Source organism: Kitasatospora sp. NPDC101801 (genome assembly GCF_044766665.1).
Classification (GTDB): Bacteria; Actinomycetota; Actinomycetes; order Streptomycetales; family Streptomycetaceae; genus Kitasatospora.
Window position 1 is genome coordinate 57672 of the sequence record NZ_JBIWML010000010.1, and the last position, 56885, is coordinate 114556.

The 56885-nt window shown below is 71.8% G+C and carries 50 protein-coding genes and 2 pseudogenes (1 of these 52 only partly in view); 33 read left to right on the forward strand and 19 right to left on the reverse strand.

Annotated features, from left to right (window positions below; translation table 11 throughout):
* The first annotated feature begins 63 nt into the window (after positions 1–63).
* The 5 genes from ACIRPK_RS14865 to ACIRPK_RS14885 all read left to right on the forward strand — a co-directional run bounded on the left by ACIRPK_RS14865 (position 64) and on the right by ACIRPK_RS14885 (position 5956).
* Positions 64–315 (forward strand): hypothetical protein, encoded by a 252-nt coding sequence (locus tag ACIRPK_RS14865; RefSeq protein ID WP_403037973.1) that lies wholly within the window; start codon positions 64–66, stop codon positions 313–315.
* A 302-nt stretch (positions 316–617) separates the two neighbouring features.
* Positions 618–1958 (forward strand): DUF3631 domain-containing protein, encoded by a 1341-nt coding sequence (locus tag ACIRPK_RS14870; RefSeq protein ID WP_403037976.1) that lies wholly within the window; start codon positions 618–620, stop codon positions 1956–1958.
* A gap of 479 nt (positions 1959–2437) precedes the next feature.
* A complete protein-coding gene (locus ACIRPK_RS14875) occupies positions 2438–3256 on the forward strand; it encodes a DUF2637 domain-containing protein (RefSeq protein ID WP_403037979.1) in 819 nt (272 codons plus the stop codon).
* A gap of 232 nt (positions 3257–3488) precedes the next feature.
* Positions 3489–4223 carry a MobC family plasmid mobilization relaxosome protein gene (locus ACIRPK_RS14880; protein ID WP_403037982.1) on the forward strand — a complete coding sequence of 245 codons (735 nt, stop codon included), beginning with the start codon at positions 3489–3491 and terminating at the stop codon, positions 4221–4223.
* Between the two features lie 8 nt (positions 4224–4231).
* Positions 4232–5956 carry a relaxase/mobilization nuclease domain-containing protein gene (locus ACIRPK_RS14885; protein ID WP_403037984.1) on the forward strand — a complete coding sequence of 575 codons (1725 nt, stop codon included), beginning with the start codon at positions 4232–4234 and terminating at the stop codon, positions 5954–5956.
* Positions 5957–6025: 69 nt separating this feature from the next.
* Here ACIRPK_RS14885 and ACIRPK_RS14890 read toward each other — a convergent pair whose 3' ends face one another.
* From ACIRPK_RS14890 to ACIRPK_RS14900, 3 genes are read right to left on the reverse strand one after another with little or no spacing between them, the layout of a single operon-like run.
* Positions 6026–6436 carry an NUDIX hydrolase gene (locus tag ACIRPK_RS14890; protein WP_403037986.1) on the reverse strand — a complete coding sequence of 137 codons (411 nt, stop codon included), beginning with the start codon at positions 6434–6436 and terminating at the stop codon, positions 6026–6028.
* 3 nt (positions 6437–6439) lie between these two features.
* Positions 6440–6991 (reverse strand): flavoprotein, encoded by a 552-nt coding sequence (locus tag ACIRPK_RS14895; RefSeq protein WP_403037989.1) that lies wholly within the window; start codon positions 6989–6991, stop codon positions 6440–6442.
* Complete coding sequence (locus tag ACIRPK_RS14900; RefSeq protein WP_403037990.1) at positions 6988–8262, reverse strand: helix-turn-helix domain-containing protein; 1275 nt, start codon at positions 8260–8262, stop codon at positions 6988–6990. The genes ACIRPK_RS14895 and ACIRPK_RS14900 overlap by 4 nt, the downstream gene beginning before the upstream one ends.
* A 527-nt stretch (positions 8263–8789) precedes the next feature.
* Between ACIRPK_RS14900 and ACIRPK_RS14905 the strand changes: the two genes are divergently transcribed.
* The 10 genes and pseudogenes from ACIRPK_RS14905 to ACIRPK_RS14950 all read left to right on the forward strand — a co-directional run bounded on the left by ACIRPK_RS14905 (position 8790) and on the right by ACIRPK_RS14950 (position 20200).
* Positions 8790–9500, forward strand: a complete 711-nt coding sequence (locus ACIRPK_RS14905) for an ATP-binding protein (protein ID WP_403037992.1) — start codon at positions 8790–8792, stop codon at positions 9498–9500.
* Positions 9497–10399 (forward strand): phosphotransferase, encoded by a 903-nt coding sequence (locus ACIRPK_RS14910; RefSeq protein WP_403037995.1) that lies wholly within the window; start codon positions 9497–9499, stop codon positions 10397–10399. The genes ACIRPK_RS14905 and ACIRPK_RS14910 overlap by 4 nt, the downstream gene beginning before the upstream one ends.
* A gap of 34 nt (positions 10400–10433) precedes the next feature.
* Positions 10434–11429: a nucleotidyltransferase domain-containing protein gene (locus tag ACIRPK_RS14915; protein ID WP_403037997.1), complete on the forward strand. Its 996-nt coding sequence runs from the start codon at positions 10434–10436 to the stop codon at positions 11427–11429.
* A 13-nt stretch (positions 11430–11442) separates the two neighbouring features.
* Entirely contained in the window at positions 11443–12117 is a 675-nt protein-coding gene (locus tag ACIRPK_RS14920) for a histidine phosphatase family protein (RefSeq protein WP_403037999.1), read from the forward strand.
* Between the two features lie 9 nt (positions 12118–12126).
* The gene (locus ACIRPK_RS14925) at positions 12127–13263 is read left to right on the forward strand and encodes a hypothetical protein (protein ID WP_403038002.1); all 1137 of its coding nucleotides are present in this window, start codon (positions 12127–12129) and stop codon (positions 13261–13263) included.
* 88 nt (positions 13264–13351) lie between these two features.
* Positions 13352–13561 (forward strand): annotated as a pseudogene (locus ACIRPK_RS14930) (NUDIX domain-containing protein); the annotation flags it as partial.
* A gap of 153 nt (positions 13562–13714) precedes the next feature.
* Positions 13715–15661 carry an N-6 DNA methylase gene (locus tag ACIRPK_RS14935; protein ID WP_403038005.1) on the forward strand — a complete coding sequence of 649 codons (1947 nt, stop codon included), beginning with the start codon at positions 13715–13717 and terminating at the stop codon, positions 15659–15661.
* On the forward strand, positions 15658–16875 hold the full coding sequence (locus ACIRPK_RS14940; RefSeq protein WP_403038008.1) for a hypothetical protein: 1218 nt from the start codon (positions 15658–15660) through the stop codon (positions 16873–16875). The genes ACIRPK_RS14935 and ACIRPK_RS14940 overlap by 4 nt, the downstream gene beginning before the upstream one ends.
* Positions 16872–19985, forward strand: coding sequence for a type I restriction endonuclease subunit R (locus tag ACIRPK_RS14945; RefSeq protein WP_403038011.1), 3114 nt, complete (start codon positions 16872–16874; stop codon positions 19983–19985). The genes ACIRPK_RS14940 and ACIRPK_RS14945 overlap by 4 nt, the downstream gene beginning before the upstream one ends.
* Positions 19986–19990: 5 nt before the next feature.
* Positions 19991–20200 carry a helix-turn-helix domain-containing protein gene (locus ACIRPK_RS14950; RefSeq protein ID WP_403038014.1) on the forward strand — a complete coding sequence of 70 codons (210 nt, stop codon included), beginning with the start codon at positions 19991–19993 and terminating at the stop codon, positions 20198–20200.
* A gap of 491 nt (positions 20201–20691) precedes the next feature.
* On the opposite strand, the gene ACIRPK_RS14955 is transcribed toward ACIRPK_RS14950, so the two are convergent.
* Positions 20692–21585 (reverse strand): hypothetical protein, encoded by an 894-nt coding sequence (locus tag ACIRPK_RS14955; protein ID WP_403038017.1) that lies wholly within the window; start codon positions 21583–21585, stop codon positions 20692–20694.
* Positions 21586–21767: 182 nt separating this feature from the next.
* A complete protein-coding gene (locus ACIRPK_RS14960) occupies positions 21768–22256 on the reverse strand; it encodes a sensor histidine kinase (protein ID WP_403038020.1) in 489 nt (162 codons plus the stop codon).
* A 47-nt stretch (positions 22257–22303) separates the two neighbouring features.
* Between ACIRPK_RS14960 and ACIRPK_RS14965 the strand changes: the two are divergent.
* Positions 22304–22926: pseudogene (locus ACIRPK_RS14965) on the forward strand (ABC transporter ATP-binding protein).
* Positions 22927–22948: 22 nt separating this feature from the next.
* On the opposite strand, the gene ACIRPK_RS14970 reads toward ACIRPK_RS14965, so the two are convergent.
* Both ACIRPK_RS14970 and ACIRPK_RS14975 read right to left on the reverse strand, forming a co-directional pair.
* Positions 22949–23791, reverse strand: a complete 843-nt coding sequence (locus ACIRPK_RS14970) for an ABC transporter permease (RefSeq protein ID WP_403038023.1) — start codon at positions 23789–23791, stop codon at positions 22949–22951.
* Complete coding sequence (locus tag ACIRPK_RS14975; protein ID WP_403038026.1) at positions 23788–24729, reverse strand: ABC transporter ATP-binding protein; 942 nt, start codon at positions 24727–24729, stop codon at positions 23788–23790. Before ACIRPK_RS14975 ends, ACIRPK_RS14970 begins: the two co-directional genes overlap by 4 nt.
* A gap of 263 nt (positions 24730–24992) precedes the next feature.
* Between ACIRPK_RS14975 and ACIRPK_RS14980 the strand changes: the two genes are divergently transcribed.
* The 8 genes from ACIRPK_RS14980 (at position 24993) to ACIRPK_RS15015 (ending at position 39083) form a co-directional block, all read left to right on the forward strand.
* Complete coding sequence (locus ACIRPK_RS14980; RefSeq protein ID WP_403038029.1) at positions 24993–25157, forward strand: thiocillin family RiPP; 165 nt, start codon at positions 24993–24995, stop codon at positions 25155–25157.
* 112 nt (positions 25158–25269) lie between these two features.
* On the forward strand, positions 25270–26541 hold the full coding sequence (locus ACIRPK_RS14985; RefSeq protein WP_403038032.1) for a cytochrome P450: 1272 nt from the start codon (positions 25270–25272) through the stop codon (positions 26539–26541).
* A 44-nt stretch (positions 26542–26585) separates the two neighbouring features.
* Positions 26586–27404 carry a hypothetical protein gene (locus ACIRPK_RS14990; RefSeq protein WP_403038035.1) on the forward strand — a complete coding sequence of 273 codons (819 nt, stop codon included), beginning with the start codon at positions 26586–26588 and terminating at the stop codon, positions 27402–27404.
* Positions 27401–29767: an ATP-binding cassette domain-containing protein gene (locus ACIRPK_RS14995; RefSeq protein WP_403038038.1), complete on the forward strand. Its 2367-nt coding sequence runs from the start codon at positions 27401–27403 to the stop codon at positions 29765–29767. Before ACIRPK_RS14990 ends, ACIRPK_RS14995 begins: the two co-directional genes overlap by 4 nt.
* Positions 29764–31932: an ATP-binding cassette domain-containing protein gene (locus ACIRPK_RS15000; protein ID WP_403038041.1), complete on the forward strand. Its 2169-nt coding sequence runs from the start codon at positions 29764–29766 to the stop codon at positions 31930–31932. Before ACIRPK_RS14995 ends, ACIRPK_RS15000 begins: the two co-directional genes overlap by 4 nt.
* A 1-nt stretch (position 31933) precedes the next feature.
* Positions 31934–35245, forward strand: coding sequence for a DUF4135 domain-containing protein (locus ACIRPK_RS15005; RefSeq protein ID WP_403038044.1), 3312 nt, complete (start codon positions 31934–31936; stop codon positions 35243–35245).
* A gap of 28 nt (positions 35246–35273) precedes the next feature.
* Positions 35274–37535: a TOMM precursor leader peptide-binding protein gene (locus ACIRPK_RS15010; protein WP_403038047.1), complete on the forward strand. Its 2262-nt coding sequence runs from the start codon at positions 35274–35276 to the stop codon at positions 37533–37535.
* A 57-nt stretch (positions 37536–37592) separates the two neighbouring features.
* The gene (locus tag ACIRPK_RS15015) at positions 37593–39083 is read left to right on the forward strand and encodes a SagB family peptide dehydrogenase (protein WP_403038050.1); all 1491 of its coding nucleotides are present in this window, start codon (positions 37593–37595) and stop codon (positions 39081–39083) included.
* A 409-nt stretch (positions 39084–39492) separates the two neighbouring features.
* Here ACIRPK_RS15015 and ACIRPK_RS15020 read toward each other — a convergent pair whose 3' ends face one another.
* The 3 genes from ACIRPK_RS15020 to ACIRPK_RS15030 all read right to left on the reverse strand — a co-directional run bounded on the left by ACIRPK_RS15020 (position 39493) and on the right by ACIRPK_RS15030 (position 41048).
* Positions 39493–40161, reverse strand: coding sequence for a response regulator (locus ACIRPK_RS15020; RefSeq protein ID WP_403038053.1), 669 nt, complete (start codon positions 40159–40161; stop codon positions 39493–39495).
* A gap of 62 nt (positions 40162–40223) precedes the next feature.
* Positions 40224–40457 (reverse strand): hypothetical protein, encoded by a 234-nt coding sequence (locus tag ACIRPK_RS15025; protein ID WP_403038056.1) that lies wholly within the window; start codon positions 40455–40457, stop codon positions 40224–40226.
* A 267-nt stretch (positions 40458–40724) separates the two neighbouring features.
* On the reverse strand, positions 40725–41048 hold the full coding sequence (locus ACIRPK_RS15030) for a hypothetical protein (RefSeq protein ID WP_403038058.1): 324 nt from the start codon (positions 41046–41048) through the stop codon (positions 40725–40727).
* 300 nt (positions 41049–41348) lie between these two features.
* Here ACIRPK_RS15030 and ACIRPK_RS15035 point away from each other — a divergent pair, with 300 nt between their 5' ends.
* Positions 41349–42353 carry a LuxR C-terminal-related transcriptional regulator gene (locus ACIRPK_RS15035; protein WP_403038061.1) on the forward strand — a complete coding sequence of 335 codons (1005 nt, stop codon included), beginning with the start codon at positions 41349–41351 and terminating at the stop codon, positions 42351–42353.
* A gap of 125 nt (positions 42354–42478) precedes the next feature.
* Positions 42479–43654, forward strand: a complete 1176-nt coding sequence (locus ACIRPK_RS15040; protein ID WP_403038064.1) for a low temperature requirement protein A — start codon at positions 42479–42481, stop codon at positions 43652–43654.
* Here ACIRPK_RS15040 and ACIRPK_RS15045 read toward each other — a convergent pair.
* Together ACIRPK_RS15045 and ACIRPK_RS15050 are read right to left on the reverse strand one after the other, a co-directional pair.
* A complete protein-coding gene (locus tag ACIRPK_RS15045; RefSeq protein ID WP_403038291.1) occupies positions 43644–44183 on the reverse strand; it encodes a helix-turn-helix domain-containing protein in 540 nt (179 codons plus the stop codon). The genes ACIRPK_RS15040 and ACIRPK_RS15045 overlap by 11 nt on opposite strands.
* 103 nt (positions 44184–44286) lie before the next feature.
* Positions 44287–45768: an MFS transporter gene (locus ACIRPK_RS15050; protein WP_403038067.1), complete on the reverse strand. Its 1482-nt coding sequence runs from the start codon at positions 45766–45768 to the stop codon at positions 44287–44289.
* Positions 45769–45855: 87 nt separating this feature from the next.
* On the opposite strand from ACIRPK_RS15050, the gene ACIRPK_RS15055 reads away from it, so the two are divergent.
* Positions 45856–46812, forward strand: coding sequence for a helix-turn-helix transcriptional regulator (locus tag ACIRPK_RS15055; RefSeq protein WP_403038070.1), 957 nt, complete (start codon positions 45856–45858; stop codon positions 46810–46812).
* A gap of 304 nt (positions 46813–47116) precedes the next feature.
* Here the strand turns inward: ACIRPK_RS15055 and ACIRPK_RS15060 are convergent, their stop codons facing one another.
* Positions 47117–47668, reverse strand: a complete 552-nt coding sequence (locus tag ACIRPK_RS15060; RefSeq protein WP_403038073.1) for a heme-binding protein — start codon at positions 47666–47668, stop codon at positions 47117–47119.
* A 233-nt stretch (positions 47669–47901) separates the two neighbouring features.
* Between ACIRPK_RS15060 and ACIRPK_RS15065 the strand changes: the two genes are divergently transcribed.
* The 3 genes from ACIRPK_RS15065 (at position 47902) to ACIRPK_RS15075 (ending at position 49107) form a co-directional block, all read left to right on the forward strand.
* Positions 47902–48135, forward strand: a complete 234-nt coding sequence (locus ACIRPK_RS15065) for a hypothetical protein (RefSeq protein ID WP_403038076.1) — start codon at positions 47902–47904, stop codon at positions 48133–48135.
* A gap of 93 nt (positions 48136–48228) precedes the next feature.
* Positions 48229–48507, forward strand: a complete 279-nt coding sequence (locus ACIRPK_RS15070; protein WP_403038079.1) for a hypothetical protein — start codon at positions 48229–48231, stop codon at positions 48505–48507.
* A gap of 102 nt (positions 48508–48609) precedes the next feature.
* The gene (locus ACIRPK_RS15075; protein WP_403038082.1) at positions 48610–49107 is read left to right on the forward strand and encodes an NUDIX domain-containing protein; all 498 of its coding nucleotides are present in this window, start codon (positions 48610–48612) and stop codon (positions 49105–49107) included.
* 16 nt (positions 49108–49123) lie between these two features.
* On the opposite strand, the gene ACIRPK_RS15080 is transcribed toward ACIRPK_RS15075, so the two are convergent.
* Complete coding sequence (locus ACIRPK_RS15080) at positions 49124–49822, reverse strand: class I SAM-dependent DNA methyltransferase (RefSeq protein WP_403038084.1); 699 nt, start codon at positions 49820–49822, stop codon at positions 49124–49126.
* A 49-nt stretch (positions 49823–49871) separates the two neighbouring features.
* Positions 49872–50573: a hypothetical protein gene (locus ACIRPK_RS15085; protein ID WP_403038086.1), complete on the reverse strand. Its 702-nt coding sequence runs from the start codon at positions 50571–50573 to the stop codon at positions 49872–49874.
* A 160-nt stretch (positions 50574–50733) separates the two neighbouring features.
* Between ACIRPK_RS15085 and ACIRPK_RS15090 the strand changes: the two genes are divergently transcribed.
* From ACIRPK_RS15090 to ACIRPK_RS15100, 3 genes are all read left to right on the forward strand, one after another.
* On the forward strand, positions 50734–51411 hold the full coding sequence (locus tag ACIRPK_RS15090) for an RNA polymerase sigma factor (RefSeq protein WP_403038089.1): 678 nt from the start codon (positions 50734–50736) through the stop codon (positions 51409–51411).
* Positions 51408–52289 carry a hypothetical protein gene (locus ACIRPK_RS15095; RefSeq protein WP_403038091.1) on the forward strand — a complete coding sequence of 294 codons (882 nt, stop codon included), beginning with the start codon at positions 51408–51410 and terminating at the stop codon, positions 52287–52289. Before ACIRPK_RS15090 ends, ACIRPK_RS15095 begins: the two co-directional genes overlap by 4 nt.
* Positions 52290–52452: 163 nt before the next feature.
* Positions 52453–53895 carry a protein kinase gene (locus tag ACIRPK_RS15100; RefSeq protein ID WP_403038094.1) on the forward strand — a complete coding sequence of 481 codons (1443 nt, stop codon included), beginning with the start codon at positions 52453–52455 and terminating at the stop codon, positions 53893–53895.
* A gap of 262 nt (positions 53896–54157) precedes the next feature.
* Here ACIRPK_RS15100 and ACIRPK_RS15105 read toward each other — a convergent pair whose 3' ends face one another.
* The 4 genes from ACIRPK_RS15105 to ACIRPK_RS15120 all read right to left on the reverse strand — a co-directional run.
* Positions 54158–54682, reverse strand: coding sequence for a potassium channel family protein (locus ACIRPK_RS15105; RefSeq protein ID WP_403038097.1), 525 nt, complete (start codon positions 54680–54682; stop codon positions 54158–54160).
* 34 nt (positions 54683–54716) lie between these two features.
* Positions 54717–55988: a hypothetical protein gene (locus ACIRPK_RS15110; protein ID WP_403038100.1), complete on the reverse strand. Its 1272-nt coding sequence runs from the start codon at positions 55986–55988 to the stop codon at positions 54717–54719.
* Between the two features lie 167 nt (positions 55989–56155).
* On the reverse strand, positions 56156–56446 hold the full coding sequence (gene tatA, locus ACIRPK_RS15115; RefSeq protein ID WP_403038103.1) for a Sec-independent protein translocase subunit TatA: 291 nt from the start codon (positions 56444–56446) through the stop codon (positions 56156–56158).
* Positions 56447–56730: 284 nt separating this feature from the next.
* A protein-coding gene (locus tag ACIRPK_RS15120; RefSeq protein WP_403038106.1) for an MFS transporter crosses the window boundary here: on the reverse strand, positions 56731–56885 show its final stretch. Its footprint extends 1420 nt past the window's final position; 155 of the gene's 1575 nt are visible here — the last part of the coding sequence; its start codon lies off the right edge, out of view; the stop codon is at positions 56731–56733.

A 56885-nucleotide genomic window follows, 5' to 3' on the forward strand; every position in this document is an offset into this window, starting at 1 on the left:
CGGCACCCCGCCGTGCCCCCATGCCGGGGAGATATTGGATTTGGAGTTCATGTGCGAACTGACATGACGTCGGCCACGGTGCAGGGAATGGGGCGGGCCGAGCTGCTCGCGCTGCCGGCGGCCATCGACCTCGACACCGCGAACCGCGCCATCGGACTGGGTCGTAGCAAGGGCTACGAGCTGGCCCGCCTCGGCGCCTACCCCTGCCGCGTCCTGCGCCTGGGCAAGAAGTACCGGGTGATCACAGCGGATCTCCTGCGGCTGCTCGGCATCGACGCGACGGCCGGGGGAGGTGTGGTGGCTGATGCAGCTTGACGTGGCGAGAGCCCGTTCGACAAGCCTGTCTGCCGTGGGCGTACTTGCCCACCTGGAGTGGATCTTCTCGGCACGTGTGCGTAGGTTCGTGGTCCCTCGGCGGCCTCGGCCGCCGAGGGATCGCCGCCAACGTGCAGGAATGCCTTCCGAGTTGGGTGGGCGCGCGCCTCAGCGCCCACCTGCCCCGGACGCGCGAAGGCCCCCGGTGCGGGAACACCGAGGGCCAGGCGAAGTCCCTACCCACGACCTTCATCGGCGGCGCGCGACGGATCAGGTCCCGCGCCCCAGTCTGGAGCTTCACCATGGAGTTTACGGGCCACACGCCCGATGCGGCAGCCCCCGCCCCGAGTTGGCCTCCGGTCGCCAAGCCGGGCGAGCCCGGCACCTACCTGCCCGCCCAGCAGGCCCCCATGTCCACAGCCTGTGGACACGACGCCGAGGCGGCACCTGTCGAGCCCACCACCCCGGACGGGACCGACCTGATGCCCGACACCGAGGCGACCGAGGGCGCCGACCTGCTCGCGCAGCTGAGGGCCCAGATCGCGAAGTTCGTGATCCTTCCCTCCGAGCAGGCCCTGGACGCCGCAACCCTGTGGGTCGCCGCGACCCACCTGCAGGGTTCGTGGCAGCACGCCCCGCGCCTGGCGGTGGTCGGCCCGGCGAAGCGCTGCGGCAAGTCGCGCCTGCTCGACGTGCTCACCGAGACGGTGCACCAGCCGGTGCTGACGGTGAACTCTTCTCCGGCCGCCGTGTTCCGCTCGATCAGCGAGGAGCCGCCCACCCTGCTGGTGGACGAGGCGGACACGATCTTCGGCAGCCCGAAGATGGCGGAGAAGAACGAGGAGATGCGGGGCCTGCTCAATGCCGGGCACCAGCGCGACCGGTACGTGCTGCGGGTCGTCGGCAACGACCACACCCCTCGCAAGTTCCCCACCTTCGCCATGGCGGCCATCGCCGGCATCGGCGACCTGCCCGACACGATCATGGACCGCTCGATCGTGATCCGCATGCGCCGCCGTGCCGAGGGCGAGAGCGTCGCCCCGTACCGCACCGTGCGAGACCGCCCAGCCCTGCACGCGATCCGCGACAAGATCGCCTGCTGGACCGCGCCCCTCGCCGACCAGGCTCTCCACCTGGAGCCGAGCATGCCAGTCGAGGACCGCGCGGCCGACACCTGGGAACCCCTGGTGATCACGGCCGACCTCGCGGGCGGCCCCTGGCCCCGCCTCGCCCGCCAGGCGTGCAAGCGCATGGTTGACGCCGAGGTGCAGGCCGAGGACGACAACCCCGGCGGAGCGCGGATCCTCGCCGACATCCGCCGCATCTTCCACGCCGCCGGTGAGCCGGACAGCATCGCCACCGACCAGCTGCTGTTCACCCTCAACGGCGACCCCGAGGCCCCCTGGGCCGAGGCCGGCCGGGGCGGGCTGACCCCGCGCGGGCTCGGCGCGATGCTCCGCGAGTTCGGCATCTCGTCCGGCAACGTCCGCATGCCCGACGGAACCCAGCGCAAGGGCTACACGCGCCACAAGTTCCTCGACGCCTGGCGCCGCTACTGCCCCGCCGTCCACCCCATCACCTCCACGGCCACGGCCACGGCCACGACCACGGACGAGAGCGCGGGCACGGGCAGCAGAGCCTGACCAGCCTCCCCGAACTGCCGTCCCAGCCGTCCCTGCCGTAACAGCGCAGGTCACAGCACCTGCCGTCGGGACGGAACGGCCTCCCAAGACGGAAACGCTCCCGCGCCGGGGACGGCAGCACCCCGCCTGCAAGACGGCGCGTGGGACGGCAACCGTCCCACGCCGCCACCGGCCCGCCGCCGCCCCGACCACGGCGCGAGCGGCGGGCCCTGGCCGGGACGGGAAACACATCCGTCTTGTGCCGTCCCAGCCGTACCTGCCGTAAAACCACAGGTCAAAGGCCATGCTGTCGGGACGGATGCGAGCTCCAAGACGGATACCGAACCGTCCCGAACCCGAATACCGCCGCGTCCACGGCACACCCGGGCAGCCGAATCCGCCCCAGCCCAGAGCCCGTCCCGCAGCCCCGAGACGGCAAGACGGCAAAGACGGCAATTCCACAAACCACCACCGCCCGACCCGCGAGGACCACCTTCCGCATGACCGCCAGCACCTCACCGCGTCTACCCCGCCTGGACGCCGTCCTCGTACAGGCCGCCATCGCGGGCGCCCTGTCCTTCGCCCACCTCCACGACATCGCCGAAGCCGCCGGACAACACGGCTGGAAAGCCTGGGCCTACCCCGTCTCGGTCGACCTGCTGCTTGTCGCCGCCTGGCACCGCATGCGGACCCTGGGCACCACCGGACGTCCCGCCGGCACCGCCTGGACCTGGTTCGCCATCGCCCTGACCGCCTCCCTCGGCGCGAACGTCGCCACCGCCGGCCTCCTCGACCTCGACCACGTCCCCGCCTGGCTGCGGATCATGGTCGCCGGATGGCCCGCCCTCGCCTTCTTCGGTGGCACCCTCCTCGCCCACAACACCACCGCGACCGGGGGCGCCATCAAACCGAAGCCCGCCGAGGACGAACTCCCGCTCCGCGAAAACCCCGAGCCCACCCCGGCAGCCCAGCCCGTACCAGAGGTGGCGCAGGACAGCCCGGTTAGCCCCACGCCGGTCACAGAGCGTAGGGACGAACGCCCGGCCTCCGACGAAGAACCAGCCGCGCCTCGCAAGCGCACCGGACGCCCACTGGCGAAGACCATGGACCAGCTCGTGGAGATGATGCGGCCGGTCGTCACCGAGTACGGCGTCAGCGTCGCCGTGGTCGAGAAGGCTCTCAGCGACGCCGGGATTCCGATCAGCAGCAAGCGCCGGACGGAGCTGATGACGCTCCTGCGGGATGAGCAGGCCGACCCTCGGCCCGAGAACGCCGACCGCGAGCCCGAGCAGGCGCGTGAGAACCCGGTGCCCGCCTGACATGTCACCGCTCCATGAGTGGCCGCCCGCCAATGACCCGCACGGCGCCTGGCGGGCGGCCCCCTCACCGCCAAGTGGTCCGGCGGATGTCTACCTCGTGGCCAGCGAGATCCGCCAAAGCACCGGATCGCTCTTCCGCCGAACCGCTCGCCGCCCGATCCGGTCTATGCGCCGCATTCGCATCCCGCTCGCACCACAGCACGTCGACAACCCCGCGACAGGAGATCAACCCGTGACCGACACCCAGCACCCCGACAGCACCACCGGCGAGAGCGCGAAGGAGAGGAGGAAGTCCCACACCGTGAAGGGTCTTTGGCGGCGGGCGTTCGGCAACCGTGCCCCTGGCGGAGCCAGTAGTACCGCGAGTCCGACTCGTGGCCGGACTCGCGGGATCTCCGCCCCAGGGGTGGCGGAGACGGCCCAGCGCGAGGGCGCGCCGGGCCAGGAGGTCGGGGCCGAGGACGGCCCCGACCCGGACAAGCTCCTTGCCGTCCAGCAGCAGATCCTCGCCGACGTCCGCTCGACCGAGACCGACAACGAGTCCTCCGACCACAGCACCGCCGATGATGCCGAGCCGAAGAACCGCCGCTACACCGGCACCAAGCGCGAAGAGCGCGTCGGACCTCTGCGGTTCGAACCCGAGGAAGAGCCTCGGCTGCGTGCTGCTGCCACCGCCAACGGCTACCGCGGCCTGTCCGGGTTCGCCGCCGACGTCGTCCTGGCCTTCATAGCCGGCCGGTTCTTCATCGACCTGCCCCTGGCGGAAGAACGCCGACTCATCCACGAGTTCCGCGCCCGCGTCCTGCGCCAGATCAGCGGTATCGCCAGCAACGTCAACCAGATCGCCCGAGCCCTCAACGGCGGATACGAGCCCCCGGTCGACATCCGCCGCACCCTCGACGAACTGCATGGCCTGCTCACCGAGATCGCCGAGGCCCTTCGCCAGCCCGCCAGCCAGGAAGGCTGAACACTGCCGTGATCGCCCCCATCAAGAACCCCGGCTCCAATACCCGCGGCCTGCTCGCCTACCTCTACGGACCCGGCCGCCACGACGAGCACCGCGACCCGCACATCGTCGCCGGCTTCGCCATGCTCGCCATGCCCGACCCCGGCCGCGACGAGAACGCCACCCTCACCGAGCTCGCCCGCTACCTCGACGAGCCCGTCCGCCTGCGCAACAGCGAGCCCGGCAAGAAGCTCACCGACCACGTCTGGCACTGCCCCGTACGCGCCGCACCCGAGGACCGCTACCTCTCCGACGCCGAGTGGTCCGAGATCGCCGAGCGCATCGTCCGGGCCGCCGGCATCGCTCCCAAGGACGATGACCTGGCGTGCCGGTGGATCGCTGTGCGCCACGCGGACGACCACATCCACATCCTCGCCACCACCGTCCGCGAGGACGGCCGCCGCCCCAAGCTCCACAACAGCGGCCAGCGCGTCGGTGTCGAGTGTCGCGAGATCGAGAAGGACTACGGCCTGCGCCAGCTCGGCACCGGCGACCGGACCGCCGAACGCCGCCCCACCCAGGCCGAGATGCACAAGGCCAAGCGCCTCGGCTGGGAGCAGACCAGCCGCGAGTGGCTCCAGGACCGTATCCGCGCCGCCATCCCCCACGCGAGCAACGCGGAGGAACTTCTCGCCTACCTCCAGGCCGATGACATCGAGGTCAAGATCCGCCGATTCCCGTCCGGCGACCTCCAGGGCTACTCCGTCGCCCGCCCTGGCGACCTGAAGGCCAACGGGCAACCGAACTACATCCCCGGCGGGAAGATCGCCCCCGACCTGTCCCTGCCGAAGCTCCAGGCCCTTCTCGCGGCCGGTAAGCCGGAGGAGCACCCCACCGCCCGCCGCAACAAGCCCGCCACCCGCTGGCAGCACGCCACCAACGCCCTCGACACCTTCACCACCGACCACGACACCACCGGCGACAGTGGTGACGCGCGTGCGCAGGCGCACATCACCGCCCTCGGTGAACTGATCGAAGCCACCGCCCAGACCGCTCCCCAGGACCTGCGCGCTGAACTCCGAGCAGCAGCAAAGACCTTCGCCCGCGCCCAGCGCTCCCAGATCCGCGCCGATCACACGGCGGCAGCCGGTCTGCGACAGGCGGCCCGCGACCTCGTGCACGCCAGCAGCGGCAAGGACGGCAGCACCCTCGCCGTCTTCGTCGCAGCCCTCGTCTGGGCCGCGATCCTGTCCCAGCGCTGGCACACCGCCAAGGGCCACGCCCAGCAGGCCGAGGCCGCGCGCCGAACCGTCCAGCACCTCCAGGCCGCCTACGACCAGGCCGCCGCCGACCAGCTCGCCTTCCTCGCTCAACGCCAGCCCAAGGAGCAGACCCGCAACACCCTCGCCAGCGACGTCCGCGCCGCCATTCCCGACCACGCGACGCGGATCCTCGCCGACCCCAACTGGCCCGCCCTCGCCACCGTGCTCGCCGACGCCGAGGCTGGAGGCTACGTACCCCACCAGCTCCTCACCGAGGCCGCCGCCCGCCGCGAACTTGGCAGCGCCCGGCTACCCGCCCAGGTCCTCATCGCCCGTATCCAGCACACCAGCTACAACCCTGCACCCAACCGCACCGTCGAGGCGGCACTCCTGCGCTCGTCCGCCGCCCCGACCGTTCGCCACGCCACCACCAACCCGCGGCCTACCACGACTGCCCCGCAGCGCCCCGGCACCCAGCCCCGACACCGCTGACCACCAACGACCGAATTCGGCTGCCGCTGCGGGCGGCCACCAGTTGGTGGTCGCCCGCAGCGTGTTCTCTCAGTCCTTGAGCGCGATATCCAGGTATGCCTGCACTGGCTCGAAGATCCCGTACGGGACGTATTCAGGGATCTCTGCAAGCGCCACCCACGCCAGTGCGTCCAGTTCTCGTGGGTCGCCGACGGCAGCGGTGCCGCTGACGATCTCGCACGCCGTGTACGACATCCACCGGCCAGTCTCCGGGTGGACGCGCTCGCCGAGGATCTTGACGGCGGCGACGTTCAGCCCTGTCTCCTCCGCAGTCTCGCGGACAGCTGCTTCCTCGGGAGACTCGCCGGGCTCGATCTTGCCTGCGGGAAACTGCCACAAGAGCTGGCCCTCGCTGACTCGGCGCCGGACCATCAGCACCCGACCCTCTTGGATCACGATCGCGGCAGCGACACCCGGCCGCCCCTCTGAAGGCGGGAGCATCGGCTAATCCCTCTCCGCTGCTGAGGCCGCCACAGGGCGGAGCAGGTCGAGGATGTGGGTCCAGTTGTACTTTTCGCGTCCCCCGCCGGCCTTGGGCTTGTGGGGGACGTAGTCGCCGATCAGGACACCCATCGACCGGAGCCGGGCCAGGCTCTCTCCGTACGCGGGGTGGGCGGCTTGGGCGGAGTTGACGTAGGGCTGGACGGCCACCGGGATGCCGAGGCCGTACGCCTCGCAGAGGATGCCGAGGGCGAGGGTGTCGGAGATGCCGGCGGCCCACTTGTTGATGGTGTTGAAGGTGGCCGGGGCGACGGCGATGGCGTCGGCCGGGGGCAGCGGCTGGGGGATGCTCGGCGTGCGCCAGGCGGAGCGGATCGGGTAGCCGGTCTGGGCCTCGATGGCCTCCTGGTCTATGAAGCCGAGTCCGTTCGGGGTCGCGATCACGCCGACTCCCCAGCCCTCGGCATGGGCAGCGGTGATCAGTTTGCCCACTCCGTCGGCGATGCCCGACGCGCAGACGACGACGTAGAGGAACGGCTCGCGGTGCTCGGTCAAACCTGGACTCCCAACTCCTGGCAGAAACGGCGAAGCTCCGGGACAGCGCCGCGCCGATCGCGAGCGGCCATGTCACCGGCCAGCTCCAGCACGCTGGGCCGTCGACGGATGTCCTCCGAGGCACAGCTCTCCGCGATCCTGAGCGCTTTGTATCCCTCGGCCAGTCTGCCCTGCTGGCTGTAGGCCCGTGCAGCCTCCACCCACAGTGCCGCCCGGCGCTCGGGGACCGGGATACGCCTGCGCATCAGGGGCTGGGCCGCTTCCAGCGCCGTTCCCGCGTCGCCGAGGACGACCGAGGCGCTCACCGAGTGGAGCGCGACGTTGGTCGGACTGAAGTTCGCCCACGCTTCGGGGCCGTCGAGGTCGACGTAGCGCGCGACCTCCTGAGCCTCGGCGAGAAACTCGGCGGTGGTGGCACGGTCGCCGCCGGCGCTCGCCGCCGTAACGCCGCGAAGGAGCATGAGCCCCAGTGCAGCGAGGTACTCAAGCGTGCGCCGGTCGTAGCTACCGGAGAGCTGGTCGGCGGTGTGCCGGATGAGGGTGACGGCCGGCGCGGTGTGCCGGTCGCGCGCGAGGACGTGCGCCTGGACGCGGACGCTGGAGGCCATCACCACGGGGTCGGCGCTCCGCTCGGCCTCGGCCATGGCACGGCCGACCGCGAGCCAGGCGTTGCCGTGGTCGCCGAGCTTGAGTAACAGGCTCACCGCGGTCTGGTACGCCGTTGCGAGGAGCCCGGACAGGGCTTGATCGCCGCCGTGGGCGGCGTCCTGGGCCTGGCGAAGGTCGGCGATCAGCGACGGCAACGCGCCTTCGAGCTCGGCGTACCGGCAGGTGTAGAAGAGCCTCCGCGCTTGGGAGAGCCGGGATGCGAGTGCGGCCAGGGGTTGTGGCGCGTGCTCAGCTGGAACGGGTCCGGGCAGCAGTGCCTGGACCAGCTCTATCCCCACGCGAGGAGTAGGTGTCGGGGCCGCGAGCGCGACGACGCTCGCGGCCAGGAAATTGCGACGGTGCATGTCGTCCGTCCTGCTGTCCGCACTGGTATGGGAGGACAGGCCGAGGCTTCCCAGCGGGATGTCGAGCACGGCTGCGACAGCGCGCAGGACATCGATGTCCTGCGTCCCCTTGCCGCTCTCCAACCGGCTGATCTTCGACTGGTGGTAGCCCAGTTCGGTGGCCACGTCCGCTTGCGACCGCCCGCTCAACACCCGTGCGCGGCGGATTACTTCTCCGATCCCGCCCGCTGCGGAGTGTCCTTTGGCCGTCTGCGACATGGCTTCTCCTGCCAATGCTGATCCTGCCTGGTGAGCCGAGCGTAGCCGCACCAGGACAACCCGTCATGCACGATCTGCATGGATCATGCACGCGGAGCCCATGCCCTAACCGTTGTGCATCGAGATGGAGTTGTCTGGTCGTCAGCAGCTCGACCACCCTCGCAGCTTGCGGTTCCCCGCTCCCGCATGACCGAGGCCCATCTGCGGTCTCGCGCATGCGCGGCTTTACCCAATGGCTAAGGAGAAGCGCCGATGACCCTTCGCTCGGACGCACAGAGGGGCGACACCACGCACCAGCGGGACGCAGTGGCTGTTCCTCTCGCTTCGGAAGACGGCCGGGCGTCGAACACAACCGCGAGCCCCGCAGACCGCGCCGCCGCGCGTCGCGAGCGCCTCGCCACCGCCAGCACCCACGCCCGAGAGGTCCTCGACCGCCACCAGTTCGAGGACGGCCGGCGCAGCGACGGCTGCGGCCCCTGGCCCTGCAACAGCGTTGTCGACGCGGTCCAAGCCTGCGATGGTGACCAGTGATCTCCTCCACTCACGCCCGACGTATCTCGTTCATCGGTACCAGGCGCGACCACGTCCCACCAGCCCGGGAAGCCGTCGTCCGAGTCGCCCGCTCGTGGGGGATCGACCCGACTTCGCTTGGCGACATCGCTCTGGTCGCCGACGAGCTGCTCGCTAACGCGGTCATCCACGCGCCGGGGAGACTGCTTGCCGGAATTTACCTGTCACCGGACGGGGACCGTGTGGTGATCGAGGTGTACGACCCGTCGCGCCGGATGCCCACCGGGGCCGCCAACTTCGGCAACGACGAACTGACTACCGGTCGCGGCATGTTGCTGATCGAGGGTCTGTCGGAGACCTGGGGCGCGGAGCCGACGACCCATGGCAAGAAGGTCTGGGCTGAACTGGCGGTGCCCGCTGTCGCGGTACCCGAGCACCCTCGTTCGACCCGCAGAGCGGCGCTCATCGCCAGCCTCGTCCGCACCGACCGTCCCAGGCCCCGTCCCCACGTGCCCGCCTGGCCAAGCGCCCGCGCGTACAGGTGGTTCTCGCAGCACCACCCGCCGCGCGCACACCGACTCCACCAGCGTTGGCCCAGGCGCACCGGCCGGGTGGTGACTGGGGTCGGCCGCTCGTCTCCCCAGGAGCGGCCGACCCCACCCCGTCCGACTCGCCCGGCGCAGCCGTGCTCCACCCGAACTCTGCTCTACGAAAGGATGGATGGATGAGTGACTGGGAGTTCGTGAAGGACAGAACGGCTACGCAGGGCGCGGTGTGGAGGTCCACCGACGGCCTGCTCTACAAGCGGACCGGCGGCGAGGATCTGCGGGTTGAGACCGAGTTCCAGCAGCTGGCCGCCGGCCTTGGTTACCCGGTGCCGGAGATCGTCGACAGCGGCTCGGAGGACGAGAGCTACTTCGTCATCGAGCGCGCCATCGGCGACAGCTCGCTTCACGAGGAGGCGCTGGCCGACGCCAGGCAGGACGGTCAGGTCAGCTACCAGGTGATCAGCACGGCGGCGGCCGTCGCATCGAAGCTCCTGCAGGCCCAGGCGAGGCACCCCCTCCCCGCCACGCCGTGGTTCGAGAAGGCGGCCTTCGCGGCAGAGGTCTTCGAGGAGAACCCGGACCTCGACACCCCGCGCGTCCACGAAGCGGTCAAGCATGCCCTCGACCGGCTGGCCCAGCTCCCGATGGTGCACGGACATCTCGACTACGGCCTGCCCAACGTCCTCCAGGCCGGCGTCATCGACTGGCAGCACCACGGACCGGTCCCGCTCGGCTACGACGTCTACCCCGCGCTCGACATCGTGGCCTTCAAGGGCGGCGGCAAGGGCTACAGCATCACCCCGGAACAGTGCGCCGCCTACACCGGCGCACTCGACGAGACCACCGCATCCCTGATCGGGCAGCGGGTCAGCGAGCACCTGGGCGACTTCCTGCTCGTCAAGTGCTTCTTCTTCCTCGCCCTCATGCGGCCCACCGACCCCACGCGGCACGACAAGCACATCAAGTGGCAGTACCGCCGCACCCTCTTCACCATGGGACTTGATCAGTATGAGTCGTCCAACACGATCGACACCGACACCTTCCCCACTCTGGAACGGTTCACCGCTGAACACCGGTAGGCCGGTTCCCACCGTTCGCGACCGCGACTACCTGATGGACCACCACGGAGTCGTCTTCAAGGTCATCGGCGACAGCCACCCCGGCAGCCACTACCTCGGCTACGTCAAGTACCACCCCGACGAGAAGGGCGACCGTCGGCTCTTCGACCGGACCTACCGGCAGAACAGCGTCGTGTCGAAGTCCTTCGGCATCCTCGCCGGCAGGCCGGAGTGCTACGTCTACTCCGACACCCTCGGCTGCGTCATCACCGGCATCCCGCGCGAGGACGTGGCCGTCCACTACTCCTGCCGCCAGGCCCTCGCCGCCATCCACGAGGACCCCGGCGCGGTCGCCGACAACCCGGCAGGCAAGGACCTCCTGGCGATCACCGAGTGGATCACCGCGAACGACGCCCAGGGCCTGATCGGCGTCACCGGCTCCTTCCTCGTCGGCTGCTTCAACGAGCGCTCCGACATCGACCTCGTCTGCTACGGACCCGAGGGCTACCAGGCCGCCCAGGAGCTCTTCCAGCAGACCGACCTGATCCGACCGTACGACGGAGACGACCTCACCCGGCTGTACATCCGCCGGGCCAAGTACATGGAGGGCAGCTCATTCGACGCCCTCATCAAGCAGGAACGCCGCAAGCTCCAAGGGCTCACCGCCAGCGCCGGCGCGCACATCAACTGCGAACCCATCCGCTCCGACCGCGACAAGACCTTCGCCCGGATCTCCTCCAAGGAGATCGGCGAGATCTCGCTCCTCGCCAAGATCACCGACCACGCCGAGGGTCTCACCACCCCGGCCGTCTACGGGATCAAGGTCAAGACCATCCTCAGCTCGACCATCGACGAGGCCGACTCCTTCGCCCGCCGGATCACCCACATGCGCTCGTACCTCGGTGCCTACACTGGCGCCTTCAGGTCCGGCGACACCGTGCACCTGTCCGGCAAGCTCGTCCACACCCAGGACGGCGAACACAGCGGCTTCGGCATCGAACTCACCCCCTGGACCGTCAGCGGCTCCTACGTCGCCAACCTCGCCGGATAGGAGCCGCCGCACCATGACCCTGCTCGTCATCCGGCACGCCGAGTCCGTCGAGAATGCCGACAAGTACAACGGCTTCTACCAGGACCCTCGCCCCTACAGCGGAGCCGCCGCTCACACCATCTCCCGCACCATCGTCGGCCTGACCCCGCGCGGCTTCCGGCAGGCCCAGTGGCTCGCTGGGGTTCTTCCTCAGCTCGCCGGCGCCGAGCCGCACGTCTACACCTCGACCTACCGCAGGGCGATCGACACGGCCGCGGTTGCCCTGCCCGATCTCCCTGACGGGTGGCCCCTACAGACCGCGCTCCTCGACGAGCAGCACTACGGCGACGTCACCTACATGACCAAGCGCGAGCTCTACGACAGCTACCCCGCACTTGCCGAGGACCGCCGCCTGCGCAAGCACGTCTGGACCGCGCCGGGCGGCGGCGAGTCGCTCGCGGAGGGCGTGCTCAAGAGGGCCGCCGAGTTCGCGGCCCTCGCCCAGGCCGAACTCCAGGAATCGCGCACCGTTGTCGCCTTCACCCACCAGACCGCCGCGGTGGCCCTTCGATCCCTGCTCGAATCCTGCAGTTTGACCGAGATCCTCGCCGAGGAGCGGAAGGGCAAGATGCCCAACGCCGCGATCCTCCACTACGAACTGAGAGACGGCCGGTTCACCAGGATGGGAACGACCATCCCGCCGATCTAGGAGGAGCCCGTGCGACACCTGTTCCTCAACGGGCCCGTCCAGAACGGCCCCTTCACCTTCGACACCCGCCCCGGCAAAGCCGTGGGCATCCGCCTTGCCGCCGCACTCAACGCAATCCTGGGCTTACCACCCGCACCCCACCTGTGGAACACCGTCACCCTCGCCGGAGACCTCCGCCACCGCCAGGCCGAGGGCCCGATGATCCCTCGCCAGCGGTTCGAGGCCGACCTGATTGCCGCCAAGTACCCGTCCGGCCAGTCCCCGGTGGCCGGCATCCTGACCGACACCGACGCGGAGGTCGCCAACCTCGCGCTGGCGATGATCGAGAACAACCTCCGTGCTGGCACCCTCACCATCAGCCGCGAGACCGTCCCCACCTGCCGGGCCTGCGGTCACATGACTGGCACCGGAAGCCACCCCTGCAACGCCTGCGGCAGCACCGACACCGAGGACCGCACGGGCTGCCACCTCGTCGCCGAACTCGCGAAGGACCGCCCCGTCCTGGACCGCTCGGACATCCACGCCAGCCACCGCCAGCAGCCCAAGCACCTCCAGCACACCGCCGCCAACGTCACCGAGCGGTTGATCCTCTCCCGAACCCGTGACCACGGCATCGACCTCTCGCCCCTCGGCCTCAACGGCCTCGTCCTCGACCCACGCGTCGGTATCCACGCCACCGTTCTGGCCGCAGCCCGCCGGCACGAAGCGGACACGGCCGTCATGACCATCACCGAGAACGCGGCTAACCACATCGCCGCCCATGGCCAGCACTTCCGCGAACACGACGGTACCCGGGTTCAGTACGCCCTGCACGGCCACCTCCCGTATGACCACACCGCAAGCCTGCAGCCGCTGCACGACGCGTACCGAGCCACCCAGGCGATCAAGGACGACTTCGAAGTGTGGTTCCTTCCGCTCTGCTCCCTGAAGACCAAGACCGCCACAGGCCCGGACCAGCTGCCCGCGCTCTTCAAGCACTACATGCGAGCACACCTAGCCAAGCCGATTGCGGCTGACGGAGCCGTCCTCGAAGCCGTGCAACGCTCGGTCTCCGCCGGTGACACCGAATGGATCACGAACAAGCAGGCACTGGCCACCGCAATGGCTGCCCGCGCGACAGTGTCGGTCGCCGCTACGGAGATCTGACAAGTAGGTCCGGCGCGCCCCCTATCTCGCCTTGAATGCTGTCCGGGGGTGCCCCTCCTGGACGCCCGACCTGGAGGGGGCCGCACCGATGAGCAGGACCGAGTGTTTCAGCGACCCGAATGCGCCGAAGGCCAATACCCTCATCCCCGCCAGCAACATGCTCGGCGTCGACGCCCAGGGAGCCATCTTGCTGCAGCGACGCCGCGACACCGGCCAGGGGGCCTTGCCTGGCGGGGTCCAGGACATCGGCGAGACTACCGCCCAGTGCGGCGTGCGTGAGTGCCCTGGACCAACGGGTGGTTTTGGGGCGCGGGGTGCCGGGTCTGGCGGAGCGCATCGCCGGTGCGGTCCGATCGCCTCGGGCGGGAGCCGAAATGTCACGTCCTGATTCAGGGATCGATGTAAAGTCTCTGATACACAGCAGCACTGGGACGATCGGGAACGAGCACGCATGGCCGAGTCGACAGAGGCATCCAGGAAGACGACAGCGCGGATCGTCTGGGACACCGCAGACAAGTACCTGCGCAACATCGTCGACGAGGAGGACTACGGCGACTACATCCTGCCGTTCACGGTGCTCCGGCGTCTGGAGTGCATGCTCGCCGACACCAAGGACGCGGTGATCAAGTACGTCGGCGCGTTCGGCGGGATGCCTCAGCACCTGATCGACATCGCGGTCAAGGATCGATTCGGGCTGGGCTTCTACAACGTCTCGCCGCTCGACCTCGCCACGATCGCGTCGGTCGACGACAACGTTGACAAGTCCCTCAAGAGCTACATCGACGGGTTCTCTAACAACATCGCCGACATCTGGGTCTCGTTCGACTTCAACCGGCGCGCGAAGGTGCTCGCCGATGCCAATCGCCTCCATGCCGTCGTCAAGCACTTCTCCACGCTCGACCTCAGCCCGAACAGCCTGAGCAACACAGGCATGGGCGACGTCTTCGAGGACGTCATGTACCGCGCCTTCAACAAGAAAGGCAAGGCCGCCGGTAACTTCTACACTCCGCGAGACGCCATCAAGCTGATGGTCGACGTCCTGATCGCGAACGACGATGACACCCTCGCGGGAGAGAGCACTGCGCGTTCGATCTACGACCCGACGGCCGGCTCCGGCGGCATGCTGCTCATCGCCCAGGAAGCGCTGCGGCGCATGAACGAGACGATCGACGTCACGCTCTACGGTCAAGAGCTCATGCCCTCCGCGTTCGCCCTCGGTAAGGCGGACCTGCTCATCCAGGGCGGGCGCCCGGACGCGATCAAGCAGGGCAATACCCTCGTTGAGGACCTCTATGAGGGGCAGACCTTCGACTACGTGCTCTCGAATCCTCCGTTCGGCATCGACTGGGAGGTCGAGGAGAAGGCCGTGCGGGGCCAGGCGAAGACGCCCGGCTCCCGCTTCAGCCATGGCCTCCCAGGCATCAGTGACGGGCAGATGCTTTTCCTGGCGCACTGCGCGTCGAAGCTCAGCCCGGCTGGCAAGAACGGCCAGGGCGGACGCGCCGCGGTCGTCTCGAACGCCGCCCCGCTCTTCAACGGCGACAAGGGGCCAACGGCGATCCGTCAGTGGCTCCTCGACGAGGACCTCATTGACGCCATCATCGCCCTGCCGCCCAGCATGTTCTATGGGACCGGCATTCCCACCTACATCTGGATTCTAGACACGAACAAGGACCCAGAGCGCAAGGGCAAGATCCAGCTGATCGACGGATCGGACCAATGGACTCTGCTGCGCAGGCCCATGGGCGAGAAGCGCCGGGAGATGGGTGCCGCAGACCGGCACCCGGTGCTCGATGCGTACAAAGCCTTCGATCACGCGGATCCTGAGATCTCCCGCGTGATGACTCCGGATGACTTCAAGTTTCGGGACGTTCCCGTCTACAAGCAGGCGCGCCTGGCTGCCCGTTGCAGCGAAGAGGCAGAGCAGGAGTTGCGTGAACGGAAGGACTTCACGGACGAGCACGTCGCCGTGCTCGAATCGCTCGACGGCACGAACTGGAACGACCTGCCCACGGCCTTCCCACAGGCTGCAAAGGCAGCTGGGCTGAAGGCTCCGCTCAGCCTGGTGGACGCCGTGATGAAGGCGATGGCCATGCCGGACGAATCAGCGCCGCCAGCTGTCGACCGGAAAGGCAATGCGGTCACTTCGAGCGGGTGGAAGATCACCGAACGCGTGCCGCTCAGTGAGAACCTGGCAGAGCACATGGCGCGTGAGGTGGTTCCGTTCTCTCCTGACGCCCAGTGGGACGAGAGCAAGGCGAAGTACGGCAACGAGATCCCGCTTACGAGGATCTTCTACACGCCGCGCGCACCGCGACCGCTCGACGAGATCGACTCCGAGGTGCAGAGCCTGATGGGCGAACTCGCTGACATGTTCAAGCAGGTGAGCGATCAGTGACCGGTCAGGCGGTCCACGAGTCGCTGCTTGAGAGCTCCTCCTTCGTCATGGCTCCGGTCGGATCCATCGTCGTGGAGCGGAACGAGAAGGTCGGTGAGACGGAATTCCCCGCGCTGTCAGTCGGGAAGTTGGGCGTGACGCCCCAGCTCGCCGGTGTCGCCAAGTCGCAGACCGAAGGCGATCGGAAGCTCGTGCGCGCCGGAGACCTGGTCATCAACTCGCGATCCGACCGGCGTGGGGCTTCTGGGCTGGCTCGCCAGGACGGGAGTGTCTCTGTTGTCTACTCGGTCATGACGCCGAGGCCGGATCTCCTAGTTCCGGAGTACGGCCATCATCTGTTCCGCAGCATCGCGTTCCAGGACGAGTTCTTCCGTTGGGGCACGGGGATCGTTGACGACCTGTGGTCCACCAACTTCACCCGGATGTCGCGCATTCGCGTCCCGTTGCCGCCGTTGGATGTCCAGCGCGAGCTCGCGGCCCGGCTCGACGAGGCCGATCACATGATCGCGAAGCTCGATGAGCTCACCGACGCACTGCGTGCACGGGCAATCGACACGGCTGCGCTGTTCGGTCTCTCTGAGAAGGACTCGCGCCAAGGCGAAGATGCGCAGTCTCCGCTGTCCGGGACACCTGAGCACTGGGGTCGCACTAAGTTCGGCTACGACTTCACCGAGAGCACCGAGCGGAACGGCGAGAACCCCCCAGGGCCCCTTCTCTCGATTTCCGAATACCGGGGAGTCGAGCTGAACACGCGGACAGATGGTCAACAGGCCTCCCTGGACGTGGCGAAGTACCGGGTAGTGAGGCCGAACCAGCTCGCCGCCAACATGATGTGGCTGAATCACGGAGGGCTCGGCGTTTCGTCACTTACTGGTTACATCAGCCCTGACTACAAGGCATTCTGGATCTCGCCGCGGTTCCACCCACGCTACGTGCACCACCTTCTCCGCAGTCCCCGATATGTCGATTACTTCGGAGCCATCGGTACAGGCGTCCGCCCCAACGCCCAGCGAGTTACCAAGATCGCACTTGACATGATGCCCCTGCCGCTGCCTCCCATGGACGAGCAGCAACGTATTGCGGACCATCTCGACGGGGTGACGAGTCGCATTGACGGCATGCTGTCGAAGATCGCCAGCCTTCGGGACCTTCTCGTGGAGCGGTCTTCCGCGTTCCTGCTCGACGTCGTCACCGGACGGAAGGAAGTCGCGTGAGCCACGCGCAGCTGATGGAGCGCGAGTTCGAGGAGAACCTCTGCGCAGAGCTTGCCGAGCACGGCTGGCTGTACGAGGACGACGGGAGGCCTACGGGCTGGGACGTCGGCCTCGCGATCGCGCCAGCCGACGTTCTCCATTGGTTGAGCACCCAGTACCCGGACGAGTACGAGAAGGCCGTCCCCGGCGACCTGGTCGACGGGCAGAAGGCCGGCGCCGAACGGAACCTTCTCGAGCACATCACCAAGGAGCTCGCCAAGGCCACAAGGATGGACCCGACGACTGGGCACCCGGTCGGTGGCCTACTCGGCGTGCTGCGCAAGGGCTTCTCCTACGCCCAGATCGGCCGCCCCACGGCGAAGTTCGGCCCGATGATGGCTTTCCCGCCGGCGAACCCGAACCTAACCGAGGTCGTAGAGGCGGCCGAGTCGGTCCGACTGCGGATTCTGCGCCAGGTGCGCTTCGACACGAAGACCAACGAGACTATCGACGTCGTGCTCCTCGCCAACGGACTGCCGGTCGTCACCCTGGAGCTCAAGACCGACAACACACAGACCGTTAAGCACGCAATCCGCCAGTACAAGGAGGACCGCAAGCCGGGGCGGAGCCGCCCGCTGCTCGCACCTGGGCGCGCCCTCGTTCACTTCGCGGTCTCCAACGACCTCGTCTACATGACGACCAAGCTCCAGGGCGGGGACACCGTCTTCCTGCCCTTTAACCAAGGCAACGAAGGCCACGAGGGGAACCCGCCGTCGGGCACTGGCTCGTCGACGAACTACCTTTGGCGCGAGATCCTCGCGCGCCCGACCTTCATGCGGATCCTCAAGGACTTCGCGCTCTTCGAGCCCGGAAAGTCCGGCAAGAAGGACGAGGGCCGCCTCATCTTCCCGCGTTTCCACCAGCTGCGCGCCGTTGAACGCGTCGTCGCGGACATCGAGGCGAACGGGACCGGCAAGCGCTACCTGATCTGGCACTCGGCTGGCTCGGGCAAGACTAAGACAATCGCCTGGCTCAGCCACCGCCTGATCCGACACATGAGCGCCGACTCGAAGTCGACGTTCGACTCGGTCATCGTCGTCACCGACCGCACGGTTCTCGACGAGAACATCCGCGACGACATGAACCTGGTGCAGTCGAGCAAGGGGCTCGTCGTCGCCGTCGGCGAGAAGTCCGGCGCTAAGTCGCCGCAGCTGAAGAAGGCGCTGCTCGAGGGCGACCACATCATCACCTGCACCCTGCAGACGTTCCCCGAAGTCATGAAGCTCATCGAGGACACCCAGGAGCTGCGCGGCCGACGCTGGGCCGTAGTCGCGGACGAGGCTCACTCCTCGCAGTCGGGCTCTGCCTCGCGGCAACTCAAGGAATTGCTTGCCGACGTCGGGCTGGATGCAGAGGAGGACGACATCGGCGCTGACGACCTCCTCATGGCCAAGGACTCGGCTATTGCCGCGTCTAGCAACATCACCTTCATCGCCCTGACCGCGACCCCGAAGGCGAAGACGCTACGCCTGTTCGGCACCCAGCGCGAAGGCCGCTGGGAAGCCTTCGACACGTACACGATGGCCCAGGCGATCGAGGAGGGCTTCATCCTCGACGTGCTGACGAACTACTCGACCTACGACATGTTCCTCCGCGTGAAGAGGACGCTCCAGGGGGAGGAGTCCGAGAGCGAGATCCAGGTCAACACCGGCGAGGCGGTCTCGAGCATCGTCCGCTACGCGCGGCTCCACCCGACCGCGATCGCACAGAAAGTGCGGGTCGTCGTCGAGCACTTCCAGCGCAACGTCATCCACATGCTCGGCGGCCAGGCCCGAGCCATGGTCGTGACGAGCACGCGAATGGAGGCGCTGAGCTGGTCGCGGAAGATGGACGCGTACATCGCCGAAAAGGGCTACGACCTGCACACGCTAGCCGCGTTCTCGGGATCGCTCACCGACGAGGATGGCGAAAGCGTCACCGAGGTCTCGGTGAACGGCGTGAGCGACGTCGGCAGGTCGTTCCGCGAGGAGGGCGTCTACCGCGTCCTCATCGTCGCGAACAAGTTCCAGACCGGCTTCGACGAGCCGCGCCTCATGGCGATGTACGTCGACAAGAAACTCTCCGGCGTCGCCACCGTACAGACCCTCTCCCGGCTGAACCGAATCTACCCCGGCAAGACCGCGCCGATGGTCGTCGACTTCCGCAACACCCCGGCGAGCGTCCAGAAGGACTTCAAGCTCTACTACTCCGACGCGCACGTCGACGGCGACGTCGATCCCAATGCGCTGATCACGCTGGGAGAACGGCTCGACACGGCCGGGGTCTACACGCACGAAGAGATGGACGCCGTCGCTGACGCCTTCCTCGAGGACGCCGGCGGCGAGGCGATCGCCAAGGCCCTGTCTCCGATCAAGAACCGGTGGAGCGGCCAGTGGCGTCAGGCTGTGCTCTCGAAGGACAAGGCAAAGAAGGAGTCTCTGGAGTCTTTCCGGGCCGATGTACTCGGTTACCGCAACGCCTGGCAGTTCCTCAGCCAGATCGTCGACTACCAGGACCCCGAGTTTCACCGTCGCGCGATCCTGGCGACGCTGCTCGGCCGCAACCTCCGCACCGACGGCAACGACTACGACGACAGCTTCCTCGAGGGCGTGCAGCTCTCCGGGGTCAAGCTCGTGCCCTCTGCCATCAACGAGGACCACTCGCTGAGCGATGGGACTAGCGAGGGCATCAAGCTCCCGATCTTCGACGGCGAGCACATGGGCAGCGCCGCGCCGAAACGCGGCCCGCTGGACGAGGCCATAGACAAGGTCAACGAGATGTTCAAGGCCAAGGGTGTCGACGTCAGCCCCGAGAGCGTCTCTGGGTTCATCACGACCTTCTGGGGCTTCCTCGACGCGAACGAGGAGGCGGTAGCGATGGCAAAGAACAACACCGTCGCCCAGCTCAAGGCGTCCGAGGGGTTCAGCGGTGCCGTCGGGCTCGCGGTCCTGAAGACGGTGAACGAGTCGAAGGAGATCCAGTCGTACTTGGCCGATCCGGCCTTCATCGGGCAGATCGCCAACATTGCGGCGGACGCCCTCCACGCCCAGCACGGCTCCGGCCCGGACGCGGGCTCCGAGGCCGAGGGGTAAGGCGCATGAATGAGGAGTCCGAGGCGAGCCTCGGTGATGTCATCCGAGAGGTCCGCAAGAAGCAGGGGTGGTCGCAGGGGGAGCTTGGCGAGAAGTCAGGGGTGTCGCGCCCGACCATCGCGCGCGTCGAGGCGAACAACGACGTCACGACCGCGACCATCGCCAAGGTCGCTCGTGCCCTGGGCTTGAAGCTCGAGCTCAGGGGCGACGATTGATCGTGCGGGCCAGCGCGGGTCGTGTCGGCGGCTCGTGGCTGAGCAGCTGTACGACATCGTCTGCTAACCATGTCGTCGGTAAGCGACCTCAAGCCCACCGAGCCAGTCGACAGCCTCGACTGGCGCCACTTCTCGGCTGCCACAAACGCTCGGATCACCTACCTGCAGGAGCTGGGGCTGCCCATGGCGAGCCAGCCGCTGGCACCGCTCTTCGGGGATCTCAGCTGACGCCATGGTCTTGGCCGCCTGCGTGAGCGATGCGTGAGCGGAGCGGGCAACACGTGCCGGTTCCGGTGGGATCGTGGATCACGGCGCAACGTTCTGACCTGTGAGTTCATCACCAAGCGGTAGATGCTGGCACCACCCATCATGATCACTCTCGGGCTCGTCATGCGTAGGTCTCGGGTTCGAATCCCGAAGGCGGCTCTACGAAGGCCCCAGGACTCACTCGCCGTGACCTGGGGCCTTTGTTGTGTCTCCGGCGGGTTCGTTCAGGGGCGCTTGCGGGCGTTGCGGGCCATCCGGTGCCAGGTGTGGCGGCGGCCGCGGACGGCGACCGAGTAGTCGTAGAGGAACTCCGGGTCCATCGAGCCGCCGACGAAGGCGTCGCCGATGTGGTGTGCGTCGACGCCGATCTCCTTGGCGTTGAGGGCGAGTTGGGGGACCAGGTTGCGGTGCGAGCCCTCCTGGCTGGTGCCGATGGTGCCCATCGCGATGGCGCCGGCGGCGTGGATCCGGCGGACCGCCTCGGCGGCGATCTCGCGGGTCACCCCGGGGACGGTGCCGGGCAGGGGGACCAGGACGCCGTCCGCGCCGGCCTCCGCGACGGCGGCGATGCCGGCCGCGTCCAGCGGTTCGACCCGCCCGGCCATGTGCATCTTCCCGGCCCAGATCGCCACGTCGTCGCCGAGTCCGGCGCGCAGCTGTTCGCTGGTGCGGGCCATGTCGGCCAGCGTGGCGCCGGTGGCCGGGTTGGCGGTCACGCAGAGCAGGGCGACGCCGGAGTCGACCAGCCGCTTGGCGTTCTCCAGGGTGGCCTTGCGGCCGGCCGGTACGTCGCCCGGCTCGATGTTGACGCCGATCGGGCGGCCCACGGCGTCGGCCAGCGCGGCGGCCGAGGCGAACTCGCCCAGCACCGGGGTGGTCCAGCGCTCGCCGTCGAAGCCCTTCTCGACCACGTTGAGGATCAGGATGTCCGCGCCGAAGGCGGCCGCGATCTCCAGGTTGGAGACCCCGCCGGTCTCGTGGGCCCCGGCCAGCATGGCCGTGTGCACCCACAGTTCGGCGACCATGGCGCGGCCCTCGCTCGCGGCCACCGAGGCGGTCAGCTCACGCCCGCGCAGGGTGGCCAGGTCGGCGGTGTCGAGGTCCAGAATGCGCTGCATCAGGAGGAGACCCTTCGTCGGTGGCGTCGGACGTATGTCCCGTTTGCCCTCTATTGTCAGGTGTACCAGCGCCGGACCGGTTGATTGCGGGACGTTCGTCCCGACCCAGGAGTGCACAGTGCCCGGTGATCCACCGCCTCGGGGGCGTGTGCGGTCGGCCGGAAGGCATGCCGGGACGACCGCTACGAGCTGCGACTGACCTTCGGCGACACCGGCTGTCGGTATGTCAGTTCTGGTTCTCGCTCCGCAGGTTGGGTCCGGGGCAGCTCGACGGTGACGGTCAGTCCGCCTGCGGGGTGGGCGGTGGCGGTCGCGGTGCCGTGGTGCGCGGTGGCGATCGAGTCGACGATGGCCAGTCCCAGTCCGTGCCCGTGGCCGTCGCGGTGGACGCGGCCCTGGGGACGGTAGAAGGGTTCGAACAGGCGGTGGGCGGTGGCCGGGTCGAGCAGGGGCCCGGTGTTGCCGACCTCCAGGTGGACGCCGTCGGCGCGGTACACCGAGAGGCGGACGCTGCCGCCGGGGTGGTTGTAGGTCAGGGCGTTGTCGAGCAGGTTGGTCACCACCGCCCGGTTCGCCACCCTGACGGTCTGGCTGGTCTCCGTCGCCGGTACCGCGATCGTCGCGCTGGCCGTGGCGGCCGCGCTGCGGGACCGCCGTCGGGAGCTCGGCATCCTGCTGGCGATGGGGGAGAGGAAGCCCAGGCTGCTGGGCCAGCACCATGCACCACGTCCTCACGGACGTCGACGTCGACTTCCACGCGGGCCGGGTGCACGCCATCGTCGGCCCGTCGGGCAGCGGCAAGTCCACCCTGCTGTCCATCGCCGGCGGACTGAACCCGCCCACCTCGGGTCACCTCTACTTCCGTGGCCAGGACGTCGCCGCGCTCGGCCCGGGCCGTTACCGCAACCGTCACGTCGCCACCGTGTTCCAGTCCCTGAACCTGATCACCTACCTGACGGCCGTTCAGAACATCACCTGTGCGATGGAGATCGCCGGCGTGCGGGGCGGCACCGCAGACGGCGCGCCGCCGAGCTGCTGGCCGCCGTGGGCATCGACGAACAGGACCGCGACCGGCGCGTCCTGCAGCTCTCCGGCGGGCAGCAGCAGCGCGTCGCCATCGCCCGTGCGCTGGCCTGCGACGTCGACGTCCTGTTCGCCGACGAGCCCACCGGGGCGCTGGACGAGGACACCGCCGCCGACATCGTCCGGCTGTTCCGGGACCTCGCCCACCGGCAGGGCAAGTGCGTGGTCCTGGTCACCCACGCCCGCGCCGTGGCCGACGCCTCCGACCACGTGTTCCGCCTGAAGCGGGGCACGCTCGTCCACGGGACCACGGCCTGACCGGGCGTCCGCTGACCCGCCCTCAGCCGTGGCGGGGCTCCCAGCGGAACAGGCGGCGGCCCAGCACGGCGGCGCCGGCCGTCCAGGCGGCGACCACCAGCAGGGCCGGGGCCGCGTGCTGCCAGGCGTGCAGGAGGTCGAGGGCGGGGAGCGGGGCGCCGTTCCAGGACTCCGGGCCGAAGCCGCGGCCGAACCAGGCGGTGCGCAGCGTCTCCACCACGGGGGCGAGCGGCAGGTTGTGGGCGGGGCCCTGGAGCCAGGTCGGCATCGAACTGAGCGGCGCGACCACGCCGCTGGCGAACATGCAGACCAGCAGGACCGGGGTGGCGATCATCGGGGCGGCCTCCGCGCTCGGGGTGAGGCCGGAGAGGGCCACGGCGAGGACGGCGAACAGCAGGAAGCCGCCGGTCAGGGTGAGCAGGAAGAGCAGCGGGTCGGCGGGCAGCGGTGCGTCGAACCAGATCACCGACAGGCCGCCCAGCACCAGCACCTGGAGCAGGACCACCGCGCCGGCCGCACCGAACTGCCCGGCGAAGATCGCCGTCGGCGGGACCTCGGTGCCGCGCAGCCGCTTGAGCACCAGGTCGTCCCGGCGGGCCACCACGCCGTTCAGCAGGTTGATGAACGAGGTCACCAGCGCGAAGCCGATGAACCCGACCGTGCTGTACGCCGCCGCGTTCACCCCGGCGATCTGGCGGTCGCGGAGCGGGGCCGCGATCACCAGGTTGAGCAGCACCGGCAGCAGGAAGCCGATGAAGGTGGAACGCCGGTTGCGCCAGAACACCCGCCAGGAGAGCAGGAACTGGCCGCGCGCGTAGGCGGGCCAGGCCAGGCCGTGCGGGGAGGTGGTGGTCGCGCTGCTCATCGGGTCTCCGCCTTTTCGTGGGCCAGTTCCAGGAAGACGTCCTCCAGCGAGGCGTTGCGGGCCTCGATGCCGTCCAGCTCGACGTCCAGCTCCGCCGCCCAGCTGTGCAGGGTGGCCAGCGCGGGCGCCGTCCGGGCCACCGTGTAGCGCACCGTGCCGTCGGTGACGGTGGGCAGTTCGCCGAGGACGGGCGGCAGTTGGGCGGGCAGCAGGCCGGCGGGCAGCGGGAAGGTGATCCGGGTGCCGTGGCCGGACAGCACCTCCTCGACCGTCCCGACGGCGGCCAGCCGCCCCCGGTCCATGATGGCCACCCGGTCTGCCAACTGCTGGGCCTCCTCCAGGTAGTGGGTGGTCAGCAGCACCGTGGTGCCGGCCGCCCTGAGCTCGCTGACGAGCCGCCAGGTGGCCCGCCGGGCTTCCGGGTCCATACCGGTGGTCGGCTCGTCCAGGAACAGCAGCTCCGGGGTGTTCAGCACGGCCAGCGCGAGGTCCAGCCGGCGTCGCTCGCCGCCGGAGAGCTGGGCCACCCGGGTGCCCGCCCGCTCGGTCAGCCCGACCCGCTCCAGCACCGTGCCGGTGGGCTGCGCACCGGAGATGAAGGAGCGCCAGGAGTCGACGGTCTCCCGGACGGTCAACTCCTTGAAGAAGCCGCCCTCCTGGAGCATCACGCCGGTCCGCCGCCGGACCAGCCGGCCCTGGCCGTACGGGTCGAGGCCGAGCACCCGGACGGTGCCCGAGCTCGGCCGGGAGTAGCCCTCCAGCACCTCCAGGGTGGTGGTCTTGCCGGCGCCGTTGGTGCCCAGCAGGGCGAACAGCTCGCCCCGCGCGACCGTGAAGGAAATTCCTCGGACGGCTTCGTAGTCGCCGTAGCTGCGACGCAGGTCGCTTACTTCCACGGCTGGATCCCGGGTAATTCCCGGGCCTGTGGTGAGTGTCATGGGATACAGGGTGAACCGGGGGGTCCTGATAAGGCAAGTGGGTGACATCGCCGCAGGTCAGAGGGTATTCAAAATGTCATGGGTACAGCTGTTGCATTTTGCAGAGGTGAGTTTCTGACATCCCCTACTGACGCACTTACGGGGGCCGGGTGCATAGTTTCCTCATCGCCGAAAACGAGCCGGAGAAAAAGCCGGAAAGCGAATCGGCGCCGATGGTGACCAGCCCCGCCGGGGCAGGCGCCACACCCCGAAGGGAGCCCACCATGGCTGACAACATCACCCCCGCGAACGACCAGTTCGACATCGAGATCGAGGAGCTGGACAGCGTCAACGCCGGCGTCTCCGTCAGCTCGCTGGCCTGCGCCGCCTGCCCGGTCTCGAGCTTCAGCTCGGTGTCCAACGCCGCGGCCGAGGTCGCTGCCGAGTAATTCGGGTCCTGTGCCGCGGTGAGCCCGCCCCCGGGTGGGGTCACCGCGGCACCCTGCTTCCCCCGCATTCCAACCCCCCCCATCGGGCAAGCCAGTGAAGGAGAGCCGGGCCATGGAGAACCTCCGGCAGGAGCTGACGCGGTTCATCCAGCAGCCCGCCGCCCAGCAGGACCCGCCCGCGCTCTACCGCCGCCTGCTGGCCGAGGCGCCGGTGCTCGACCTCGGACGGGTGCACGTCGTCTCCGGCTACCAGGAGATCATCACCGTCCTGATGCACCCGGGGACGGCCGTCGACCCGACCACCGTCGGTCTGCCCAGGGCCGGTTCGACCGCCCTGGCCCGGATCGTCAACCGGATGCTCCCGATGCGCGACGGCGCCGACCACACCAGGCTCAAGCGCCTCGCCACCACCGCCTTCAGCGCCCGCCGCCTGGAGCAGATGCGCACCCGGATCGAGAACACGACCGCCCGGACCCTGCAACCCCTGCTTGCGGCAGGGGAGTTCGACGTGGTCGCCGATCTCGCCGTGCCACTGCCGGTGGCGGTCTCCTGCGCGATCCTCGACATCCCCGACTCCGAACAGGAACGGGTCACCGGCTGGGCCGGCCTGATGGCCCGCTCGCTGCTCGACGACTTCGGCAGCCAGGACGCCCCGGCCGATCCGGCCCGGATCGCCGAACTGGACGCCGAGTTCGAGGAGTTCCGCGGCTACGTCGAGGAGCTCTGCGCCGCCCGCGCCGCCGCTCCCGGCGACGACCTGATCAGCCGGCTCACCGTGGCCCGGGGCGAGGGCCGGCTGGACGACGAGGACCTGCTCGCCTTCGTGGTCATGCTGCTCGCCAACGGCCTCGAGACGCTGACCTCCGGACTGGCCCTGGCCGTCTGGCAGTTGCTGCGCTCCCCGGAGCTCGCCGAACTGATCCGAAGCCGGCCCGACCGGGCCGAAGCGGTGTTCGACGAGGCCCAGCGGCTCGGCAGCCCGGTGCGCGCCAGTGCGCGCGCCCTCACCCACGAGATCACCCTCGGCGGCACCGTCGTCCCGGCCGGCCGGGTCGCGCTGCTGCTGTACGCGGCCGCCAACCGGGACCCGCGCCGGTTCGCCGACCCGGACGTCTTCGACCCGGGCCGGGCCGAGACGCGCCACCTCGCCTTCGGCCACGGCCCGCACCACTGCCTCGGCGCGCCGCTCTCCCTGATGGCGGGCGCCGCCGTGCTGCGCGGTCTGGCGGAGGCGGGCCGGACCCGGGAGCTGAGCACCCCGCTGACCGAGCGGACCGTGCCGTGGAGCACCCAGTTCGTCTTCGGCGGCATGCGCGAACTGCCGTTGCGGTGCCCGTCGAAGGCGACGGAGCCGGCCGCCCTGGTGGGGGCGGGACAGCCATGAGCGGTACAGCCACCAGAACGCGGACACCGGAGAGCGGGGAGAACGTGACCGTCGCGACCAGGCCGAACGGCCCGGAGACCGAGCAGCCGACCGTGGGCCCGAGGGAGACCACCGCCGTCGCGGCGGCCCGGGCCGCCGCAGTCCTGGAGCCCGGGCTGGACCGCCCGGTGGGACTGGTCGGTGCCCGGCTCCGGGCCGCCGCCGCCGCGCTGCTGCTCGCGGTCGGCGCGGGTGCCGGCTGGGCGGTGTTCGGCGCCCTGCCGCACACGCTCGCGCTGCCCGCGGTGCTCGCCCACGGCCCGGCCCCGGAGACCGTCCGGGCCGACCAGGCGGGCGCGCTGCTCTCCTACCGGATCGGCACCGGTGCCCTGGTGACCGAGGGTCAGCCGATCGCGGTGCTCCGGACACCGGCGGGCGAAGAGCTCGTTGTCCGGGCGCCGTCCGCCGGCACGGTCACCGCCCTGCTCGCCACCCCGGGCGGCGCGGTCGCCCCCGGTACGGGTCTCGTCACGCTGGACTCGGCCCGACTCCCGCAGACCGTACGGATCTTCGCGACCTCGGTGCAGGACGCCGGGCAGCTGGTGCCGGGACGGACGGTGCTGGTGCCGGTGCCCGGGATGGGGACCGTCCGGGCCACCGTCACCACGGCCGACACCCTGCCGGTCCGGGCCGACTCGCTGGACGGCACCTTCACCGTGCCGCTGCCCGGTCTGCCGACCGGGTCGGCTCCGGTGTGGACGGCCTACGCGAGCATCCCGGCCGCCGTCGGGCAGCTGCGCGGCCCGGTGCCGCTGACCGTCTCGGTCGACCTGGGTGCCAGGCACCCGTACCAGGCCGTGTTCGGATCGGGGGCCGGGCGATGAGCCTCGACGTCCGCGAGACGGCGGCCCCGGCGGCGGGGAAGCCGCAGCAGGCGGAGCAGCCGAAGGAGACGCCGCCGCCCACCGGACGCAGGCCGCGCCGCCACCTGCGCACACCGGTGGTGCCGCAGATGGAGGAGCAGGACTGCGGCGCGGCCTGCCTGGCCGTGGTGCTGGGCGCGTTCGGCCGCCGGGTGACGCTCCAGGAGGCCTCCCGGGCCTGCGGCGTGAGCCGGGACGGCGTCAGCGCGGCCGTGGTCGCCAAGGCGGCCGGCCGGTACGGGGTGATCGCCAAGGGACGGCGGGTGGTCCGGACCGAGCAGAAGCTGCTCGGCCTGGAGAACCTCCAGGTCCCGTCGATGGTCCTGGTCACCGGCCCGCACTTCGCGATCTACGAGGGGATCAAGCGCGGCCGGGTGCACATCAACGACCCCTCGCTGGGCTCCTACTCGGCGACCCCGGCCGAGTTCTGGGACACCTTCTCCGGGATCGCGGTCGGCTTCGAACCCGGTCCCGACTTCGAGGCCGGCGGCCGGCGCTTCCCGCTGCTGCGGGCGTTGACGGCACGGATGCGCGCGTTCGCCGGACCGCTGCTGCTGGGGGTGCTGCTGTCCGTGACGCTGGCGGTGCCGGGGGTCGCGGCGGCCTTCCTGCTGCGGGCCTACCTCCGCTCGGTGGTGATCGGCGGCTCGTCCTCCTGGGCGGTGCCGCTGGCGCTCGCCGCGGGTGCCGTGGCCGGCACCGTGCTGCTCGGCACCTGGCTCCAACAGACACTGGTCAACCGGGTGTTGGAGGCGATGGCGGCCCGTGCCTCGGCGGGGTTCCTGTGGCGGCTGCTCCGGCTGCCCGGATCGTTCTTCCACCGCCGCCAACTGGGCGGTCTGGTGACCCGGGTGCAGATGAACGACGGCCTGGCGATGCTGCTCTCGCACCGGGTGGCCGCGGCTTCCGCCTCGGCGGCGGCCGCCGCCGTGCACCTGGCGGCGCTGGTCTGGCTGGAGCCGCGGCTGGCCGCGGTGCCGGTCGTGGTGGCGGTGCTGGACCTGCTGGCGCTGCGGGTCGCGGACCGGCGGCGCGGCGGTCTGGTGCACCGGCTGCACGCGGAGCAGTACAAGCGGGACGGGGTCGCGTTCGCCGGTGTGTCGGCGATCGAGACGCTGAAGGCGGAGGGTGCGGAGGACTCGTTCTTCCGGTCCTGGGCGGGCTGGCAGGCCCGTGCCATGGAGACCGGCCAGCGGGTCACCACGGCGGTGATCGTGCCGCTCTCGCTGCCCGGCGCGCTGAACGCCGCGGCCACCGCGACCGTGGTGGTGGCCGGCGCCTCGATGCTGCTCGGCGGCTCGCTCTCGGTCGGCACCCTGCTCGCCTTCCTGCTGCTGCTGAACGGATTCCTCTCGCCGGTCGGCCAACTCGTCGGTGCTGCATCGGAGTTCACCATCGCCCGGGCGCAGAACGCGCTGCTGGAGGATGTCGAGAGCACCGAGCCCGACCCGTACCTCACCCCGGTCCTGGACGCCCCGGGCGACGACGCCTCCGGCGCCGACGGTCTCCGGACCGCGCCGCGGCTGAGCGGTGAACTGGAACTGCGCGACGTCGAGTTCGGGTACGACCCGAACCGGCCGCCCACGCTGACCGGCATCTCGCTGCACATCCGCCCGGGGGAGTGGGTGGCCGTGATCGGCGGCAGCGGAAGCGGCAAGTCCACGGTGGCCAGGCTGGCCGCCGGGGTGCTGCGCCCCTGGTCCGGCCAGGTGCTGCTGGACGGCCGGCCCCGGGACGACTGGCACCGTGCGGTGGTGACCGGTCAGGTCGCTTACGTGGAACAGCAGTTGCGGCTCTTTGAGGGAAGCGTCCGGGAGAACCTGACGCTCTGGAACCCGGCCGCCGACGAGGACGCCCTGCGGCGCGCGCTGGACGACGCCGAGGTCGCCGAACTCGTGACCCGACGCGGTGGCTTGGACGCCGGACGGATCGACGAGGACGCCCGCAACCTCTCCGGCGGCGAGCGCCAGCGGCTCGAACTGGCCCGCGCGCTCGCCCTCGACCCGGCCCTGCTGGTGCTGGACGAGGCCACCTCCGCGCTGGACGCGCACACCGAGGCGGCCGTCAACGAGCACCTGCGGCGCCGGGGCACCACCTGCCTGGTGCTGGCCCACCGGCTGAGCACCATCCAGGCCGCCGACCGGGTGGTCGTGCTGGCCGGCGGCCGGATCGTCCAGCAGGGCGCACCCGCCGAACTCGCCGCCCTCCCGGGCCCGTACCGGACGCTGCTGGCCGAGAAGACCGAGACCGAGAAGACCGAGACCGAGAAGACCGAGACCGCGAAGACCGAGAACACCGAGACCGAGAAGGAGGGGAAGTCATGACCGCCACGGCCACCGCCGAGGCCAACCGGGCCGCGCTCGCCGCCGCCGTCGGCGTGCTGCACGTCGGCCGGGGCGGAGGACCGGTGGCCCCGGTGGCCGCCGGAAGCCCGGCCGAGCAGGCGCAGGCCGCCCTGGCCGCGCTGGGCGCGGTCCCTCAGGGGGCCGAACTCCCGCCCGTCGTACGCAAGTCCCGCGACCCGCTGACCGCGCTGCTGCGGTCGGCCGGGGTGCGGTACCGGCCGGTGACCCTGCCGTCCGGGGCGGACGGGCACGGCGATCCGGCCGGTACGGCCGGGCCGATGGTGGGGTTCGCGGCGGCGGACGGCCGGCCGGTCGCGCTGGTGCCGCGACCGGCGGGTGGCCACCGCCGGTACGACCCGGCCGATCCGTCGGGGCGGGTCCCCGTGGCACTCCAGGACAGGGCGCTGCTGCTCTACCTGCCGCTGCCCACGGGTGATCTCGGCCCGGCCGACCTGGCCCGGTTCGTGCTCCGGGTGCCCGGGGCCCGGCGGGACCTGGGGCGGCTGACCGCGGCCGGCCTGGGGGCGGCGCTGCTCGGACTGATGGTGCCGCTGAGCGCGGGTGTGCTGATGCCGCAGTTGCTGGCGGCCGACCGGCACCCGGTGCGCTGGCTGACCCTGCTGCTGGGGTCGGCGGTGCTGGCGGCCTGGCTGCTGGTGATCGTCCGGAACACCGCCGCCGTCCGGCTCACCGGGCGGGTGCAGAGCGCGCTGGAACCGGCTGTCTGGGACCGTCTGCTCGGTCACGACGCCCGGTTCTTCCGCGACTACACCACGGGTGACCTGGTGCACCGCGCCAACGCGGTGGCCCAGGCCCGGGCCGCGCTGTCCGAGGTGCTGGTCAGCGCGGTGCTGGGGGCGGTGTTCGCCACCTCGGGACTCACCGTCCTGCTGTTGGTGGACGTCTGGCTCGGCGGGCTGCTGCTGCTCGCCGTGCTGGTGGTGACCGGGCTGCTGCTGTTGCTCGGTCACCGCCGCCAGCGCCACGAGAGCACGGTGTTCGAGCTGCACGGTCAGCTGAACGGTGTGCTGTACGGGCTGCTGCTCGGGATCGACAAGATCCAGACGGCGGGCCGGGAGATCCAGGCCTTCGCCCGCTGGGCGGTGCCGTTCGCCGCCCAGAAGCGGGCGGACGCGGCGGCCCAGCGGGCCGACGCGGCGGCCGGCGCCCTCACCGCGGGACTGCAACCGCTGCTGCTGGCGGTGCTGTTGGCGGGGGCGGTGCTGGACGGGTCGACCCCGTCCGGGCACCTGATGGCGGCCGGGGTGGCCGCCGGTCAGGTCGCGGCGGCGCTCGGCCAGGTCACCCACGCGGCGGCCAGTGCCTACGGCATCGCACCGGTGCTCGACCGGATCCGCCCGATCCTGGCCGAGGTCCACCCGGCCGAAGGGAACCGGCAGTTGACCGACCCGGGGGAACTGCGCGGCTCGGTCGCGCTGGACCGGGTGACCTTCCGCTACCCGGGCAGCGCCGGGCCGGTGCTGGACGGGGTGTCGCTGCACGCCGCGCCCGGCGAACTGGTGGCGGTGGTCGGCCCGTCCGGCGCCGGCAAGTCCACCCTGGTGCGCCTGCTGCTCGGCTTCGAGACGCCCGAGTCCGGCACCGTCCGCTACGACGGCCAGGACCTGGCCGGGCTGGACGCCCGACTGGTCCGGCGCCGGCTGGGCGTGGTGCTCCAGCACGGCCGGATGCTGCGCGGCTCGCTGCTGGAGAACCTGGCCGGCAGCGACCCCGACGTGACCGAGGAGCAGGTCTGGGAGGCCGCCGAACTCGCCGGTGTCGCCGACGAGTTGCGGGCCCTCCCGCTCGGCCTCGGCACCCGGGTGGGCGAGGACGCCCAGGGCTTCTCCGGGGGCCAGGTGCAGCGCCTGCTGCTGGCGCGCGCCCTGGTCCGGCGGCCCGCCGTCCTGCTGCTGGACGAGGCCACCTCCGCGCTGGACAACGCGACCCAGCTGCGGGTCGCCGAAGCCGTCGCGGGCCTCGACCGCACCCGGGTGGTGATCGCCCACCGACTCAGCACCATCCGTACCGCCGACCGGATCCACGTGCTCTCCGGCGGCCGCCTGACGGCCACCGGAACCTATGACGAACTACTCGGCCACGACCCGCTGTTCACCCGACTCGCCCGACTCCAGGAGATGTGAGATGCCGCTCGACCTGCAGACCTGGCTCCGCCCCGTCGACGGTGCCTCCACCCCGCACACCGACGACCGCGCCGCCGCCGACCACGCCACCGAGGCCGGGGTGCTGCTGCCCGACCTGCCCAGGGGCGACGAACGGCTGCGGGCCGTGGTGACGGCCGCCGCCTCGTTCGCCGACCGGGCCGAGGCCCGGGCGGACGGCAGCACGTCGTTCGCCCCCGACCCGGACGAGGACCGCCGGGGCCGGACCGCCGCGGTGGACACCTGGCTGCGCCGGGCGGCCGGCGAGCACGGCGGCGCCGGTGCGCTGCTGGACCACCTGGCCGAGACCGGCCGTCCGCTCGGCGACGGGCTGCGCTCGGTGGTGCTCGCCGATCCGTCGAACCTGCCCGACTGGGCGCTCGCGCTGGCGGTCTTCCTGCGCACGCTGTCGGTCGCGCCGAGTGCCGAGACCAGTGCCCCGGGCGCGCTCGGCGCCGCCTTCGCCGCCGCCGCGGACGAGTTGCTGCCGTACGGGACGGGCGGCATCCTCGGCGTCCCGGTCACCGACCGGGCCCGCGCCGATCTGGCCGGCACCCTGACCGGCCGGCTGGTCGAGGCGTGCAACCTGGCGTTCTGCCACGAGCTGCAGGCCACCACCGGCCGTCCGCGCGCCACCGACTGGGACGCCGCCGGCGGCCTGGACACCTCGCAGGAGGGCTGGCTGGCCCGGCTGGAGCGGTTGCCCGCGCTGGCCTACCTGGTCGGTACCGTCTGCCGGCAGTGGCAGCACGTGCAGACCGAGCTGTTCGCCCGGCTGGCGGCGGACCGCGCGCTGCTGGTCGAGCAGATGTGGGACGGCCAGGACCCGGGCCCGCTGGACACGGTGCGCGGCGAGGCGGGCGACCGGCACGCCGGTGGCCGCTCGGTGTCGCTGCTGTACTTCGCGAACGACCGGGCGGTGGTCTACAAGCCCAAGGACATGCGGCACGCCGCCGCCTACCTGGACCTGTCGCGCCGGCTGAACGAGGAGCTGTCGCTGGACCTGCCGGTGCGCACCGTGCTGATCCGCAGCGACCGGGGCGACGACGGCCACGCCGCCTCGCTGGCCGCCGACTGCGAGAGCGACTACGGCTGGGAGGAACTGGTCCCGCACCGCCCGTGCGCCGACGCCGGCGGCTTCGCCCGGTTCTACCGCCGGCTCGGCATGACGATCCGTCTGGTGCAGCTGCTGGAGGGCCGCGACCTGTGGGCCGACAACCTGCTGGCGGACGGCGAGCACCCCGCGCTGATCGACCTGGAGTGCCTGCTCTACCCCCGGGTGCAGACCCCGCCGACCATCAGTGCCGAACAGCACGGTCTGCTGGACGACCTGGAGTCCACCGTGGTGCGGACCGCGATGGCCTTCCAGCCCTGGACCCCGGCCAAGCAGAGCGGCGCGCTGGACATCGGCTGCCTGTCCCGGATCGGCAGCCTGGAGATCACCCCCGGGGTGCCCGCGCTGCCGCTGCCGCCGTACCGGCCGGTGCACCTGGACGAGGCCGGGGCCACCGTCACCGCGGACCCGTGGGAGTACAGCGCCGAGCTGACCGAGGGCTACCGCGAGATGCACCGGACGCTGCACCGGCTGCGGGACGAACTCGCCTCTCCTGAGGGCCCGTTGGCGGGTTTCCGGGGCATCTGGGTGCGCTACATCTGGCGGCACACCTGGGACGGCTACAAGATCATCCGAGCCTCCACCAGCCCGCTCGCGCTGGACAGCGGCGCGACCCGCGAGACGGTGATCGCCGGTGCGCTGCAGGGCGCCATCACGGCGCTGGCCGGTGACCCCGGGCGCGGTGACCTGTTGGAGGTGGTGCTCGCCGAGCTCGACTCGTTCCGCCAGCTCGACATCCCGTTCTTCCGCTCGCTGACCTCCTCCACCTCGGTCTTCACCGCCGAGGGCCGGGAGATCCCGGGCCACTTCCGCAGCACCGGCTGGCAGCGCCTGCAGGACCGGGTCGCCGAGCTCGACGGCTTCGACCTGGAGGGCCACCTCGCCGTCCTCACCGGCTGCGTGGACGCCGCCCGGGGCGGCACCGAGCTGCCCGCACCGGCCCCCGTACGGTCCCGGATCCCCGGCAACGGGGAACTGCTCGACCTCGCGGTGGGCATCGGCGACCAGATCCTCGCCGACCGGCGCGGCAACGGCTGGCTCGGCCAGAGCTGGTACCCCGGCAGCGGACTGCGGCAGGTCGAGGTGCTCGGCCTGGACCTGGTCAGCGGCACCCCCGGGCTGGCCGTGCTGTTCGCCGAACTCTGGGCCGCCACCGGCGAACCGAGGTTCCACCGGGCCGCCCACCACACCCTGACCGCCGCCGCCCGGCTGATCGACCCGGCCGCCCCGCGCGCGTTCGCCTTCGCCGCCGACAGCCGGCTGGCCGGTGGCGCACCCGTCCCCGGCGGGTTCGCCGGTCCCGGTGCGCTGATCCACGCCCTCGCCCGGGTCGGCACCCTGCTCGGCGAGCCCCAACTGATCGCCTCCGCCCAGGCCCTGGTGCCCGGCACGGTCGCGGTCGCCGGCCCGGCGCCGACCCGTCCGGGCCGCCCGGCCCGGACGCCCAACCCGGATCTGCCGCTCGGCAGCGCCGGTCTGCTGCTCAACCTGCTCCGGCTGCGCCGGGTCACCGGCCCCGGCCACGCGTCGACCGACGACGGCATCCGGGCGCTGGCCGCCGCCGCGCTGGAGCTGCTGGACGCCGAGCCCGGCGGCGAGACCGAGGGCGAGGCCGACAACGGCTTCCTCGACTTGGTGCCCGCCGGTCCCGACTCGATCGCCGCCGCGCTGGCCCGCACGGTGGCCGAGGCGCCCGCCCTGCTCGCCGCCCCCGAGGCGGTCCGCGAACGGCTGCGCGGCCACCGCTTCGCCACCGCCACCCGGGCCGGCCGGCTGGCCTGCCTGGACACCGCGGTCGCGCTCGGCGCCGGCACCGTCGACCCGGCCGAACTGGGCGCCCTCACCCCGCCGGTGAGTGCCCACCAGATCACCGGCCGGAGCACCCGCGACCTGGTCGCCACGGCCGGCGAGGCCCTCACCGCCGCCGAGGCCGGGCTGCTGCACACCGTCTCCGATCCGCAGGACTCGCTGCTCCCCGGCCCGTTCTACGACGGCCGGGAGGCCGCCGCCCTGCTGGTCGGCGAGCTGATCGCGCGGCACCGGGCGACCGGGAGCTGGTACCCGGACCGGGCCGCCGACGACCGGATCAACCTCGGCGCGCTGGACGGCTCGGCCGCCGTCGGCCTGCTGCTGCTGCGCCTGCTCGACCCCGCCACCGCCCCGCTCGCCACGCTGCGCTGACCGCCGCCCGAGATCAGAGGTACCAGCCATGCCCAACACATCCGCGATCGGTTTCAAGCACCACTACACCCCGTACGTGGTGGACGGCGAGGCCGTCTACCTGGTCTCCGAGCGTGGCGTCTCGGTGGTGGACGGCGGGCTCGCCCAGACCCTCGCACCGCTGCTGGACGGCACCCGCACGGCCGAGCAGATCGGCGAGGCGCTGCGCGACACGGTGCCCGCCGACAAGGTGCGGATCGCCGTCGACCGGCTCCGCGAGCGGGGCTACCTGGCCGACACCGGCCCGGTCGAGGACGCGGCCGGGGCCGCCTACTTCGAGATGGCCGGACTGGACGGCGCCGCCGCGAGCACCGCGCTGCGCACCGCCCGGGCCAGGGTCGAGGTCTACGGCGACCTGGACCCGGCACCCTTCCTGGCCGCGTTGGCCGCCGCCGGGGTGACGGTGGACCCGACCGCCGGGTTCACGGTCGCGCTGACCGAGGACTACCTGCACCCCGGCCTGGCCGAGCGCGACCGGGAGGCCCGGGAGAGCGGGCAGCCCTGGCTGCTGGCCCGTCCGGTCGGCTCGATCGTCTGGGTCGGCCCGGTGTTCGTGCCGGGAGAGGCCGACCAGGACGGGACCACCGGCTGCTGGGAGTGCCTGGCCCACCGGCTGTCCGCCAACCGCCAGTCGCTCAGCTACCTGCAGCACCGGCTGGGTCAGGACGGCCCGATCTCCACCGCCGGTGCCCACCTGGCGGCCACCCTCGGCACCGGCGTCCAGCTGGCCGCGCTGGAGGCGGCCAAGTGGCTGGCGGGGGTGCGCCCGGCCGAGCCGGTCGTGCTCACCCTGGACACCGTGCTGCTGGAGACCGAGCGGCACCGGCTGATCCGCCGTCCGCAGTGCCCGTCCTGCGGTGACGAAGGGCTGGTGGCGGCACGGCAGTTGGCCCCGGTGAGCTTCGAGCGCCGCCCGAAGGCGTACACCGCCGACGGCGGCCACCGGTCCGCCTCGCCGGAGGACATGCTGGAGCAGTACAAGCCCCAACTCTCCCCGGTCACCGGCGTGGTGACCTCGCTGGTGCCGGCCGGGCGGACCCCCACCGGGCTGCGGGTGTACGTCTCCGGGCAGAACCTGTCCCGGCGCAGCGGCGACCTGCGCCAGCTCCGGACCGGGCTGCGCTCGGTCAGCTGCGGCAAGGGCCGCACCGACGTGCAGGCCAGGGCCAGCGCGCTCGGCGAGGCGATGGAGCGCTACTCCGGGGTCTTCCAGGGCGACGAGGCCCGCCGCACCGCCAGCTTCACCGAGCTGGGCGACGCCGCGATCCACCCCGCCGACTCGCTGCTCTACAGCGAGCGCCAGTTCGCCGAGCGGGGCCGGTGGAACGGCAAGCCCTCGATGTTCAACACCATCCCCGAGCGGTTCCGCGAGGACGACCGGATCGAGTGGTCCCCGGCCTGGTCGCTGACCGAGCAGCGGACCCGCTGGCTGCCCACCATGGCGCTGTACTACGGCTACCGGCACCACGACGGCTTCTTCGCGGCCGGTGACTCCAACGGCTGCGCGGCCGGCACCTCCTTCGAGGACGCCACCCTGCAGGGCTTCCTGGAGCTGGTCGAGCGGGACGCGGTGGCGCTCTGGTGGTACAACCGGGTGCAGCGGCCGGCCGTCGACCTGGACGCCTTCGGCGACCCGTACATCGACCAACTCCGGGACATCTACCGGGGGTTGAACCGCGAGATCTGGGCGCTCGACCTCACCTCGGACTTCGGCATCCCGGTGGTCGGCGCGTTCTCCCGGCGGACCGACAAGCCCGCCGAGGACATCCTGATCGCCTTCGGGGCACACCTCGACCCGCACATCGCGCTCACCCGGGCGCTCACCGAGATGAACCAGTTCCTCGGCCCGGTGGCGGGCGACGCGGACGGCACCGTGACCTACGCGGGCGCCGACCGGGAGCAGAAGGAGTGGTGGACCACCGCGACCGTGGCCAACCAGCCCTACCTGCTGCCCGACCCGGCGGTCGCGGCGGCCGGCCCGGCCCGCTGGGCGAAGCTGGCCGGCGACGACCTCGCCGACGACCTGGCGCTGGTCCAACGCCTGGTCGAGGAGCGCGGGATGGAGTTCCTGGTGCTCGACCAGACCCGCCCCGACATCGGTCTGCCGGTGGCCAAGGTGATCGTCCCGGGGATGCGGCACTTCTGGGCCAGGTTCGGGCCCGGCCGGCTGTACGACGTGCCGGTGGCGCTGGGCTGGCTCGATACGCCCACGCCGGAGGAGGAGCTCAACCCGATCCCGATCTTCATCTGACGACGCCGGGCCGCCGCCCCTCGGCGGCGGCCCGTCCAGCCCGGAAAGAGGTACCCGATGACCGTGACCGAACAGCTGCCCCACGACCTCACCGCCGAGGGCGGGACGCCGCGCACGCTGCTGCGGCTGCGCCCTGAGGTGGAGGTCACCGCGCAGGGCGAGGACCTGGAGCTCAGCCACCCGTGGGGCCGTCAGCGCGTGCACGCGCTCGGCGCCGAAACCGTCCAGCGGCTCGCCGCACTCACCCGGACCCATCTCGACGTCGACGAACTCGCCGACGGCGGCAGGTTGTTCCACCTGCTGAGCCGGTTCCCCTACCTGGTCACCACGACCATCGCCGACCCGCTCGGCGAGCCGTTGGCGACCGCCGTACCGATCGCCCGGGCGGCCGGCCTGCCCGGCCTGGTCCGCCCGCCGGCCTCCGTGGTGCTGTCCCGGTTCGCCTACCTGCGCCGGCTGCCCGAGGAGCACGCCGGGGCGTGCGTGCTGGAGTCGCCGATGGCGCCGTTCCGGCTGACCCTGCACCAGCCGGCGGCGGGGGCGTTCGTCGCGGCGGTGACGGCCAACCGCTCGGTGGCGGAAGCGGCCATGCTGGCCGGGATCAGCCAGGCGGCCGGACAGGCGCTGGCCGGTCTGCTGGCCGGCGCCGGGTTCCTGGACGACGGCGCGACCGGCGAGCCGCCGCTCTGGGACTTCCACGACCTGCTGTTCCACGCCCGCAGCCGCCCGGGCCGGCACGACTACCCGAGCGGCGGGGTGTTCGCGCACACCGACATCGCCCAACTCCCCGCGATCCCGGGCGTGGGGGCCCGGGAGGACGGCACCGGGATCGACCTGCCGGTACCGGACTGGGACGAGGTGCTGGCCCGTGACCCCGCGCTGAGCGAGGTGCTGGAGGGCCGCCGCTCGGTCCGCTCGTACGCCGAGACCCCGGTGACGCTGGCCCAGTTGGGCGAGCTGCTGTACCGGGTGGCCCGGGTCCGCCGGATCGTGCCGGGCGACCCGTCCGACCCGCACGGCTACGACATCGTGGACCGGCCCTACCCGGCCGGCGGCGCGACCGGCGAACTGGAGGTCTACCTCTCGGTGGTGCGCTGCGACGGCCTGGTGCCGGGCGTCTACCGCTACGACGCGGCGGCCCACCGCCTGCGGCCGCGGCCGTTCGCCGGGGCCGGTGACGAGGCGGCGTTCCGCGAGCTGATGACGGCGGCCTGGCGGGCCACCGGCTGCGCGGTGGACCCGCAGGTGCTGCTGACCGTCACCTCCCGGTTCGGCCGGCTGTCCTGGAAGTACAGCCAGATCGCGTACGCGCTGACGCTCAAGCACGTCGGCGTGGTCTACCAGACGCTGTACCTGGTGGCCACCGCGATGGGGCTGGCGCCGTGCGGCCTCGGCTCGGGCGACACTGACGCGGCGGCCCGGGCACTCGGCCTGGACTGGACGGCGGAGTCCTCGGTCGGCGAGTTCCTGATCGGCAGCCGCCCGGCGGACGTGCCGCGCACGGCCCACGGCTTCAACGACATCGTCACGACCTCCCGCGCGAGTTGAGCCTGCGCTCTGGGCTCAGCCACCAGGGGCTCGGGGCTGTGCTGTTGTGCGGCTCCGCCGCGTGGGCGACGCCGGCCTTTTGCAGGTGGCTCGGCGTCTACGGTCAGGGGCTCGGGGCTGTGCTGTTGTGCGGCTCCGCCGCGTGGGCGACGCCGGCTTTTTGCAGGTGGCTCGGCGTCTACGGTCAGGGGCTCGGGGAACTGCGACGCCGGCCTCGTTCAAGGTGATCGTCGCGTAAATGGTCAGGCACTTTCGCAGTGACCCGCACGCCAGACCCCCTCGCAGTTCCCCGAGCCCTGGACAGGGCAACCGAGCGCCCTGCAAAGCTGCCGCCCCGAGCTCCTGTCACCGGACATGCCGATGCCCCGCCACTCCACGGCGGGGTATCGGCATGTCCGGTGACGGTGGCTCAGAGCCACCCGTGTTCGCGGGCGATCCGGATCGCGTCGCAGCGGTTCCGCCCGTGGGTCTTGGCGATCGCCGCCGAGACGTAGTTGCGCACCGTCCCCGGGGAGAGCGACAGCGCGGCCGCGACCTCGGTGATGGTGGCCCCGTCGGCCACGTGCCCGAGCACGGTCAGCTCACGCGGGGTGAGCGGCATCGCGGCCGGCCGGACCACGTCCGCGACCAGGCGGGGGTCGTACACCCGTCCGCCCCGGGCGAGTTCGCGGACCGCGGAGATCAGCGCCCCCGGCGGTACGTCCTTGAGCAGCACCCCGGCGACGCCGTCGGCGACCGCACGCTGCAGGTCGGAGGAGCGCGGTACCGCGATGAGCAGCAGGACGGCGGTGCCCGGTGCGCGGTCGCGGATCAGGGCGGCGGTGGCGGGTCCGCCGGGTCCGGGCAGATCCGGGTCGAGCACGGCGACGGTCGGCCTGGTCCGGGCGGCCTCGGCGGCGGCCTCCTCGGCGTTGGTCGACTCGGCGACCACGGCGAGGTCGGCCTCCCGGTCGAGCAGGGCGCCGAGCCCCGAACGGAACAGGTGGTGTCCGTCGGCGAGCAGGACGCTCACGGTGGGGGTCCCGGCGGAGGGGGCCGGGGCCGAACGGTACGGGGGGTGGTCCAGGAGGGTGATCATCCGGCTACCTCGGTGGCGTTGAAGTGTCGGGCGAACGGTCGGGCGGGGTGGTGTCGGTCGGCTCAGCCCCAGCCCCAGGTGCCCTGGGTGCCGGTGGGGATCGGGACCGGGGTGGTGGTGGCGGGAGCGGGCAGGGGGGCCGGCTGGCCTGCGGTGGCCAGGTCGCCGGGGGCACCGTCGGCCGTCAGGACGACGGCGGTCGGGGCCGGGCTCGCCAGCTGGACGGCGGCGGCGGTACCGGTCAGGACGCTGAAACCCAGGGCGACAATCGTGATAAAACGGACCTTCTGCGTCATGGGGGTGCCCGATCCTCTCGCGTTTCGTTGAGCCCCGGGCTGCTTCCGGGGATCCGTGGTGCGCGGCGGCGGTCCGTACCGGGCCCCTGAGGGGCTGCTGTCCCGGTGTTCCGGTCCGTCGTTCTTGCCGACACCATGAGAGTGGCCGCCCGAGGTGGTCCCTGTCAGCACTCGGAGCTGGCACCACAGTGCCGTGACACTCTGAGGCCAGCTTGGGTCAGTGGGCGCCAGGGTCGGGAAACCCGCTCTGACCGGCCAGGATGCCGGTCAGGGGTGGCTGGGCAACTCGTGCAGCCCGAGCGCGATCCGGGCATCCGCCTCGCAGTGCAGAAGGTGCCAGCCGCTCAGGACGCCGCCGCTGCTGGTCAGTTCGTGCCAGGCGTCGCGCAGCCCGTCCTCGGCGTCCAGCAGATTGCCGGCCGCCACGAAGACCACCGCGTCCAACTGCTGCGGCGTCACCCGGATCCGTGCGTGGCTCAGCCGGGCCGGTCCTCGGAGCCCACGCTCCAGACCGTCCCGCACGACCGGTGCCACCGGGGCGCCGGACGGTCGGCCGCCGGGTGTCTCCAGGTGGGCGCGAATCGCATACACACCTGCAAGCGTGCGGCACCGGCGGCGCACCGACCGGCAGTTTCCGGTGGCATGTCGACGCCTGGCAGCAACATGTCGCGGGTCCCCCGACCCGGTACCGGGGATTCCGCCACCGGGACCGCGTCGGATGCCCGTCCTTCACGGTTCGTCCATCGGACCCCCGCGATTGTCCGTAAGACTGTTCTATGTTCCTTCTCGTGACGGTACGCTGACCGCCTGTCAGGGACTGCGGAAGATCGACCGGTTCGATTCCGGTCACGGGGAGGGTGTGATGTGGTCCGCACTTCTGGTGACGGGGCGTTGACCGACTCCCAGCCGATGGGCCTCGACCCGTTCGGCGAAGCGGTGTACCGGACGATGCTGCTCCATCCCGAGCTGGACACCCAGGGCATCGCCAGCCGGCTGGAGGCGCGCGAGCCCGAGGTCAGGGCCGCGCTCGACCACCTGGCCGACCTGGCGCTCACCAGACCCACTGGTGCCGAGGACCGCTGGCGCGCCGTCAACCCGGAGCTCGGGCTGGCCACGCTGCTGGCCCGGCAGGAGGCCGAGGCGGCCCGCCGCCAGCAGGAGATCGAGCGCAGCCGGGCCGCGATGGCCGGCCTGATGGCCGAGTACGCGAGCGTCCGCGCCCCCAGCAGCCAGTCGGGGGTGGAGCTGATCGCCGACCTCGGCGAGGTCCGCGGCCGACTGGTCCAACTCGCCTCCGACGCAACGGCCGAGGTGCTCGCGCTGGCGCCCGGCGGCCCGCAGCCGCCGCAGGTGATGGAGGCCAGCCGGGCCCTCGACCAGGAGACCCTGGAGCGCGGCGTCCGGATGCGCACCATCTACCAGGACAGCGTCCGCAACGACCCCGCCACCGTGCAGTACGCCCGCTGGCTGCACGGTCTGGGGGGCGCCGTCCGGACCACGCCCACGCTGCCGCTGCGGATGATCCTGGTCGACAACGCCACCGCCATCGTCCCGATCGACCCGGAGGACCCGCGCAAGGGCGCGGTCCTGCTGCACAGCCCCGGCGTGATCGCCGCCCTGCGCGCCCTGTTCGAGCAACTCTGGGACCAGGCCCGCACCTTGGGCGAGACGGTGCAACGTGATCCGCACGGCCTCACCGCGCAGGAGCGGGAGCTGCTCAGGCTGCTGGCCGAGGGGCTCACCGACGAGCGGGCCGGCCAGCGGCTCGGCGTCTCGCTGCGGACCGTCCGCCGGATGATGGCCGACCTGATGGTCCGGGTGGACGCCCGCAGCCGCTTTCAGGCCGGCATCCAGGTCGCCGCCCTCGGCTGGCTCGGCGAGACCACCTCGCGCTGACGTCCGGCCACTTCCGGACACCCGCACCGAGGTTGGCGGATTCCGGATGTCGTACGGTGGGGCGACTGAGCACGGTGGGGCCCGGGCGCGCGGGGAGCGGCCGAGGGTCGAAGGGGGCGACGGGGATGTCGGACGAGGTGGGCGGCGGCCCGGAGCGCGGCGAACAGCGGGTCACTTGGGCGGAGTTGTTCTTCGACCTGGTGTGGGTCTTCGCCATCACCCAGATCGCGGTGGCACTCGCGCACGCGCACTCGCTAGGGGACGTGGCGCTCGCGATCATGCTCTTCCTGCCGCTCTGGATGGGCTGGGTCGGTGCGGCCCTGCTGGGCAACGCGACGGGCGAGAGCCTGGACGGGGTGCCCGGGCGGTTGTTGGTGTTCGCGCTCGCGGCCTGCAGGCTGGGGATGAGCGTGGCGGTCCCGGACGCACTGGCGGAGCGGGGCCTGCTGTTCGGCGTCTGCTACCTGCTGATGCGGCTGATCCTGTGGCAGCGGATGCGGCAGTGGCCGACCTTCGGCGGGCTGCGGATCGAGCCGTTCTCGGTCAGCCTGCTGGTCAGCGGGCCGCTGTTCCTGGCGGGTGCCCTGCTGGACGGCGGGCCGCGCCAGGTGCTGTGGGCGGCCGGTGCGGTGATCGAGGTGCTCGGCACGGCGCTGCTGGGCCGGCGGTTGGACCGGGCCAGGTTCGAGACCTCCCATCTGCCCGAGCGGTTCGGCCTGTTCGTCATCATGGCGCTCGGTGAGACGGTGATCGCCGCCGGCGGCCACCTCTCGGACGGGCACCTCGGCGCGGTCCCGCTGGCCACCCTGGGGGTGGCGTTCGTGCTGATCGTCCAGCTCTGGTGGACCTACTTCCACTACGGCGCCCCGGCGGCCCGGCACAGCCTGGACGTCGACCCGGTGCAGGCCAGGATCGTCCGGGACGTGTTCAGCTACGCCCACCTGGCGTACGCGGTGGCGATCATCCTGATGGCGGTCGGGTTGGAGGAGCTGCTCGCGCACCCGCTGCAACGGCCGCACGAGCTCCCGCAGTTCATGCTGGCCCCGGGCGCCGCGCTCTACCTGGCCGGGTTCTGCTACGCCCGCTGGCGGATGTTCGGCGCGCCGGCGGTGCCGCGTACGGCGGGCGTGCTGGCCTGCCTGGCCGTGGCGTCGGCCGCCTCGGCTGGGCCGCAACTGGTCACGGCAGTCCTGGTGGTGCTGGTGCTCGGCGCGGTCAACGGGGCGGAGGCGTTCATCGTGGAGACCGGCCGCCCGCTGCCGCTGCTCCGACTGCCGGGCCGCCGCCGGGTCACGGGGTAGCGCCCCCGGCGAGCAGCGCCTCGCCGAGCGGGGTGCGCAGGTAGAGCACGGTGCGGCCGGTCCGGTGGGAGACGGCCAGACCGGCCGCGCGGAGCGTGGTCAGGTGGTGCGAGACGGTCGGGGCCGGCATCCCGGTCCGGGCGGCGAGTTCGGTGGTGGAGGCGGGGGCGTCGAGCTCGGCGAGCAGTCCGGCCCGGGAGCGGCCGAGCAGGGCGGCCAGCGCGTCCGGGGCGCGGTCCCGGGGGCGCTCCCAGAGCGTGGCGACGCCGCGCGGCGGATAGACCAGGCCGGGCTGCCGGGGCGGGGTGCTCTGGGAGAACACGCCTGGCCAGACGAAGACGGTGGGCACCAGCACCAGACCCCGGCCGCCGTCCAGGGTGCGGGTGGCCTCGTAGCAGCGGTGCCTGACCCGCAGGGTGTCGTCGGACCAGCTGACCTGCGGGTGCAGTTCCGCGAACAGCTCGGCGGCACCGCCGTGGGCGATCGACCGGGCCCGGTACAGGATCTCCCCCTCGACCAGGCGGCGGATCCGGCTCCAGTGCGGTCGGAGGGCGACCTCCCAGTAGGTCGCGGCGGCCTGAACGGGGACGGGCCCGGTACGGAACCTCCGTACCGGGCCCGCCGAGCGGTCGTCAGACCAGGACCAGCTCCGGCTCGGGCGCCTCGGCCTCGACGGCCGGTCGCGGGGCCCGCCGGGGCAGGGCGAAGACCAGCGCGAAGACCAGCAGCAGCCCGCCGCTCACCCACCACAGCGCGTGCTGGAAGGCGTCCACGAAGACCGGGCCCATCGCCTGGACGGCCGGGTCGGCCGCGTCCACCACGGTGAAGAACGCCACCGAGGAGAGCCCCAGGCCCAGCGCGACGCCCAGCTGCTGGGTGGTGTTGATCAGTCCGGAGGCCGAGCCGGAGTGCTCGCGCGGCACCTCGGAGAGCACCAGGTCGGTCAGCGGAGCGACGATCAGGCCCATCCCGAGACCCATCACCACCAGCGGCAGCGCCATCTGCCAGGACTCGATCCCGGTGCCGTACCTGGCCGCCTCGGCCAGGTAGATCAGCGTCCCGGCAGCCATCACCAGCGCCCCGGCCTGCAGCACCCGGCGGCCGAACCTCGGCACCAGCACCTGCACCGACAGGCCCGCCGCCACCGACACCGCGAGCGAGAACGGCACCCCGGTCAGCCCGGCCCGCAGCGCGCTCCAGCCCAGCCCGAGCTGCAGGTAGAGGGTCCACACCATGAAGAAGATGCCCGAGGCGATCCCGAAGCTCAGCTGCACGCCGATGCCCGCCGCGAAGCTCTTCACCCGGAACAGCGCCAGCTCCACCAGCGGCGAACCGTCCCGCCGGGTCTTGGCCCTCTCGTACCCCACGAACAGCACCAGCACCGGCAGGCTCAGGCCCATCGAGACGAAGCCCCAGACCGGCCAGCCCGACTCCCGGCCCTGGGTCAGCGGGTAGAGCAGCATCAGCAGACCGGCCCCGGCCAGCAGCATCCCGAGCAGGTCCAGCTTCAGCGCCTGCGGGGCCCTGGACTCGCCGACGTACTTCGCGCCCAGCAGCAGCCCGGCGATCCCGATCGGCAGGTTGACCAGGAAGATCGGCCGCCAGGCCAGGCCGAACAGGTCCCACTCCGTCAGCAGTGCGCCCAGCAGCGGCCCGAGCACCGCCCCGAGCCCGACCATCGCACCGAACATCCCGAACACCTTGCCGCGCTCGTGCGCCGGGAAGGTGACATGGATGATCGACAGCACCTGAGGCACCATCAGCGAGGCGGTCGCCCCCTGCAGCACCCGGGAGCCGACCAGCATCTCCGGACTGCCGGCCAGCCCGCAGAGCGCGGAGGCCAGGGTGAAACCGGTGATCCCGATCAGGAACAGCCGCTTGCGGCCGTAGATGTCGCCGAGCCGCCCGCCGGTGATCAGGCCGATCGCGAACGCCAGCGCGTACCCGGCGGTGATCCACTGCAGCGTGCTGTACGTCGCGCCCAGGTCCTGCTGGATGCTCGGCATGGCGATGTTGACGATGGTGACGTCGACCAGGTCCATCAGACTGGCCGTCATCACCACGGCGAGCGCCAGCCAGCGGCGGCGGTCGGGGGCGTCCGTGACGGGGGACATGCGGGGTACTCCTTCGGCTGGGAACGGACCGAAGCTACCGGCCATCTAGGTCAGATCCTGGCCGCTTTGTGCGGCATGCTGAGGCGTATGACCGACACCCCGGCGAGGCTGCTCAGCCTGCTCTCGCTCCTCCAGACCCCGCGCGAGTGGCCCGGCAGCGAACTGGCCGACCGCCTGCGGGTCAGCCCGCGCACCATCCGCCGGGACATCGAGCGGCTGCGCGACCTCGGCTACCCGGTCGAGGCCAGCAAGGGCGCGATCGGCGGCTACCGGCTGGTGGCCGGTGCCGCGATGCCGCCGCTGCTGCTGGACGACGAGGAGGCCGTGGCCATCGCAGTCGGTTTGCGGGCCGCCGCCGGGCAGGCGGTCGAGGGGATCGAGGAGGCGTCGGTCCGGGCGCTGGCCAAGCTGGTCCAGGTGCTGCCCGCCCGGCTGCGCCACCGGGTCGGTGCGCTGAACGCGGCCACCGTCCCGCTGGTCGGCGGCGGCCCCCGGGTCGACCCCGAGGTGCTCACCTCGCTGGCCTCGGCCACCACCGGGCGGGAGAAGCTCCGCTTCCACTACCGGGCCGGCGACGGGGCCGAGACCAGGCGGCTGGTCGAACCGCACCGCCTGGTCGCGACCGGCCGCCGCTGGTACCTGGTGGCCTTCGACAACGAGCGGGACGACTGGCGGATCTTCCGGGTCGACCGGATCCGCGAACCACAGCCGACCGGCATCCGTACCCAGCCCCGCGAGCTCCCGGCCGAGGACGCCGGCGCCTACGTCGCCGCCCGGCTCACCAACCGCACCCGCAGCCACACCGCCGTGGCCACCCTGCACGCCCCGCTGCACCGCCTCCGGGACCGCCTCGGCTTCCCGGGGGACGAGCTCGAAGCCCTCGGCCCCGACCGCACCCGTCTCCGCACCCGGACCGACTCCCTGGAGTGGTTCGCCCTCCGCCTAGCCGGCCTCGGCTGCGACTTCGAAGTCCACGAACCGGCCGAACTCCGCACCCACCTCGCCGACTTGGCGGCTCGCGCCGCCCGCGCAGCGACCCGCTAGACAGGTGCCCGGGGCCGCACTTTTGGCAGGCGCTCAGCGGTCGACTACCCAGGGGTTCGGGGCTCTGCTGATGTGCGGCTCCGCCGCGTGGGCGAGGAGATCTGGCGTGCGGGTCACTGCGAAAGTGCCTGGCCACCTACGCAACGGTGACCTTTTCCGAGGTCGGCGTCGCAGTTCCCCGAGCCCCTGACTCTCCCGAAGCACCTGCCTAAAAGTCGGCGGTGCCCGCGCGGCGGAGCCGCACACCAGCAGAGCCCCTGGCGCCGTAGGCGGCTGAGGCGGTTGAGGCAGGTGGGTGCCCGGGTTACTTGCCGAGGGCGGCGACGCCGGCCTGGGCGAACTTCTCGTCGAGGTCGCCGCTCGGGGCGCCCGCGACGCCGATGCCCGCGATCGGTGCACCCTGCGAGGCGACCGGAGCGCCACCGCCGAGGAACAGCGTGCCGGGGATGTCCTTCAGGTTCGGGGTCTGGGCGAGCCGCTTGACCAGTTCGGAGGTGGGTGCGTTCCAGGAGACCGCCGTGAACGCCTTGCGCTCCGCCGACTCGTACGACTGCGGCCCGGCCCCGTCGCCGCGCAGGGTGACCAGGGTGTTCCCGTTCCGGTCCACCACCGCGACGGTGACCCGCTGGTTCTCCTTCTCGGCGGCGGCCAGGGCGGCCTGGGCGGCCTTGGTGGCGGCGGCGACGCTCAGGTGGGTGCTGGTGACCGTGTCGGACTTCCGTACGTCGGCGGCCGGCCTGGCCTGGTCGCTCTGCGGGGCCGCGGAGGCGGACAGTGCACCGAAGGTGCCCGCCCCGACCGCCGCCAGGGTCACCGCGCCGGTCAGGACCCGGGTCCGAACGCTCATCTTCTGCATGGGAGTTGCTCCTCGTCGGATCGCCTTCGGAAGCCTGCGGCTCCCGCTCTGCTTCGATCCTCACCCGGTCGCGACCCCGGACCCGTCGACGCGACAGCCGACCCGGGTGTCAACCGATCGGCTGATACGACACCACCCACCCGGCGAGGGTGCGCAGTCGCGCCACCGGAGTCGGATACTGCTAGAGGACCCCCGGGGCAAGCCGGGGATCCGCATCAGCAGGGAGGGACGCCATGCCCCAGAATCCCGAGAATCCCGAATTTCCCGAGGACTTCGACGACTTCGAGGAGGAGTCGGCGCCGGTCGCGCAGGAGGTGGTGGACGGTGAGCGGGCGGTCGTCGAGCACCCGGGCGACGACTACGAGCAGCTCCGGGAGCGGCGTTCGCTGGGCGCCGACGCGGCGGACGACGCGGACGCGGCCGAGCAGGTCCGGGTGGTGGAGCTGGACGAGGACGAATACCGCTGATCGGATAAAAGCTTAGAATCCGGGCATAACTGCCTGGCGTCCGGGCCGCCGCGCACACCGGCGGGGCGATCGGTCGCCGAACGGAGGTCGACGATGACCAAGCGATCCACGGGCAACATGACCAAGCTCCGCCGGGGCACCCAGGAGCTGCTGCAACGCCGTGGCATGGTGGCCGACCCGGGGCCGCAGCCGCCGATGACGGGCGGCCTCTGGTCGCTGGGCGGCGAGCCGGGCCCCCGGATGGGGGACGCGGCCTTCAGCCACGGCGGCCGTCGTTCGTTCGCCGTCCCGGCGATGCTCGGTGGCTCGGCCCACCACGCCGAGCTGCCCGGCCACCGGCACCGGGGCGCCGAGAAGCACTCCGCGCACTGAGACCGTCGGGGCGGGCGTCCGGCGATCCGGGTGCCCGCCCCGCCGCGTGTCCCGGTGCGGGAGAGTGGGGCGACACACGTCGTCGGCCGGAGGAGAGCACAGATGTCCGAGGAGAGCCACACCCTGCAGTCCCGTGACCAGTGGCTGGCTTCGCTGCCGCGGGTGTTCGCGGCGGCGGGGTGCCTGATCCGCGACCCAGCGGGCCGGGTGCTGATCGTGAAGGCGGGCTACCGCCCCGACTGGCAGTTCGTCGGCGGCACGGTGGACCGGGGCGAGGACGCCGCGCAGTGCGCGAGCCGGGAGCTGCTGGAGGAGACGGGTCTGGTGGGCCGGGCCGGGACGCTGCTCGCGGTGGCCTGGACCCACCCGACCGAGGACCTCGCCCACCCGGCCGTGCACTTCCTGTTCGACTTCGGCACCATTCCCGCCGACAGCCCGATCACCCTTCCGGCGGGCGAGCTGGACGACCACCGCTGGGTCACCCCCGAGGAGGCGTCCGTGCTGCTCGGCCCGACCCGCGCGCCCCGGCTGGCGGCCGGTCTGGCCGCCCTGGCGGACGGCCGGACCAGGATGGTCACCACCCCCGCCGGCGGTTTCTGACTCCTTGGGCCAGGGATCAGACCTTGCGCCAGACGTAGGCGGCGGAGACCGGGACGCCCCGGAACCGGGACCACTTGGGCTTCAGCGCGATCCACTCCTCGCCGACGGTGCCCTCCCGCATCTCGGCCAGCTGCCAACCCTCGGCCAGGGCGGCCGTCAGGTGGTCACTGACCAGGTGCAGGTGGGTGTCGATGGCGACGTCCTGGCCGGCGTCGGTGGTGAAGTGGGTGGGCATCCCGGCCGCCATGATGAACTGCGGGTGCAGGCCGACCAGCACGCACAGTCCACCGGGGGCGGCCAGCCGGTACGCCTCGCGGTAGAACGGGGTGAGGTCGGCCAGGTGCTCGTCCACCAGTGAGGAGACCACCAGGTCGTACCCGCCGCCCGGCAGCCCGGTGGCGGCCAGGTCGGCCTCCACCAGCAGGTCGTGGGCGCCCTTGGTGCCGGCCAGGGCGAGCATCTCGGGGGTGAGGTCGACCCCGTCCACCGCGCCGACGCCCTGGGCCCGGAGCCACACCCCGGTCCGCCCGGTCCCGCAGCCGAGGTCGGCGGCCCGTCCGGCCGCCGCCCAGTCCGGCACCGTCAGCCGTGCCAGCACCGCGAGGTCCATCAGGTCCTCGACGGTCCGCTCGTAGCTGCCGACCCACTGTCCGTATCCCGTCCGGACATCCACCGTCGGATAGCCACGGGAGTCGAAATCCGCGAATTGCGCCATGCCTCGCAGTGTTCACGCCGCGGCGGCCGGGCCGCCAGCCATTAACCGCTCAGCCGCCGGGGCCCCGGAACAGCCAGAGCTCGCGGCCGAGCGAGTCCACGCACCTGACCTGCCGGAAGCGGTCGTCCCCGGCGCTCAGGAAGCCCTCGGCGACGCCGGTCAGCACCTCCAGGGCCACCGGGTCGGACCGGCTCCAGGCGCCGGTCAGCAGCACCGCCTTGTCGACCAGCTCGGCCCGCTGGATCCGGGCCACGGCGGCGGTCAGCAGCGCGGCGTTGACCTCCTCCAGCTCGGCGGGGGAGAGGTAGGTCTCGGTGTACGAGCCCGGCCCGGTCGCGGCGGCGGCCGCCAGTCGGCGGCGGAGTTCGGGCAGCGCGTAGTGCCGGACGGCGGCCACCGAGTCCTCCACCGCGACCAGCCAGCGCGGCCCGGGCGAGAGCTCCCAGCAGATCTCGTCGTCCACCGGCATCAGCTCGCCGATCCGGGCGTGCCAGAGCTCGGCGCCGGTCGGGGCGTTCGGGTCCGGGTACTCGCCGGGGCCCGGCCGGTCCGCCTTGGCGGTCAGGCTGAGCGTGACGGTGTAGCGCACCGCGTACGTGTCCCGGTGCAGCGGCAGTACGCCGAGCAGGGCCCAGTGGTCCGGGGCGGCGAGGCCGAACGAACCGCGCTGGTCGGTCAGCCCCAGCGCCCGCAGGGCGGGCGCGAAGTGCTCGCGCATCCCCTCGGCGAAGAGCTCCTGAGCAGCGGTCATTGCGGCGTCCTCGGTGCTGGGTGGGGCGGAGGTGCGCCGGAGGGGCGTCCCGCTTCGTACACCATCCAAGTTATGTCCGGGGCAGAGCTATCCGCTGCGGGCGAAGGGCCGGGAAAAGGGGGCCTTTGGACCCGCCCGGGGATGCCGCATGATGTGGCGGGTGCACAGTCCCGAACCCCCGGCCCCCGACCTCGCCGAAGCCGTCCGTGCGGCGCAGTGCGGTGACGAGGACGCCTTCCGGCTGCTCTTCCGGACCGTCCAGCCCGGCCTGCTGCGCTATCTGCGGGTGCTGGTCGGCGGTGGCCCCGAGGACGCCGAGGACATCGCCTCCGAGGCGTGGCTGCAGATCGCCCGCGACCTGGGCGGCTTCCGGGGGGACGCGGACGGCTTCCGGGGCTGGGCGGCCACCATCGCCCGGAACCGGGCGATGGATCACCTGCGCCGGGTCCGCCGCCGTCCGGTCGCCGACCTGCCGGTCGAGTACCTGGCCGAGCTCGCGGCGGTCGAGGACACCGCAGGGAGCGCGGTGGCCCTGGTCTCCACCGCCGACGCGCTCGCCCTGATATCCCGGCTGCCGCCGGACCAGGCCGAGGCGGTGCTGCTCCGGGTGGTGCTCGGGCTGGACGCGGCCGGGGCGGCCCAGGTGCTCGGCAAGCGGGCGGGGTCGGTCCGGATGGCCTCGCACCGGGGCCTGCGACGGCTGGCCGAGCTGCTGGAGCAGAGCGGCGGCCGGGCGGCCGGCATCCCCGCGCAGCAGGCTCCCGGAACCACCGACGAAAAGAACTCGCCGCAGGGTGTGACAGCAGGACGGTCCGCGACGCTGAAGGACATGAGATGAGCACCAACCGATCCCGACGGATCGACCGGGCCACCGCCGAGCAGCTGCTCGCCGGGGCCCCGGCCGACCCGTCGGCCGGTCAGGACCGGCTCGCCGGCCGTACGGTCCCCACCGACCACGCGGCACTCGCCGGGCTGATCGCCTCCGCCGCTGCCCCCGAAGTCGGCGGCGGCGAACTGCCCGGCGAGCAGGCGGCCCTGACGGCGTTTCGGGCGGTGCGGGACCAGTCCACCGCAGCACCCCGGAGACGGACCACGATGGCAGCCAGCACAACCGCGCGGGCCAGGGCGTTCAGCGCCAAGGCCCTGCTGGTCGCGGGCGTGGCCACCGCGCTGGGCGGAGTCGCGGTCGCCGCCGGCGCCCACCTGCCGGGCGGTCGCGGCGGCGGCCAGGCGGTCCAGGCGCCGGTCAGTTCGCTCCCGAGCGCCATCGCGCCGTGGACCGAGGCCCCCACCGGGCAGCCGTTCAGCCTGCCGTCCGCCACTCCGCCGGCCGCCCGCTCCAGGTCGGCCGGCCCCTCGCCGAGCCGCAGCACGGCCGACCCGGTGGTGCCGAGCGGTGCGGTCAGCCCGCCCGGTACGCCCCCGGGCACGCCTGGCACCCCGGTCACGCCGGTCGCCCCGGCCGAGCTGGAGCGGCTCTGCCGGACGCTGGGCCAGCGGCTGCTGGCCGGCGACCGGGCCAAGGCCCTCGCCGGAGACCCGGCCTTCGCCCCGCTGATCGCGGCGGCGGGCAAGCCCGAGGACGTGCCCGAGTACTGCGCCCGCCTGCTCGGCGGCGCGCTCGCCACTAAGTCCCCGGGCGGCCGGGGCGGAAAGACCGACCCACCGGACGGCCACCCGACCCGTGAGGGTTCGGACGGAGCCGACCGGGGGTGACCCAGACTCCGGACGGACGGTGGGTGAAGTCCATCCCCCCGGATCCACCGTCCGTCCGGACCACGACCCGTACCGCCGACCCGTTCGGGGGCAGCCGCTATCGTGCTCAGAGCGCGAGGCGATCCGACGACCTCCGGCCGAGCGGGGGAAGGAGCTGGTGACGGTGATCGGACGTGCGCTGAACGGGCGTTACGAGCTCGGGGAGATACTCGGCGTCGGTGGCATGGCCACCGTCCACCGGGGCCACGACCACCAACTGGGCCGCCCCGTCGCGGTCAAGGTGCTGAACGGTGGCCTGGCGGACGACCCCCGGTTCGCCGAACGGTTCGGCCAGGAGGCGCAGCACGCCGCCCGGCTGCACCACCCGAGGATCGTCACCGTCTTCGACTCGGGCGTGGACCAGGGCTCCCCGTACATCGTGATGGAGCTGGTGCACGGCCGGCCGCTGAGCCAACTCATCGCCGAGACCACCTGGTTGCCGGTCGAGCGGGCGGTCGGGATCGCGGCCGCGGTCTGCGAGGCGCTCGAAGTCGCGCACGCCGCCGGGCTGGTGCACCGGGACATCAAGCCGGGCAACATCATGATCACCCACGACGGCGGGGTGAAGGTGGTGGACTTCGGCATCGCCAGGGCGAGTTCCTCCGGAGCCCAGCTGACCCAGACCGCCGCCGTCCTCGGCACGGCCGGCTACCTCTCGCCCGAACAGGCCACCGCGAGCCTGCTGGACGGCCGCTCCGACCTGTACGCCGTCGGCTGCGTACTGACCGAAATGCTCACCGGGGAGGCGCCCTTCACCGGCGACACCTCGGTCGCCATCGCCTACCGGCACGTCACCGAACAGCCCGCCCCGCCGTCCTACCGGCGGCCCGGACTGCCGCCCGCCCTGGACGCCGCGGTGCTCCGGCTGCTCGCCAAGAACCCGGCCGACCGCCCGGCCGGAGCCGCCGCGGCCCGGGCCGAACTGCTCGCCGCCGTACCGGTGTTCACCCCCGCCGACCGGACCGGCGAGCTGCTCGCCGCGACCCGGGCGATGCCTCCGGTGGCGCCGCCCTTCCAGGACCAGCAGCGCACCTCCTTCCTGCCGCCGGTGGCCTACCCCGGCACCCCCGAACCCGTCCGCAGCCGCCGCCCGCTGGCGTACGCCGGGGCGGGCCTGGTGGCCGTCGCCGGCGCCGCCGTGGTCGGGCTGCTCACCCTCGGCGGCCCCGAGGTCCCCGCCGCCAAGGCCGCCGCCACCCCGACCCCGAGCGTCACCGCCTCCCCCTCCCCGTCCGCGAGCCCGACCCCCTCCGCGAAGCCGACCCCCACCCCGACCGGCAAGCCCAGCGCCACCCCCAAGCTCGGCCCGGCCGCCGCCGTGGTCGCCCTGCGCGCCGCCGTCGCCCAGGCGGACACCGGCAAGGAACGCGAGCGCTACCGCGCCCTCCTCGACGAACTCGACCAGGCCGCCCAGGCCCTCACCGACCGCGACCAGGACGCCGCCCAGGACTCCCTGCGCAGCGCCCAGCGCCTGGTCCGCGACCTCGCCAAGAAGCACGCCATCGACACCCCCACCAGCCAGACCTGGCAAGCCAAACTCGGCCTCCTCCTCGCCGCCGTCGACTAACGGCTCCGCCGCCGGCCTTTCGGCACGAGGTGCACCAACAGGGGCTCGGGGCTCTGCTGGTGTGCGGCTCCGCCGCGCGGGCGCACGTGGTGCACCACCAGGGGCTCGGGGAACTGCGACGCCGGCCTCGGAAAAGGTCACCGTTGCGTGGGTGGTCAGGCACTTTCGCAGTGACCCGAGCGCCAGATCTCCTCGCAGTTCCCCGAGCCCCTGGGTAGTCGACCGTTGAGCGCCTGCCTACAGTGCAGCCCCGAGCCCCCGGCTAGCGCTTCCGTTCGGTGTTCCGTTCGACGAAGCGTCCCCGCATCCGCCGCGTGATCGACGTCGCCCCCGCCGTCAGGAACACCAGCGTGTAGAGGATCTGCAGCATCACCACCATCCGGGCCTCCTGCCCGGTCGGCGAGATGTCCCCGTAGCCCACCGTCGACATCGTGATGACCGTGAAGTAGAGCGCGTCGACCCGGGTCTGCAACCCGCTGAACTGCCCCGATGCCTTGGCGAGCCCGTAGTAGGTGGAGGCGAAGACCACCAGGGTGAGACAGCTCAGCAGCACGATCATCAGGGTCGGCCGCCCCGGCAGCCCGAGCAGCTCGCGCCGGACCTCCCTCAGCAGCAACCCGGCCAGCACCGCCAGCCCGGCCCCGAAGGCGACCCAGCCGACCGCCGGGTGCTCGGGTCCGAAGAAGTCCAACGGCGCGGTGAAGTACAGCGTCAGCAGCAGCACCGGCCCGGCGACCGAGCAGGCCAGACCCAGCCGGTCGGCCACCTTCTCGGACGGCTTCCGCACTCCGCGCCCCTCTCCCGATGGGTCCACGCCCCGGTCAGACGCCGGCGGCCGGCCGGTCGTCCAGTAGTTCGAGCACGGCCAGTGCCCCGAGCAGCCCGACCCCGAGCCAGAGCACCACCGCCCCGGTCGGGTAGCCCCAGAGCAGGAAGGCCAGTACGAAGCCGGCCAGCACCACGCCGACCAGCCAGCCCTTGAACCGGTGCACGAACCGGCCGACCGGCCCGAGCCGCAGCCCGGCCCGCCCGGCCACTCCCCGCACGGCGCCGAAGCCGGCCTCCCAGAAGCCGCGTACGGTGCCGGCCCAGCGCCCGCGCCCGCTCACCCAGGCACCGAACGCGACCAGCACGCCGAGCACCACCACCGCGCGCACCGTGTTCCGCAGGTAGTGCACCAGCGCGTCGTAGACGGCGGTGGCGGCGGCCTGGTTCACCCCGGCGGGCAGCCGGTCCTGGTAGAAGGCCCGGAAGACGGTCAGCCCGAGGCCGAGCAGCGCGGCCCCGGCGGCCACGCCCAGGGCTGCGGTCACCAGCGCCCGCCGCCGCCGTCCGGCGAGCAGCACCCCGGCCCCGGCGCAGAGCACGGTCAGCACCGGCAGCCAGAACCCGGCCAGGTCGAGCAGCCGGAACGCGGTCCTGGCCTTCGGGACGGCATCCGACTGCACCAGGACGAAGTCGGTGTGGATCTCCGGGATCTTCGCGGCGATGCCCAGGCCGTCGGCCACCAGCCGGGTCTTCACCTGGTCGATCAGCGGGGCCAGGTCGAGCGTGACGGTGTCGCCCCTGGCCTGCACGGCGCCGCCGCCCTCGCCGGTCAGGATCCGGTCGACGGCGGCGTGCGCGTTCCGGTTGACCGCCACCCAGACGGTGACGAAGGCGTCGCTCTCCACCACCTTCTGCACCTGGTTGTGGACGAAGCCGGTGAGCCCGTCGGTGATCGCACTGCTCACCCGGCCGAGTGCGGCGTTCAGCAACGGTCGCTGATCGGGGGTCACCTCGTCCAGCAGGGTGCCGACCGGCAGGTGCTTCATGATCTCGGTGGTCGCCCGGTCGGTGACGGCGGCGCGGACCGCCGGGTTCTCGGCCAGCGGGGTGACCGTGGCCAGGTACCGGTCGGTGTCGCCGACCTGCGAGTTGGTCCAGGCTGCGACGGCGCTGAGCGGGGTCAGCACGCAGGCGAGCAGGATCAGCAGGACGGCGCAGAAGGACCTGACCCGGTGCCGGTTCCGGGGCGGGGTGGCACCCTCCTCCAACAGGGCCAGCCGCTGGCGCAGTTCCTCCAGCTCGGTGGGCTGGTCGCTGTCGGCCATCCGGCACCTCCTGATCGGCGGGCAGTGCACACCAGGAGATAACACATCATTTCGGACGGCCAGTCAGACGCGCCGTCCGCCCGGGACGGGATCGGGACGGGAAACGGCTCGGGCCGCCGATCCGTCAGATGGACGGATCGGCGGCCCGGGAGGACCGACCGCTGGGGTCAGGCCTTGTCAGTCGTCTTGGTGGCCTCGGCCGCCGTGGTGACGGTGGTCGGGGTGACCGCCGGTCGGGGCTGCTCGGTGGCGGTGCTCTGCGCCGTACCGTCGGCCGGAACCGTGGTGCCCGCCGCCGGAGCGTCGTCCTCGCGCAGGGCCTTGGTCTCGGCCTTGAGAATGCGCATCGACTTGCCGAGCCCGCGCGCCATGTCGGGCAGCTTCTTCGATCCGAAAAGCAGGATGATGACAGCCAGCACCACAAGGAGGTGCCAGGGTTCGAAACCGTTGCGCAGCATCCCTGACCACCGGTTCCCTTCGGAAATCTAGCTGTTCATGGACCGCGCGAGCTTGCCCGGCCTCGGCCAGTATGCCTGGCGGATACGGCGAACGTATACATCGGCCGTGAAACATCGGTCAAAAACCAGGTGTTCACGTGGGCTTTTCCCGTGATGTGGTCTGGACCATTGATTCGGGCCCGCAGGCCGGTCGGTACACCCCGCGCCCACCCGGAACGAGCTTGGCCACGAGCCCCCCGAGGGGACTCGTGGCCAAGGGTGCGGTGCGGGGCCGGGCAGCCGGATCAGGCGGCCGGGACGTGTTGCGGGGCCGCGGTGAGCTGCTCCTCGGGGATCTCCTCGGCGCGGTTGGCCGGCAGGCTGCCGAGCAGGCGGTAGGCGACCGCCGAACCGGCCACCAGGCAGAGCACCCCGACCGCGGCGGCCAGGTGCAGGCCGT

What these genes read in the sequence shown, in the direction of transcription:
- ACIRPK_RS14875 (WP_403037979.1), top strand. Translation starts at nt 2,438, where the DNA reads ATGACCGCCAGCACCTCACCGCGTCTACCCCGCCTGGACGCCGTCCTC.
- ACIRPK_RS14970 (WP_403038023.1), bottom strand. Translation starts at nt 23,791, where the DNA reads ATGAGCAGCGCGACCACCACCTCCCCGCACGGCCTGGCCTGGCCCGCC.
- ACIRPK_RS14995 (WP_403038038.1), top strand. Translation starts at nt 27,401, where the DNA reads ATGAGCCTCGACGTCCGCGAGACGGCGGCCCCGGCGGCGGGGAAGCCG.
- ACIRPK_RS15000 (WP_403038041.1), top strand. Translation starts at nt 29,764, where the DNA reads ATGACCGCCACGGCCACCGCCGAGGCCAACCGGGCCGCGCTCGCCGCC.
- ACIRPK_RS14985 (WP_403038032.1), top strand. Translation starts at nt 25,270, where the DNA reads ATGGAGAACCTCCGGCAGGAGCTGACGCGGTTCATCCAGCAGCCCGCC.
- ACIRPK_RS15025 (WP_403038056.1), bottom strand. Translation starts at nt 40,457, where the DNA reads ATGACGCAGAAGGTCCGTTTTATCACGATTGTCGCCCTGGGTTTCAGC.
- ACIRPK_RS15015 (WP_403038050.1), top strand. Translation starts at nt 37,593, where the DNA reads ATGACCGTGACCGAACAGCTGCCCCACGACCTCACCGCCGAGGGCGGG.
- ACIRPK_RS15055 (WP_403038070.1), top strand. Translation starts at nt 45,856, where the DNA reads ATGACCGACACCCCGGCGAGGCTGCTCAGCCTGCTCTCGCTCCTCCAG.
- ACIRPK_RS14920 (WP_403037999.1), top strand. Translation starts at nt 11,443, where the DNA reads ATGACCCTGCTCGTCATCCGGCACGCCGAGTCCGTCGAGAATGCCGAC.
- ACIRPK_RS15075 (WP_403038082.1), top strand. Translation starts at nt 48,610, where the DNA reads ATGTCCGAGGAGAGCCACACCCTGCAGTCCCGTGACCAGTGGCTGGCT.
- ACIRPK_RS15095 (WP_403038091.1), top strand. Translation starts at nt 51,408, where the DNA reads ATGAGCACCAACCGATCCCGACGGATCGACCGGGCCACCGCCGAGCAG.
- ACIRPK_RS15085 (WP_403038086.1), bottom strand. Translation starts at nt 50,573, where the DNA reads ATGACCGCTGCTCAGGAGCTCTTCGCCGAGGGGATGCGCGAGCACTTC.
- ACIRPK_RS14910 (WP_403037995.1), top strand. Translation starts at nt 9,497, where the DNA reads ATGAGTGACTGGGAGTTCGTGAAGGACAGAACGGCTACGCAGGGCGCG.
- ACIRPK_RS15005 (WP_403038044.1), top strand. Translation starts at nt 31,934, where the DNA reads ATGCCGCTCGACCTGCAGACCTGGCTCCGCCCCGTCGACGGTGCCTCC.
- ACIRPK_RS14870 (WP_403037976.1), top strand. Translation starts at nt 618, where the DNA reads ATGGAGTTTACGGGCCACACGCCCGATGCGGCAGCCCCCGCCCCGAGT.
- ACIRPK_RS14935 (WP_403038005.1), top strand. Translation starts at nt 13,715, where the DNA reads ATGGCCGAGTCGACAGAGGCATCCAGGAAGACGACAGCGCGGATCGTC.
- tatA (WP_403038103.1), bottom strand. Translation starts at nt 56,446, where the DNA reads ATGCTGCGCAACGGTTTCGAACCCTGGCACCTCCTTGTGGTGCTGGCT.
- ACIRPK_RS14955 (WP_403038017.1), bottom strand. Translation starts at nt 21,585, where the DNA reads ATGCAGCGCATTCTGGACCTCGACACCGCCGACCTGGCCACCCTGCGC.
- ACIRPK_RS15060 (WP_403038073.1), bottom strand. Translation starts at nt 47,668, where the DNA reads ATGCAGAAGATGAGCGTTCGGACCCGGGTCCTGACCGGCGCGGTGACC.
- ACIRPK_RS15070 (WP_403038079.1), top strand. Translation starts at nt 48,229, where the DNA reads ATGACCAAGCGATCCACGGGCAACATGACCAAGCTCCGCCGGGGCACC.
- ACIRPK_RS14980 (WP_403038029.1), top strand. Translation starts at nt 24,993, where the DNA reads ATGGCTGACAACATCACCCCCGCGAACGACCAGTTCGACATCGAGATC.
- ACIRPK_RS15110 (WP_403038100.1), bottom strand. Translation starts at nt 55,988, where the DNA reads ATGGCCGACAGCGACCAGCCCACCGAGCTGGAGGAACTGCGCCAGCGG.
- ACIRPK_RS15020 (WP_403038053.1), bottom strand. Translation starts at nt 40,161, where the DNA reads ATGATCACCCTCCTGGACCACCCCCCGTACCGTTCGGCCCCGGCCCCC.
- ACIRPK_RS15010 (WP_403038047.1), top strand. Translation starts at nt 35,274, where the DNA reads ATGCCCAACACATCCGCGATCGGTTTCAAGCACCACTACACCCCGTAC.
- ACIRPK_RS14865 (WP_403037973.1), top strand. Translation starts at nt 64, where the DNA reads ATGACGTCGGCCACGGTGCAGGGAATGGGGCGGGCCGAGCTGCTCGCG.
- ACIRPK_RS15050 (WP_403038067.1), bottom strand. Translation starts at nt 45,768, where the DNA reads ATGTCCCCCGTCACGGACGCCCCCGACCGCCGCCGCTGGCTGGCGCTC.
- ACIRPK_RS15080 (WP_403038084.1), bottom strand. Translation starts at nt 49,822, where the DNA reads ATGGCGCAATTCGCGGATTTCGACTCCCGTGGCTATCCGACGGTGGAT.
- ACIRPK_RS14915 (WP_403037997.1), top strand. Translation starts at nt 10,434, where the DNA reads ATGGACCACCACGGAGTCGTCTTCAAGGTCATCGGCGACAGCCACCCC.
- ACIRPK_RS14950 (WP_403038014.1), top strand. Translation starts at nt 19,991, where the DNA reads ATGAATGAGGAGTCCGAGGCGAGCCTCGGTGATGTCATCCGAGAGGTC.
- ACIRPK_RS14975 (WP_403038026.1), bottom strand. Translation starts at nt 24,729, where the DNA reads ATGACACTCACCACAGGCCCGGGAATTACCCGGGATCCAGCCGTGGAA.
- ACIRPK_RS14960 (WP_403038020.1), bottom strand. Translation starts at nt 22,256, where the DNA reads ATGCCGAGCTCCCGACGGCGGTCCCGCAGCGCGGCCGCCACGGCCAGC.
- ACIRPK_RS14900 (WP_403037990.1), bottom strand. Translation starts at nt 8,262, where the DNA reads ATGTCGCAGACGGCCAAAGGACACTCCGCAGCGGGCGGGATCGGAGAA.
- ACIRPK_RS15065 (WP_403038076.1), top strand. Translation starts at nt 47,902, where the DNA reads ATGCCCCAGAATCCCGAGAATCCCGAATTTCCCGAGGACTTCGACGAC.
- ACIRPK_RS15040 (WP_403038064.1), top strand. Translation starts at nt 42,479, where the DNA reads ATGTCGGACGAGGTGGGCGGCGGCCCGGAGCGCGGCGAACAGCGGGTC.
- ACIRPK_RS14890 (WP_403037986.1), bottom strand. Translation starts at nt 6,436, where the DNA reads ATGCTCCCGCCTTCAGAGGGGCGGCCGGGTGTCGCTGCCGCGATCGTG.